The organism is Pseudooceanicola sp. (assembly GCF_041987405.1).
Classification (GTDB): Bacteria; Pseudomonadota; Alphaproteobacteria; order Rhodobacterales; family Rhodobacteraceae; genus Pseudooceanicola.
On record NZ_JBHIWR010000007.1, the window covers coordinates 1 to 53,913 of the forward strand.

General features: G+C 65.2%; 57 protein-coding genes and 1 other RNA gene (1 of these 58 only partly in view). 30 read left to right on the plus strand and 28 right to left on the minus strand.

Annotated features, from left to right (window positions below):
* Positions 1-334: 334 nt before the first annotated feature.
* A complete protein-coding gene (rsmD, locus tag ACFC2Y_RS16015) occupies positions 335-895 on the minus strand; it encodes a 16S rRNA (guanine(966)-N(2))-methyltransferase RsmD (RefSeq protein WP_375175841.1) in 561 nt (186 codons plus the stop codon).
* Positions 895-2,097 (minus strand): NAD(P)/FAD-dependent oxidoreductase, encoded by a 1,203-nt coding sequence (locus ACFC2Y_RS16020; protein ID WP_375175840.1) that lies wholly within the window; start codon positions 2,095-2,097, stop codon positions 895-897. The genes rsmD and ACFC2Y_RS16020 overlap by 1 nt, the downstream gene beginning before the upstream one ends.
* Positions 2,098-2,181: 84 nt before the next feature.
* Here ACFC2Y_RS16020 and ACFC2Y_RS16025 point away from each other — a divergent pair, with 84 nt between their 5' ends.
* The gene (locus ACFC2Y_RS16025) at positions 2,182-2,670 is read left to right on the plus strand and encodes a peroxiredoxin (RefSeq protein WP_375175839.1); all 489 of its coding nucleotides are present in this window, start codon (positions 2,182-2,184) and stop codon (positions 2,668-2,670) included.
* Positions 2,671-2,958: 288 nt separating this feature from the next.
* Here ACFC2Y_RS16025 and ACFC2Y_RS16030 read toward each other — a convergent pair whose 3' ends face one another.
* From ACFC2Y_RS16030 to ACFC2Y_RS16055, 6 genes are all read right to left on the minus strand, one after another.
* Positions 2,959-3,252, minus strand: coding sequence for a 4a-hydroxytetrahydrobiopterin dehydratase (locus ACFC2Y_RS16030; RefSeq protein WP_375175838.1), 294 nt, complete (start codon positions 3,250-3,252; stop codon positions 2,959-2,961).
* Positions 3,249-4,451, minus strand: coding sequence for a GNAT family N-acetyltransferase (locus ACFC2Y_RS16035; protein ID WP_375175837.1), 1,203 nt, complete (start codon positions 4,449-4,451; stop codon positions 3,249-3,251). Before ACFC2Y_RS16035 ends, ACFC2Y_RS16030 begins: the two co-directional genes overlap by 4 nt.
* Positions 4,452-4,481: 30 nt before the next feature.
* On the minus strand, positions 4,482-5,246 hold the full coding sequence (locus ACFC2Y_RS16040) for a glycerophosphodiester phosphodiesterase family protein (RefSeq protein WP_375175836.1): 765 nt from the start codon (positions 5,244-5,246) through the stop codon (positions 4,482-4,484).
* On the minus strand, positions 5,246-5,710 hold the full coding sequence (locus ACFC2Y_RS16045) for a RidA family protein (protein ID WP_375175835.1): 465 nt from the start codon (positions 5,708-5,710) through the stop codon (positions 5,246-5,248). Before ACFC2Y_RS16045 ends, ACFC2Y_RS16040 begins: the two co-directional genes overlap by 1 nt.
* Positions 5,711-5,777: 67 nt before the next feature.
* Positions 5,778-7,085: an HlyD family type I secretion periplasmic adaptor subunit gene (locus ACFC2Y_RS16050; RefSeq protein WP_375175834.1), complete on the minus strand. Its 1,308-nt coding sequence runs from the start codon at positions 7,083-7,085 to the stop codon at positions 5,778-5,780.
* Positions 7,082-8,812: a type I secretion system permease/ATPase gene (locus ACFC2Y_RS16055; protein ID WP_375175833.1), complete on the minus strand. Its 1,731-nt coding sequence runs from the start codon at positions 8,810-8,812 to the stop codon at positions 7,082-7,084. Before ACFC2Y_RS16055 ends, ACFC2Y_RS16050 begins: the two co-directional genes overlap by 4 nt.
* 244 nt (positions 8,813-9,056) lie before the next feature.
* Here ACFC2Y_RS16055 and ACFC2Y_RS16060 point away from each other — a divergent pair, with 244 nt between their 5' ends.
* Positions 9,057-9,800, plus strand: a complete 744-nt coding sequence (locus ACFC2Y_RS16060; RefSeq protein WP_375175847.1) for a VacJ family lipoprotein — start codon at positions 9,057-9,059, stop codon at positions 9,798-9,800.
* Positions 9,778-10,389, plus strand: a complete 612-nt coding sequence (locus ACFC2Y_RS16065; protein ID WP_375175832.1) for a phospholipid-binding protein MlaC — start codon at positions 9,778-9,780, stop codon at positions 10,387-10,389. The genes ACFC2Y_RS16060 and ACFC2Y_RS16065 overlap by 23 nt, the downstream gene beginning before the upstream one ends.
* Before the next feature lie 60 nt (positions 10,390-10,449).
* Here the strand turns inward: ACFC2Y_RS16065 and ACFC2Y_RS16070 are convergent, their stop codons facing one another.
* A complete protein-coding gene (locus tag ACFC2Y_RS16070) occupies positions 10,450-12,633 on the minus strand; it encodes a transglycosylase domain-containing protein (RefSeq protein WP_375175831.1) in 2,184 nt (727 codons plus the stop codon).
* 259 nt (positions 12,634-12,892) lie between these two features.
* On the opposite strand from ACFC2Y_RS16070, the gene ACFC2Y_RS16075 reads away from it, so the two are divergent.
* Positions 12,893-13,231 (plus strand): P-II family nitrogen regulator, encoded by a 339-nt coding sequence (locus ACFC2Y_RS16075; RefSeq protein ID WP_375175830.1) that lies wholly within the window; start codon positions 12,893-12,895, stop codon positions 13,229-13,231.
* A 28-nt stretch (positions 13,232-13,259) separates the two neighbouring features.
* Positions 13,260-14,594 carry an ammonium transporter gene (locus ACFC2Y_RS16080; protein WP_375175829.1) on the plus strand — a complete coding sequence of 445 codons (1,335 nt, stop codon included), beginning with the start codon at positions 13,260-13,262 and terminating at the stop codon, positions 14,592-14,594.
* Between the two features lie 272 nt (positions 14,595-14,866).
* Here the strand turns inward: ACFC2Y_RS16080 and ACFC2Y_RS16085 are convergent, their stop codons facing one another.
* Positions 14,867-15,181: a DUF1244 domain-containing protein gene (locus ACFC2Y_RS16085; protein ID WP_375175846.1), complete on the minus strand. Its 315-nt coding sequence runs from the start codon at positions 15,179-15,181 to the stop codon at positions 14,867-14,869.
* A gap of 161 nt (positions 15,182-15,342) precedes the next feature.
* Here ACFC2Y_RS16085 and pyk point away from each other — a divergent pair, with 161 nt between their 5' ends.
* The 4 genes from pyk (at position 15,343) to rplT (ending at position 17,839) form a co-directional block, all read left to right on the plus strand.
* On the plus strand, positions 15,343-16,788 hold the full coding sequence (gene pyk / locus ACFC2Y_RS16090) for a pyruvate kinase (protein WP_375175828.1): 1,446 nt from the start codon (positions 15,343-15,345) through the stop codon (positions 16,786-16,788).
* Positions 16,789-16,824: 36 nt separating this feature from the next.
* Positions 16,825-17,049 (plus strand): hypothetical protein, encoded by a 225-nt coding sequence (locus ACFC2Y_RS16095; protein ID WP_375175827.1) that lies wholly within the window; start codon positions 16,825-16,827, stop codon positions 17,047-17,049.
* Between the two features lie 212 nt (positions 17,050-17,261).
* Positions 17,262-17,462 carry a 50S ribosomal protein L35 gene (gene rpmI / locus ACFC2Y_RS16100; protein WP_375175826.1) on the plus strand — a complete coding sequence of 67 codons (201 nt, stop codon included), beginning with the start codon at positions 17,262-17,264 and terminating at the stop codon, positions 17,460-17,462.
* A gap of 14 nt (positions 17,463-17,476) precedes the next feature.
* Entirely contained in the window at positions 17,477-17,839 is a 363-nt protein-coding gene (gene rplT / locus ACFC2Y_RS16105; RefSeq protein WP_375175825.1) for a 50S ribosomal protein L20, read from the plus strand.
* Positions 17,840-17,956: 117 nt separating this feature from the next.
* On the opposite strand, the gene ACFC2Y_RS16110 is transcribed toward rplT, so the two are convergent.
* The 4 genes from ACFC2Y_RS16110 to ACFC2Y_RS16125 form a co-directional block, all read right to left on the minus strand.
* Positions 17,957-18,538 (minus strand): hypothetical protein, encoded by a 582-nt coding sequence (locus tag ACFC2Y_RS16110; protein ID WP_375175824.1) that lies wholly within the window; start codon positions 18,536-18,538, stop codon positions 17,957-17,959.
* 32 nt (positions 18,539-18,570) lie between these two features.
* Positions 18,571-18,972 carry a MerR family transcriptional regulator gene (locus ACFC2Y_RS16115; protein WP_375175823.1) on the minus strand — a complete coding sequence of 134 codons (402 nt, stop codon included), beginning with the start codon at positions 18,970-18,972 and terminating at the stop codon, positions 18,571-18,573.
* 217 nt (positions 18,973-19,189) lie between these two features.
* On the minus strand, positions 19,190-20,470 hold the full coding sequence (locus ACFC2Y_RS16120; RefSeq protein ID WP_375175822.1) for a hypothetical protein: 1,281 nt from the start codon (positions 20,468-20,470) through the stop codon (positions 19,190-19,192).
* Between the two features lie 258 nt (positions 20,471-20,728).
* Positions 20,729-20,959, minus strand: a complete 231-nt coding sequence (locus tag ACFC2Y_RS16125; protein ID WP_375175821.1) for a hypothetical protein — start codon at positions 20,957-20,959, stop codon at positions 20,729-20,731.
* A 273-nt stretch (positions 20,960-21,232) separates the two neighbouring features.
* On the opposite strand from ACFC2Y_RS16125, the gene pheS reads away from it, so the two are divergent.
* The 3 genes from pheS to ACFC2Y_RS16140 all read left to right on the plus strand — a co-directional run bounded on the left by pheS (position 21,233) and on the right by ACFC2Y_RS16140 (position 23,136).
* The gene (gene pheS / locus ACFC2Y_RS16130) at positions 21,233-22,297 is read left to right on the plus strand and encodes a phenylalanine--tRNA ligase subunit alpha (RefSeq protein ID WP_375175820.1); all 1,065 of its coding nucleotides are present in this window, start codon (positions 21,233-21,235) and stop codon (positions 22,295-22,297) included.
* Positions 22,298-22,456: 159 nt separating this feature from the next.
* Positions 22,457-22,849, plus strand: coding sequence for an ASCH domain-containing protein (locus ACFC2Y_RS16135; RefSeq protein ID WP_375175819.1), 393 nt, complete (start codon positions 22,457-22,459; stop codon positions 22,847-22,849).
* Positions 22,846-23,136 carry a YrhK family protein gene (locus tag ACFC2Y_RS16140; protein ID WP_375175818.1) on the plus strand — a complete coding sequence of 97 codons (291 nt, stop codon included), beginning with the start codon at positions 22,846-22,848 and terminating at the stop codon, positions 23,134-23,136. The genes ACFC2Y_RS16135 and ACFC2Y_RS16140 overlap by 4 nt, the downstream gene beginning before the upstream one ends.
* A 207-nt stretch (positions 23,137-23,343) precedes the next feature.
* On the opposite strand, the gene ACFC2Y_RS16145 is transcribed toward ACFC2Y_RS16140, so the two are convergent.
* Positions 23,344-23,865: a VPLPA-CTERM sorting domain-containing protein gene (locus tag ACFC2Y_RS16145; RefSeq protein ID WP_375175817.1), complete on the minus strand. Its 522-nt coding sequence runs from the start codon at positions 23,863-23,865 to the stop codon at positions 23,344-23,346.
* Between the two features lie 316 nt (positions 23,866-24,181).
* Between ACFC2Y_RS16145 and pheT the strand changes: the two genes are divergently transcribed.
* The 3 genes from pheT to rsgA all read left to right on the plus strand — a co-directional run bounded on the left by pheT (position 24,182) and on the right by rsgA (position 27,944).
* Positions 24,182-26,581, plus strand: coding sequence for a phenylalanine--tRNA ligase subunit beta (gene pheT, locus ACFC2Y_RS16150; RefSeq protein ID WP_375175815.1), 2,400 nt, complete (start codon positions 24,182-24,184; stop codon positions 26,579-26,581).
* A gap of 111 nt (positions 26,582-26,692) precedes the next feature.
* Positions 26,693-26,791, plus strand: an RNA gene (gene ffs, locus ACFC2Y_RS16155) — signal recognition particle sRNA small type.
* A 139-nt stretch (positions 26,792-26,930) separates the two neighbouring features.
* A complete protein-coding gene (rsgA, locus tag ACFC2Y_RS16160; RefSeq protein WP_375175814.1) occupies positions 26,931-27,944 on the plus strand; it encodes a ribosome small subunit-dependent GTPase A in 1,014 nt (337 codons plus the stop codon).
* A 35-nt stretch (positions 27,945-27,979) separates the two neighbouring features.
* On the opposite strand, the gene ACFC2Y_RS16165 is transcribed toward rsgA, so the two are convergent.
* Both ACFC2Y_RS16165 and ACFC2Y_RS16170 read right to left on the minus strand, forming a co-directional pair.
* The gene (locus ACFC2Y_RS16165) at positions 27,980-28,360 is read right to left on the minus strand and encodes a hypothetical protein (RefSeq protein WP_375175813.1); all 381 of its coding nucleotides are present in this window, start codon (positions 28,358-28,360) and stop codon (positions 27,980-27,982) included.
* The gene (locus tag ACFC2Y_RS16170) at positions 28,357-29,196 is read right to left on the minus strand and encodes a neutral zinc metallopeptidase (protein ID WP_375175812.1); all 840 of its coding nucleotides are present in this window, start codon (positions 29,194-29,196) and stop codon (positions 28,357-28,359) included. Before ACFC2Y_RS16170 ends, ACFC2Y_RS16165 begins: the two co-directional genes overlap by 4 nt.
* 119 nt (positions 29,197-29,315) lie before the next feature.
* Between ACFC2Y_RS16170 and ACFC2Y_RS16175 the strand changes: the two genes are divergently transcribed.
* From ACFC2Y_RS16175 to recR, 3 genes are all read left to right on the plus strand, one after another.
* Positions 29,316-31,070, plus strand: coding sequence for a DNA polymerase III subunit gamma/tau (locus tag ACFC2Y_RS16175; protein WP_375175811.1), 1,755 nt, complete (start codon positions 29,316-29,318; stop codon positions 31,068-31,070).
* Between the two features lie 188 nt (positions 31,071-31,258).
* A complete protein-coding gene (locus tag ACFC2Y_RS16180) occupies positions 31,259-31,603 on the plus strand; it encodes a YbaB/EbfC family nucleoid-associated protein (protein WP_375175810.1) in 345 nt (114 codons plus the stop codon).
* Positions 31,604-31,610: 7 nt separating this feature from the next.
* On the plus strand, positions 31,611-32,204 hold the full coding sequence (recR, locus tag ACFC2Y_RS16185) for a recombination mediator RecR (protein ID WP_375175809.1): 594 nt from the start codon (positions 31,611-31,613) through the stop codon (positions 32,202-32,204).
* Between the two features lie 80 nt (positions 32,205-32,284).
* Here the strand turns inward: recR and ACFC2Y_RS16190 are convergent, their stop codons facing one another.
* Entirely contained in the window at positions 32,285-32,923 is a 639-nt protein-coding gene (locus ACFC2Y_RS16190; protein WP_375175808.1) for a ribonuclease T, read from the minus strand.
* A gap of 145 nt (positions 32,924-33,068) precedes the next feature.
* On the opposite strand from ACFC2Y_RS16190, the gene ACFC2Y_RS16195 reads away from it, so the two are divergent.
* Both ACFC2Y_RS16195 and ACFC2Y_RS16200 read left to right on the plus strand, forming a co-directional pair.
* A complete protein-coding gene (locus tag ACFC2Y_RS16195) occupies positions 33,069-33,821 on the plus strand; it encodes a DUF1013 domain-containing protein (protein WP_375175807.1) in 753 nt (250 codons plus the stop codon).
* 137 nt (positions 33,822-33,958) lie between these two features.
* The gene (locus tag ACFC2Y_RS16200; RefSeq protein WP_375175806.1) at positions 33,959-35,095 is read left to right on the plus strand and encodes an NAD(P)/FAD-dependent oxidoreductase; all 1,137 of its coding nucleotides are present in this window, start codon (positions 33,959-33,961) and stop codon (positions 35,093-35,095) included.
* Positions 35,096-35,234: 139 nt separating this feature from the next.
* Here the strand turns inward: ACFC2Y_RS16200 and ACFC2Y_RS16205 are convergent, their stop codons facing one another.
* Both ACFC2Y_RS16205 and ACFC2Y_RS16210 read right to left on the minus strand, forming a co-directional pair.
* Positions 35,235-36,218 carry an NAD(P)H-quinone oxidoreductase gene (locus tag ACFC2Y_RS16205; RefSeq protein ID WP_375175805.1) on the minus strand — a complete coding sequence of 328 codons (984 nt, stop codon included), beginning with the start codon at positions 36,216-36,218 and terminating at the stop codon, positions 35,235-35,237.
* 57 nt (positions 36,219-36,275) lie between these two features.
* Positions 36,276-36,941 carry a COQ9 family protein gene (locus ACFC2Y_RS16210; RefSeq protein WP_375175804.1) on the minus strand — a complete coding sequence of 222 codons (666 nt, stop codon included), beginning with the start codon at positions 36,939-36,941 and terminating at the stop codon, positions 36,276-36,278.
* Between the two features lie 106 nt (positions 36,942-37,047).
* Between ACFC2Y_RS16210 and rpsU the strand changes: the two genes are divergently transcribed.
* Positions 37,048-37,254 carry a 30S ribosomal protein S21 gene (rpsU, locus tag ACFC2Y_RS16215; RefSeq protein ID WP_009806335.1) on the plus strand — a complete coding sequence of 69 codons (207 nt, stop codon included), beginning with the start codon at positions 37,048-37,050 and terminating at the stop codon, positions 37,252-37,254.
* Positions 37,255-37,395: 141 nt separating this feature from the next.
* A complete protein-coding gene (locus ACFC2Y_RS16220) occupies positions 37,396-37,533 on the plus strand; it encodes a hypothetical protein (RefSeq protein WP_375175803.1) in 138 nt (45 codons plus the stop codon).
* 96 nt (positions 37,534-37,629) lie between these two features.
* Here the strand turns inward: ACFC2Y_RS16220 and ACFC2Y_RS16225 are convergent, their stop codons facing one another.
* From ACFC2Y_RS16225 to mscL, 5 genes are all read right to left on the minus strand, one after another.
* A complete protein-coding gene (locus ACFC2Y_RS16225) occupies positions 37,630-38,094 on the minus strand; it encodes a hypothetical protein (RefSeq protein ID WP_375175802.1) in 465 nt (154 codons plus the stop codon).
* Positions 38,095-38,270: 176 nt separating this feature from the next.
* Complete coding sequence (locus tag ACFC2Y_RS16230) at positions 38,271-38,822, minus strand: flavodoxin family protein (protein WP_375175801.1); 552 nt, start codon at positions 38,820-38,822, stop codon at positions 38,271-38,273.
* Positions 38,819-40,408, minus strand: coding sequence for a GMC family oxidoreductase (locus ACFC2Y_RS16235; protein ID WP_375175800.1), 1,590 nt, complete (start codon positions 40,406-40,408; stop codon positions 38,819-38,821). Before ACFC2Y_RS16235 ends, ACFC2Y_RS16230 begins: the two co-directional genes overlap by 4 nt.
* Before the next feature lie 21 nt (positions 40,409-40,429).
* Positions 40,430-40,888, minus strand: coding sequence for an Lrp/AsnC family transcriptional regulator (locus tag ACFC2Y_RS16240; protein ID WP_375175799.1), 459 nt, complete (start codon positions 40,886-40,888; stop codon positions 40,430-40,432).
* 83 nt (positions 40,889-40,971) lie between these two features.
* Positions 40,972-41,409 (minus strand): large conductance mechanosensitive channel protein MscL, encoded by a 438-nt coding sequence (gene mscL, locus ACFC2Y_RS16245; RefSeq protein ID WP_375175798.1) that lies wholly within the window; start codon positions 41,407-41,409, stop codon positions 40,972-40,974.
* Positions 41,410-41,551: 142 nt separating this feature from the next.
* On the opposite strand from mscL, the gene ACFC2Y_RS16250 reads away from it, so the two are divergent.
* Complete coding sequence (locus ACFC2Y_RS16250; protein ID WP_375175797.1) at positions 41,552-42,250, plus strand: glutathione S-transferase N-terminal domain-containing protein; 699 nt, start codon at positions 41,552-41,554, stop codon at positions 42,248-42,250.
* Between the two features lie 3 nt (positions 42,251-42,253).
* Here ACFC2Y_RS16250 and ACFC2Y_RS16255 read toward each other — a convergent pair whose 3' ends face one another.
* On the minus strand, positions 42,254-42,697 hold the full coding sequence (locus tag ACFC2Y_RS16255; RefSeq protein WP_375175796.1) for a YtoQ family protein: 444 nt from the start codon (positions 42,695-42,697) through the stop codon (positions 42,254-42,256).
* A 104-nt stretch (positions 42,698-42,801) separates the two neighbouring features.
* Positions 42,802-44,775: a bifunctional 2',3'-cyclic-nucleotide 2'-phosphodiesterase/3'-nucleotidase gene (locus ACFC2Y_RS16260; protein WP_375175795.1), complete on the minus strand. Its 1,974-nt coding sequence runs from the start codon at positions 44,773-44,775 to the stop codon at positions 42,802-42,804.
* Between the two features lie 198 nt (positions 44,776-44,973).
* Between ACFC2Y_RS16260 and nudC the strand changes: the two genes are divergently transcribed.
* Positions 44,974-45,939: an NAD(+) diphosphatase gene (nudC, locus tag ACFC2Y_RS16265; RefSeq protein ID WP_375175794.1), complete on the plus strand. Its 966-nt coding sequence runs from the start codon at positions 44,974-44,976 to the stop codon at positions 45,937-45,939.
* A gap of 77 nt (positions 45,940-46,016) precedes the next feature.
* Positions 46,017-46,490, plus strand: coding sequence for an SRPBCC family protein (locus ACFC2Y_RS16270; RefSeq protein WP_375175793.1), 474 nt, complete (start codon positions 46,017-46,019; stop codon positions 46,488-46,490).
* A gap of 21 nt (positions 46,491-46,511) precedes the next feature.
* Here ACFC2Y_RS16270 and ACFC2Y_RS16275 read toward each other — a convergent pair whose 3' ends face one another.
* A complete protein-coding gene (locus ACFC2Y_RS16275) occupies positions 46,512-47,351 on the minus strand; it encodes a prephenate dehydratase (RefSeq protein ID WP_375175792.1) in 840 nt (279 codons plus the stop codon).
* Between the two features lie 124 nt (positions 47,352-47,475).
* Here ACFC2Y_RS16275 and ACFC2Y_RS16280 point away from each other — a divergent pair, with 124 nt between their 5' ends.
* From ACFC2Y_RS16280 to ACFC2Y_RS16300, 5 genes are all read left to right on the plus strand, one after another.
* Positions 47,476-47,994: a c-type cytochrome gene (locus ACFC2Y_RS16280; RefSeq protein ID WP_375175791.1), complete on the plus strand. Its 519-nt coding sequence runs from the start codon at positions 47,476-47,478 to the stop codon at positions 47,992-47,994.
* Between the two features lie 172 nt (positions 47,995-48,166).
* Entirely contained in the window at positions 48,167-50,113 is a 1,947-nt protein-coding gene (locus ACFC2Y_RS16285; protein ID WP_375175790.1) for an extracellular solute-binding protein, read from the plus strand.
* A gap of 9 nt (positions 50,114-50,122) precedes the next feature.
* Positions 50,123-51,217 (plus strand): microcin C ABC transporter permease YejB, encoded by a 1,095-nt coding sequence (locus ACFC2Y_RS16290; RefSeq protein WP_375175789.1) that lies wholly within the window; start codon positions 50,123-50,125, stop codon positions 51,215-51,217.
* Position 51,218: 1 nt separating this feature from the next.
* A complete protein-coding gene (locus ACFC2Y_RS16295; RefSeq protein WP_375175788.1) occupies positions 51,219-52,556 on the plus strand; it encodes an ABC transporter permease in 1,338 nt (445 codons plus the stop codon).
* Positions 52,553-53,913, plus strand: the 5' portion of a protein-coding gene (locus ACFC2Y_RS16300) for an ABC transporter ATP-binding protein (protein WP_375175787.1). Its footprint extends 223 nt past the window's final position; 1,361 of the gene's 1,584 nt are visible here — the first part of the coding sequence; it begins with the start codon at positions 52,553-52,555; its stop codon lies off the right edge, out of view. Before ACFC2Y_RS16295 ends, ACFC2Y_RS16300 begins: the two co-directional genes overlap by 4 nt.

The following is a 53,913-nucleotide window of genomic DNA, read 5'->3' on the forward strand; positions in this document are numbered from 1 at the left end:
TTGCTCGTGTCATCCAGGCCTACAACTCGACGCCCCGGCGCTGCCTGGGCTACAAAACTCCGGACGAAGTCTTCTATGAAACCGTTGCACTTCAAACGTGACACTGCACTCCCCCGATCCGGGGGAGCGGACAGTTGCTCTGCGATTGCGACGTTTACCTTTGACCACCGACCCGGAGGCCCGCCCGGCGCTGCCCTTGGACAGGCCCGGGACCGTGGCGGAGCACATGAGCCAGACCGGCGCGCGTGGGGAAATTGGCGCCCCCCTTCTTCACCTTTCCTGAAATACTCCCGCCGGAGGCATCTGCCCTCGACGCCCGGACCGTCCGGGGGTGTCAGTCCCGCGCCCGCAGCAGGGTCATCACCGTGTCGCCGTAGGTCTTGTGTTCCAGCAGGGTGAAGCCCTCAGGGGCCACTTGCGGGCCGCGTTCTTCCCAGACGACGAGGGCGTTTTCCGCGATCCAGCCCTGGGAGTGCGCGGTCACCAACGCCCGGGGGCCGAGGTCCTTGCCGTAGGGCGGGTCGAGGAAGATCAGGCTGGCCGGGGTTTCTGCCATCGGGAGGCGGAGGGCGGAGGTGCGGAGGAGGCGGGTTCGGTCCTTGACGCCGAGGGTGGCGATATTGTCGGCCAGGAGTTTCTGCGCCGCCCGCCCGTCGTCGACAAAGGTCACATGGGCCGCGCCCCGCGACAGGGCCTCCAGCCCGAGGGCGCCGGTGCCGGCAAAGAGGTCGAGGACCCGCGCGCCGTCAACCGGATCGCCGAAGCGGCCCCCGTCCAGCATGGAAAAGAGGCTCTCGCGGACCCGGTCGGCGGTCGGGCGCAGATGCGCGCCCGCGTCGCCCTTGCCGAGGGCGGCGAGGCGGCGGCCGCGGAACTCTCCTCCGACGATGCGCATCAGCGCATGAGGGTTTTCAGGTCGATGCCGGGATCGCCCACGGCGGCGGGATCGGGGGATTTGCCCGCGGCCAGCAGACGCTTGGCCACCATAAAGGCGCGTGGGTCGTTCATCGCATCCACGGCCAGCAGACGCGCGCCCGCGTAGTACCAGTGCGAGCGCGCATCGTCGCCATCGCGGACGACGATACGGTCATAGCCGATGTTCAGCCCGGCGATCTGCAATTTGACGTCATATTGATCCGACCAGAACCAGGGTTCGGGCACATAGGTCTTGCCCGCGCCCAGCATGTTGGCGGCGACGCATTCGGCCATGTCGATGGCATTGGGCACGCTTTCCAGCCGCAGCCGCCCCGCGCCATGGGGGAAGCTGGCACAATCGCCCGCCGCCCAGATGCCGGGAACGGAGGTCTGGCCGTGCTCATCCACGGCGATCCCGTTGTCACAGGCGATCCCGGCGGGATCGGCGAGGCGGGTGTCGGGCAGGATGCCGGTGCCGGCGATGGCGAAATCGACCTCGATCACCGTACCGTCGGACAGTTCGGCCCCGGTGACGCAGGTCTCGCCCAGCAGGCGGGTGAGGCCGACGCCTTCGAGGATCTTCACCCCGTGCTGCTGATGCAGGGCGCGGAAGAAATCGGAGGTTTCGGGGGCAGCGACGCGTTGCAGGATACGGTCGGCCAGTTCAACGAGCGTGACCTCCAGCCCCTGTTTGGCGGCGACGGCCGCGGCCTCCAGCCCGATATAGCCGCCGCCGATGATCAACACGCGGCGGCCCTTGCGGACCTGGGGTTCCAGCGTGTCGATATCGGCCAGGGTGCGCACGGTGTAGAGCCCGTCGAGCGTGCCGCCGATGCTGGCGGGCAGCTGACGGGGGAGCGAGCCGGTGGTCAGGGCCAGCTGGTCATAGGACAGGGTGTCCGCGCCGAGGGAGACGGTTTTCGCCACTGGGTCGATGGCGGTGACGGCGGCGCCGGTCCGCAGGGTGATATTGCGTTCGCTGTAGAAGGTGTCGGCCCGCAGGAAGAGGCGTTCGCGCGGCATCTCGCCCAGGAGATAGGCCTTGGAGAGGGGCGGGCGCTGATAGGGCGGGGCGGTTTCGTCGCCGATCAGGGTGATGTGGCCTTCGAACCCGTCATCGCGCAGCTTGGCGGCCAGTGACGATCCGGCCTGCCCGGCCCCGATGATGATGAAATGAGACATCTCTTCCCCCTCTTTCCGCTGGCGGTGATCCGGCACAACGCTATGCTTCCCTCAGGACCAACTGGATAGCGAGAGGCGCGACTGATGGCAATTTCGAAGGGCGACACCCTGCCGGACGCAACATTGATCGAAAACACCGACGGTGGACCCAAGCAGGTTTCGCTGGCGGAGCGGCTGAAGGGCCGGAACGTGGTGATCTTTGCCCTGCCGGGGGCCTTCACCGGGACCTGCACGACGGCGCATGTGCCCAGTTTCATCCGGACGGCGGATCAGTTCCGGGCCAAGGGCGTGGACGAGATCATCTGCCTGTCGGTCAACGATCCCTTCGTCATGGGGGCCTGGGACGGGCAGACCGGCGCGGGTGAGGCCGGGATCACCATGATGGCCGATCCCTCGGCGGAATTCACCAAGGCGACGGGCATGAACTTCACCGCGCCGCCGGTCGGGCTGATCGACCGGTCCAAGCGCTATGCAATGTATGTGGTGGACGGCACGGTCGAGGTGATCCAGGCCGAAGAAAACCCCGGAGTCTGCGAGACGTCCGGCGGCGAGGCGCTGCTGGAGGCGATCTGAGACGGACGAGGCCCGCAGGTCTTCTGTCCTGCGGGCCTCAAGGTTGCGTCGCGGGGACGCGCATAAACCCTACAATCCCCCAGCCACGGTCGGCCTTCTGGCCTGTCTGCAGCAGGTCCGGTTGAATCCGGTCTTGTCGAGCGGTAGTACCGCCGGGTTATGGCGGCAACTATGTGTTGCGTCAGAATCTACGTCAAGAGTCAGCGAATCATCTTTTAACCCGCCCGAAACCCGGTGGCGGACTGCGGCCGAGTGCCTGCTGATCGGGCCCGGGACTGCGGCGGCAGGTCAGGCGAGCTGATCCATCTTGCGGGCCAGTTTGACGTCCAGCGCCGACAAGCCTCCGACGTCATGGGTCGTCAGCTCCACCGTCACGCGGTTGTAGCTGTTGGACCAGTCGGGATGGTGATCCCATTTCTCCGCATAGAGGGCGGCGCGGGTCATGAAGGCGAAGGCCTCGGGGAAGTCCTTGAACTTGAAGGATTTGACCAGGGATGTCTGATCCTCCGACAGCTCCCATCCACTGGATGTGAGCGGGGGCAGCAGCGTGTCGCGCGCCGTGTCTGATAGCAGTTCGGTCAATCCTGTTCCTCCGGTGTGTCGCGGCGGAAGGGGCCGTAGGAGGTGAGGATCTCCATTTCCTCCTCCACGGCCTCCGCCTCTGCCTCCAGGTACTGGCTGATCGCACGGGTGAAGCCGGGATCGGCGAACCAGTGCAGGGATGCGGTCGCGGCGGGCAGGTAACCGCGGGCCAGCTTGTGTTCGCCCTGGGCGCCGGCCTCGACCCGGGACTGGCCCCGGGCGATGGCGGCGTCGATGGCCTGATAGTAGCACAGTTCGAAGTGCAGACAGGGATGGTGTTCAGTACAGCCCCAGTATCGGCCAAAAAGCGTCTCGCGACCGATGAAGTTCAGCGCCCCGGCAATCGGATGGCCATCGCGCAGGGCGAGGACCAGCAGGACGTCGTCGCGCATCATCTCCTGCACCCGGTCAAAGAAATCGCGGGACAGGTAGGGGGTGCCCCATTTGCGGCTGCCTGTGTCCTGGTAGAAGGTCCAGAAGGCGTCCCAGTGCTCGGGCCGCAGATCATCGCCGGTGAGCGCGACGATCTCGCCCCCGAAGGACTGGGCCTGCCTGCGTTCCTTGCGGATGGTCTTGCGCTTGCGGGAACTGAGCGTGGCGAGGAAATCGTCGAAATCCGCGTAGCCGTCGTTGAGCCAGTGGAACTGCTGACTGGTGCGGTGCAGCAGGCCCATGGCCTTGCCCGCTGCGGCCTCGCCTTCGGTGCAGAAGGTGGCGTGGATGCCGGACAGCCCGTTGTCGGAGGCGATCTGGACGGCCCCTTCGACCAGAGCCGCCATGCCCTCCGCCTCGTGCTCCGGGCGGGTCAGGAAGCGGCGGCCGGTGGCGGGGGTGAAGGGGACGGCGATCTGGAGCTTAGGGTAATAGCGGCCGCCCGCGTTTTCATAGGCATGGGCCCAGTTGAAATCGAAGATGTATTCGCCCTGGCTGTGGGATTTGACGTAGAGAGGCGCGGCGGCGATGACCTCCTCCTCCTTGTGGACGGTCAGGTAATGCGGCTGCCAGCCGGTGCCGCGCCCGACCGATCCGCTGTCCTCCAGCGCCTTGAGAAAGCGGTAGGTGGTGAAGGGATCGCGGGGCGGGCCGCCATCCGTGGTCTCGGGACAGGCACAGGCATCCCAGTCCTGCTGGGCAATGGTGTCAAAGCTCCGATGCGCGCGGACTTCCAGCAGGGTGTCGGTGGTGTTTTCGCCGTCCATAGGGGGAGTCTGGGCCATGCTGCGGCGCAATCAAGCGGGGATTGGCGGGAGATAGCCTTCAAAGGTCACATTATCGGCAATTCGGCGGGCTTCGGCCTCCGCTTCGGGCGTGCGGATGGTCCAGCACAGGACGGGCAGGCCGCGCGCCTTGATCCGGGCGACCTCCGGACTGGCGAGGTCATTGCGGTCGTGGCTGATGAATTGCGCGCGGGAGGCGGCGAGATCGGGGATGCCCGCCAGGCGCTCGCGGCGGGCCTTGGGGACCAGGGGCCAATCCTCGGCGTTGAAATCGCAGGTGGTGAGGCCGCAGGGGATGTCCGGGGCCAGCCCGCCAAAGACGCGGACCGAATTCGGGTTGAAGGACATCACCGCCACATCGCCCCGGTAGCCATCAAGCGCCTTGGCCGCCGCCTGTTCCAACCGGCCGATGGCGGGGCCGAGGGCGCCGTCCTGATCCTTGATCTCCACCAGCAGGGGCACCTTGCCGGCGACCTCCTCCAGCACCTGGGCGAAGGTGGGGATGGGATGGGTGCCGCCGGTGAGCGGGATCCGGGTCAGTTCCGCCGCCGGGCGCATCTGGATCGGCCCCTTTTCGGCGGTCAGCCGGGCGAGGTCATAATCGTGAAAGACCATGGCCTCGCCGTCCTGCGACAGCTGCAGGTCGATCTCGATCCCATAGCCCGCCTCGACCGCGGCGCGCACCGCCTCGATCGAGTTTTCCGGGCGGCCGGTGGCGATATCGTGCAGGGCGCGATGCGCGATCGGCCGGGTCAGGAAGGCGGCGGGCAGGGGCATCAGGCGAGCTCGAAGATGCCTTCGATCTCGACCGCGACACCGAAGGGCAGGGCGCCTGCGGAGACGGCGGAGCGGGAGTGGCGCCCGGCGTCGCCCAGCACCTCGACCAGCAGGTCGGAGCAGCCGTTGACGACCTTGGGCTGGTCGCCGAAGTCCTTGGTAGAGTTGACGAACGCGGTCAGTTTCACGACCCGGTTCAGCTTGGACAGATCTCCGCCGCAGGCCGCCTTGGCCTGAGCCAGAAGCGCCAGACCGCAGAGTTTCGCGGCCGCCGCGCCCTCCTCCACCGTCATGTTGTCGCCCAGCACACCTTTGACAAAGCCGTTGGCGTCCATCGACACCTGGCCGGAGACGAAGACGAGATTGCCGCTGACCACATAGGGCACGTAGTTGGCCTGGGGGGCGGGGGTTTCGGGCAGGGTCAGGCCCAGCTCCGTCAGGCGGGATTCGATGGCGTTGGTCATGGGGGCTCCTTTCGCTTTGCCGCGACGCTAGCGGGCGGCGACGCGATTGCAAGCGAAAGGCGCGGGATCAGGTTTCGCGGAAGGCCTTGGCGAAGTAATCGGTGAAGGGCTTCATGAAATAGGCCATGGGCGTGCGGTCATAGGTCTTCACATAGGCCTCGACCGGCATGCCGGGGATCAGGGTCGAGCCTTCCGGCAGCTTCTCCCGCTCGCCCTCGTTGAGGATGATTTCCGCGCGGTAGTAGGAGACGCCCGTCGCCTCATCCACGAAAGCGTCGGCGGAAATCTGGGTGACATGGCCGTCCAGTTCCGGCGTGGTGCGCTGATCGAAGGCGGAAAAGCGCAGGATCACAGACTGGTTGACCTGTAGCTGTTCGATATGAATCGGCTCGATCCGGGCGGCGATGATCAGCGGGCGGTCCTGCGGCACGATGAAGAGCACCGGGTCGGCGGGACGCAGGACGGAGCGTTCGGCAAAGACCTGCAGGCTGTAGACCACGCCGGAGACGGGGGCGCGAATGTCCAGCCGTTCCAGCTGTTCGAGCAGGGCGTTGCGCTGTTCGCGCATCTCCAGCTCGCGGTACTGGATATCGCGCAGGCGGGTGATCGCCTCCTCCCGGCGCTGCGTGCGCAGGTTCAGGATCTGGATGTCGATCTCGGTGATGCGCCCCTCGGCCTGGGCGCGCTGCGCGGTCAGCTCGCCCCGGGCGCCCAACATCTGTGCGGCCTCGCGGCTGAGGCTGGAGACGCGGGAGGCCTGGGCCAAGCCGCGGTCCAGCAGCGATTTTTGATCCGCCAGTTCCTTTTCGATCAGGCTGATCTGCTCGTCCAGGGCGGTGCGCTGCGCGTCGATCCCCTCGATCTGGCTGTCGATCTGGCTGCTGCGTTTGCGCAGCTGTTCAATCTCGGTCGCCATGGAATCACGGCGGGCCTCGGACAGGCGGGCCTGGCCTTCCATGAGTTCGCGCGCACCCTCGTTGGTTCGCGCGACCTCGACCAGCAGCGGGTCGAAGATCACCTCTTCGCGGTTGTCGCGCTCCGCCTCCAGGCGGCCACGGCGGGCCATCAGTTCAAAAAGCTCCCCCTCGGTGATGGCGAGCTGGGAGCGCAGGGTGGTGGCGTCGAGACGGATCAGCAGTTGCCCTGCCTCCACCCGGTCGCCCTCGCGGACGAGGATTTCGGAGACAACGCCGCCGTCGAGGTGTTGCACGACCTGGCGGTTGCGGTCGACCTCCAGCTGGCCGGGCGCGATGACGGCGCCGGAGATCTGGGTGAAGACGGACCAGGTGCCGAAGCCGCCGACGAGGACGACAAGAGACAGAAGTCCGATGGTCAACGGCGCGCGGGCCGACCAGGTTTTTTCCGCGGATTTCATCGCAGACCCCCCTGTCCGCCGACGCGGACCTGTTCATGATTTTTCAGCACTTGCTGCAACACTTCGTCCCGCGGGCCATAGGCGACGCGGCTGCCACCGTCGAGCATCAGGATCATGTCGCATTCCTGAATGGCCGCCGGGCGGTGCGCCATGATGAGGGCCGATTTCCCGGCCTCCTTCATCAGGCGGATCGCCTTGTTCAGGGCCATGCTGCCCTCGTTGTCGAGGTTGGAGTTGGGTTCGTCGAGGACCAGGATCATCGGGTCGTGGTACATGGCGCGGGCCAGGCCGATCCGCTGGATCTGCCCGCCGGAGAGGCGGCCGCCGGAGGCGTCGATCTGGGTATCGTAGCCATCGGGCATCTTGAGGATCATCTCATGCGCGTCAGCCTTTTTCGCGGCCTCGACAATGGCGGCGGCGTCCGGATCGGCCTCCAGCCGGGCGATGTTGTCGGCGATCGTCCCCTCGAAAAGCTGCACGCGCTGCGGCAGGTAGCCGATGTATCGGCCCAGCACCGTGGGATCGTAGTTGTCCAGCGCCGCGCCGTCGAGCCGGACCTTGCCGCCGGCCGGGCGCCAGACGCCGGTGATGGCACGCGCGAGGGTGGATTTGCCCGCGCCGGAGGGGCCGATGACGCCGACGGCCTGGCCGGGTTCGACCTTGAACGAGAGCATCCGCAGCGAGGCGACGCTTTCGCCCGGGGGGACGACGGTGAGCTGCATCGCCTCCAGCCGCGCCTGGGGGGCGGGCAGCGGGGTTTTTTCGGCCTCGGGCGGGGTTTCGCCCAGAAGAATCGCGAGGGAGTGCCAGCCGCGCATGGCGCGCTGCACCACCGACCATTGGCCGATGATCAGTTCGATCGGGGCGAGGGCGCGGCCCAGGAGGATGGAGCCGGCGATCATGCCGCCGGGGGTCAGTTCGCCGCGCAGCACGAGGTAGGCGCCGAGGCCCAGCATGGCGGATTGGAGGAACTGCCGGAAGGTCTTGGTCGTCGTGCTGAAACCGCTGGTCAGGTCCGAGGCGGCGATCTGCGAGGTCAGGGCCTTGCCGCGCATGCCTTCCCAACGGGAGAAGGCCGCCTTGCGCATGCCCATGGCAGAGACCAGTTCGCTTTCGTTGCGGATCTGCTCGGCCAGCTTTTCGGATTGCACCATGGTCTGCATGCTCTGCGCCTGCGGGTCCTTGGTGAATATCTGGTTGAAGACCGTGACGATGATCAGGATCCCGCCGCCGCCCAGGGCCATGATGCCGAGCCAGGGGTGGAAAATGGCGATGCTGGCCAGGAAGATCGGGGTCCAGGGGATATCGTAAAGGGCGATCAGCGCGGGTGAGGACATGAAGCGCTGCACCGATTCCAGATCGCGCACCCCGGTTTGCCCGACCTCGTCCTTCTTGAGCGCGGAGCGGCGGATCACCGCGTCAAAGACCCGCTGGTCCAGCTGCGCCTGGAACCGCGCGCCCGCCCGGCTGATGATGCGGGAGCGCACGGTGTCGATGATGCCCATCATCAGAAAGAGGAAGGCGACGATGATCGACAGGCCGATCAGCGTTTCGACCGAGCGGGACCCGAGCACCCGGTCGTAGACCTGCAGCATGTAGAGCGGCCCGGTCAGCATCAGGAGGTTGGAGAACAGGCTGAAGAGGCCGACCGACCAGTAGAGGGAGCGGTTGGAACGCCGGGCCGCGCGCAATTCGCGATAGCCGTTCTGGACTTTGGAGCTGATCATCGGGGGGTACTGCCTGGACGAGAAACATTCATACGGTTTTCGTTCGTATTACTCCGTTGTCGGGGTGCTGTACATCTTTGGATGCGCCTGATGCGACACGGGATGTCGGCGTGGCGTCGCAGATATGCCACAACGGGTGGTGACAGGCTGGCATCACGGGGCATCGGGTGGTAAGGCCGAAAGGGGTGTCGGAGGCAGAGTTTTGAGCGGATCCTTTCATTCTTCGGGTCGCGGGTGCGTGCAAATCCTGGCGTTGTTTGTCGTCGTGGTTCTGGCGGGCTGTGCCCCGCGGGATGTGCCCAGTGGGATCAATGATCCCTGGGAGGCGTCCAACCGGCAAACTCATGAATTCAATAAAAAACTTGATAAATCTTTAATCCGCCCCGCCGGAAATGCCTTTGTCACGTCGATCCCGCAGCCGGTGGTCACGGGCGTGGACAATTTCGCCGACAACCTCGCCGCGCCGTCGATGGTGGTGAACAATATCCTTCAGGCCAATGTCGAGGGGGCGGTGGCCAACAGCTGGCGGTTTGCGATCAATTCGACCATCGGATTGGTCGGGATCTTTGACGTCGCCAGTGCGATGGGCATTCCCGAATACGAGACGGATTTCGGGGAAACCCTGCATGTCTGGGGGGCACAGGAAGGCCCCTATGTGGAACTGCCGGTGCTGGGCCCCTCGACGGAACGCGACACGATCGGGCGGGTGGTCGACCTGTTTACCAATCCACTGAGCTATGTGTTGCCCTCCCCGGAGAAATACGCGGGCACCGCGGCGACCGTGGCCGGGAAGCTCGGCGATCGGGGCCGGTATTCGCAAACCGTGGACAGCGTCTTATATGACAGTGCAGACAGTTATGCGCAGGGGCGCCTGACCTATCTGCAGAACCGCCGCTATCAGCTGAGCGGGGATGCGGGGCTGGGTGATCCCTATGACGATCCTTATGGCGACACAGGTGACCCCTATGACGACCCCTATCTCCAGTAAACTTTCCCGCCGCGGTCTGCTGAGTTCGGCCGCGGCCCTGGCGCTCGTGGCTCCGCTTCCGGTGCTGGCGCTGACGGATGCCTCGGCGCGGCGGCTGGTCGACGGGATCGTGGGCGAGATCAACCGGGTGATCGCCTCCGGGGCGTCGCTGGCTAGCATGATCAACAGCTTCGAGAAGATCTTTGCCAAATACGCAGATGTGCCGATCATCGCGCAATCGGTGCTGGGCGCGGATGCGCGGCGGGCGAGCCCGGCGCAGATGCAGGCCTATATCTCGGCCTTTCGCGGCTATATCGCGCGGAAGTACGGCAAGAGGTTCCAGGAATTCATCGGCGGACGGATCGAGGTAAGGAGCGTGCGCGAGGTGAAGTCCTGGCACGAGGTGATCTCCACCGCCTATCTCAAGGGGCAGTCGCCCTTTGAACTGAAGTTCCTTGTCTCCGATCGGTCGGGGAAGGAGCTGTTCTTCGACATGGTGATCGAGGGGATCTCGATGCGCCTGTCGGAGAAGACGGAGATCGGGGCGATGCTGGACCGCAACAGGGGCAGCATCGACGGTCTGATCGCCGATCTGAGGACGGCGGGCTAGCGGCGCGCCCCCCCCCCCCCGTGGCCGGTCGGCCCGGCGCCGGATGGCGCCGCGCCCGGTTCAGTTCCGAATACCGAAGATGTTCCGGATCAGCCGTTCCAGCGGGTCCTGCCGCTGCGGGTTTCTACCGGGTGAGCCGTTGTTGTTGGCCACCGGGTCCGGCGCGGGTGGCTCCGGGCGGGACATGGGCAGGGGATTGGCGGGCAGGCCTTCGTGGACGCGGACCATGACCTCGCGCCAGATTTCCGCCGGAAGGCCGGAACCGGTGACGCCGGTCAGGGGCGTGTTGTCGTCGTAGCCCATCCAGACGCCGGCGACGTAATCCGCGCTGAACCCGATGAACCAGGCGTCACGGGCGGCGGAGGTCGTGCCGGTCTTGCCCGCGACCTCGCGGTCGGGGAGGGCCGCGCGGCGGCCGGTGCCCTGGGTGACCACGTTGGTCATCATCCAGATCAGCTCGCGCGCGGCGGCTTCGCGGATCACGCGCTCGCCGATGCCGCCGGCGGCATCCATCAGCGGCTCGTCCTTGCCCTGCAGCCGCAGCTCGACCAGGCCGTAGGGGGTTACCGAAGAGCCGCCGTTGAGGATGCCTGCATAGGCGCCTGTCATCTCCACCAGGGTGGATTCCGACGCGCCGAGGGCCAGGGCGGGGCCCTGAGCCAGATCGGACTGGATGCCGAAATCCCCCGCAACCTTGCGGACGAGATCGAGGCCGACGGATTCCGCGATCTTCACCGCCGGGATATTGAGGGAGCTTTCCAGTGCCCGGGCCAGGGTGACGGTGCCGTGGAACTTGTGATCGTAGTTGTCGGGCGACCAGGGGCCGGAGCCGGGGATGTTGATGGTGTAGGGCGCGTCCTCGACCGTGTCGTACCAGTGATGTCCCAGTTCCAGCGCGGTGGCGTAGACGAAGGGTTTGAAGGCCGATCCGGTCTGGCGCAGGGCCTGGGTGGCGCGGTTGAAGGCGCCGGAGACCTTGGTCTTGCGACCGCCGACCATGCCGCGGACGGCGCCGTCCGCGCTCATCACTACGACGGCGGCCTGGGCTTCGGAGCCCTCCTTGACCTTGGTGGCGAAGACTTCCTTCAGCCCCTCCTCGGCGGCGCGCTGGATGCGCTGGTCGAGGGTGGTGCGGATCACCACGTCCTCGGTCGTCTTGCGGGTCAGGAATTCGGGGCCGGAGGACATCACCCAGTCGGCGAAATACCCGCCGGCCTTCTGTTCTGCGGCTTCGGACAGTTCGGCGGGGTTGTTGCGGGCGGCGCGGGCCTCGGCCTCTGACAGGTAGCCCTGTTCCTCCATCAGGCCGATGATGACGGCGGCCCGGTTCTGCGAGCGCGACAGGTTGGCCGTGGGGGCGTAGCGGGTCGGCGCGACGAGGAGGCCGGCCAGCATGGCGGCCTCGGCCGGGCTGACCTCGGCCGCGGACTTGCCGAAGTAGCGCTGGCTGGCGGCCTCGAACCCGCGCGCGCCGGCGCCGAGGAAGGCGCGGTTCATGTAGATGGTGAGGATGTCGTCCTTGGAATAGGCGGCCTCCAGCGCCATGGCGTAGATCGCTTCGCGCGCCTTTCGGTAGATCGTCGATTCGCGGCAGTCGGCCTCGTAGGCGGCTTCGCTCTCCCAGACCTCCGCATCATAGGGCTGCCCGAGGCAGAGCAGTTTCGCGGTCTGCTGCGTGATGGTCGAGCCGCCGTGACCGGAGAGCGGGCCGCGCCCTTCGCTCAGGTTGATGCGGATGGCGGAGGCGATGCCGCGCGGGGAGATGCCGAAGTGCCGGTAGAAGCGTTTGTCCTCGGTCGCGACGATTGCGTGTTTGAGGTGGGGCGAGACGGTTTCGGTGGTGACGACGCCGCCGAACTGATCGCCGCGCCAGGCAAAGACCTGTCCCTCGTGGTCCATCAGGGTGACGGAACCGCGGGCGCGTCCGTCCAGTTGCTCGGTCAGCGGGGGCAGGGTCGAGGCGGTATAGGCCACGGCGAGGCCGATGATGACAGCGAAGATCAGGCCGAAGCGCCAGCTCAGCCCCCAGACGATGCGGAAGACCCACGCGACGAGCCCGGTGATCCAGCCGATCGGTCCCCGACGCACCTTGCGGGGGGCTGCCTTGCGCCGGGTCTTGCCCTTGTCGGCTGCGCGCGCGGGTTTGGTCGACGCCGCCTTGCCCGAGGAGGGGCGCTTGGCCTTTTTCGAGCCATAGCGGCGATCGGCCACCAGCGGTGGTTTGCGACGTCCTGAATCACTCATGCGGTGCTGCCCGGGTTCTTGTCCTTGCGCCCCGATATACGCCGTCGGAGCGGGAATGTTGAGAAGTTTGGCAGCAAAAGACCGTTATGATGTCGCCCAAAAATTGTGCGGAATGGCGAGGATGGTGAAAAATTGTGCAAATGCGGGGGAAATAATCACCTTCTTTCCCCCCCTTCGCTTCCGGTTCGGGGATGCGGCGGTCTTATCTTTCCGTGCCAAAGGCGGGGTTCGCGCCCCGAGATACGGAAGGGAAAACTCAGTGAAACTCATCATTGCGACAATCAAGCCGTTCAAGCTGGAGGAGGTCCGCGAAGCGCTGACCGAGATCGGCGTGCGCGGTATGATGGTGACGGAGATCAAGGGCTTCGGCTCTCAGTCCGGCCATACCGAAATCTATCGCGGCGCGGAATACGCTGTGAACTTCGTACCGAAGATCAAGCTCGAGATCGCGGTGTCGACAGAAATGGCCGACCAGGTCGTCGAGACAATCACCAACACTGCCAAGACCGGGAAAATCGGCGACGGCAAGATCTTTGTTCTGGATATCCAGCAGGCGGTTCGTGTGCGGACCGGGGAAACCAACGCGGACGCGCTTTGACAGCTGCGGACAGGGAAAGGAAGTAACAATGAAAACTCTCACGAAACTGGGCCTTGCCGCTGCGATGATCGCCGCGCCGAGCCTCGGCCTTGCACAGGACGGCCCCGTTCCGGGAACCAACCCGTCCACGGATACCGTGTTCATCCTGAACTCGCTGCTGTTCCTGGTCGGCGGTTTCCTCGTCTTCTTCATGGCCTGCGGCTTTGCAATGCTGGAAGCGGGCCTGGTGCGGTCCAAGAACGTCACCATGCAGCTGACCAAGAACGTCGCGCTGTTCGGTCTGGCGTCGATCTTCTACTACCTGATCGGCTACAACCTGATGTACCCGCTCGGCACCTGGTCGATCGAGGGCGTGCTGTCCGGCGTCTGGGGCCCTGGTGTTCTTGAAGCTGTCGGCGTGACTGCGGATGCGGCCGACGACTACGGCTATGCCTCCACCGGGTCCGACTTCTTCTTCCAGCTGATGTTCTGTGCGGCAACCGCGTCCATCGTGTCCGGTACGCTGGCAGAGCGGATTAAGCTGTGGCCGTTCCTGATCTTCACGATCATCCTGACGTCCATCATCTATCCGCTGACCGCATCCTGGACCTGGGGCGGCGGCTTCATCAGCGAGGCAGGCTTCTCCGACTTCGCCGGTTCGACGATCGTGCACTCCGTGGGTGGCTGGGCCGCTCTGACCGGTGCGATCATCCTTGGCCCGCGCCTTGGCAAGTTCAAGGACGGCAAGGTGCATCCGATGCCGGGCTCCAACCTGTCGCTCGCCACTCTGGGTACGTTCATCCTGTGGCTCGGCTGGTTCGGGTTCAACGGCGGGTCGCAGCTGGCCATGGGCTCTGTCGGTGACGTTGCTGACGTGTCGCGCATCTTCTCCAACACCAACACGGCGGCTGCCGGTGGTGCGGTTGCGGCGCTGATCCTGTCGCAGATCCTCTACAAGAAGCCGGACCTCACCATGGTGCTGAACGGCGCGCTGGCCGGTCTCGTCTCGATCACGGCTGAACCTCTGGCGCCGTCCCTTGGTGGTGCAACCATCATCGGTGCGATCGGCGGTATCATCGTGGTCCTGACGGTTCCGATGCTCGACAAGCTGAAGATCGATGATGTCGTCGGTGCGATCCCGGTTCACCTGATCTGCGGCATCTGGGGCACCATCGCGGTCGTCTTCTCCAACGGCGACGCATCGCTCGGCACCCAGATCTACGGCATCATCGTGATCGGTGGCGCAACGGTCGTCATGTCCGCCATCGTCTGGTTCATCCTGAAGATGGTCATGGGCATCCGGGTGTCCGAAGAGGACGAGATCAACGGTCTCGACACCGCGGAACTGGGCATGGAAGCCTATCCGGAATTCGCCAAAGGCTGATAGCTCCTCCCATCAGCTTGAACCTGCCCCGGGCGTCCGCGCCCGGGGTTTTCTTTTTTTCGGTGCGTGTGGGTGGTGTGGTGCACGTGGTGCGGGACCAAGGCCGAAGGCCGCCGCACCATCGCCAAGCCGCCCCCTTGGCCCGTCGATTTGGCTGACATGTTCGCCTCGCGCGCAGGTCGCGCCAAAGCGGCCGGAATAAAGGGCTGCCGAAGGACCGTCGGATCGCCGCGCCGCGGCCTGTCGATGGCGCGGCTCGATCCGGAGGGCGCTCAGAGCTTCTTCAGCACGTTTTCGGCGAAGGCCTGGTCGAATTCGGCCTGTTTCTCCGGCGAGGCTTCGGTCTGGTTCTGCGCTTTCCAGTCGTCGTAGGGCATGCCGTAGAAGACCTCCCGCGCCTGGTCCTTCGTCATCTCGAAGCCGCGGTCGTTGGCGGCCTCTTGCATCCAGCGCGAGAGACAGTTCCGGCAGAAGCCCGCGAGGTTCATCATGTCGATGTTCTGTACGTCCGGACGCTCCACCATCAGGTGATTGCGCAGGGTGCGAAAGGCGGCGGCTTCGATTTCGATCTGGGTCTGGCGGTCCATCATGGTCCCTTTCCGGTTGCTTGCCGGGCAGGCTGACAGGCGGCGCGGATTTGGTCAATTGTCCGGGAATGTCATGCGGGCGTCACTTCGTGTGGCAATCGTTGCAGCGGATTGATAGCGTTCACATGACAGCCGGTTGACCGGCGCAGCAGGGGACCCGGATGAGACGGCAGCGCAATACAAAAATCGTGGCGACCCTGGGGCCGTCCTCCTCGGATTACGAGATGATCCGCAAGCTGCACGAGTGCGGCGCGGACGTCTTCCGTCTGAATATGAGCCACGGCAGGCATGACGAGATCCGCGAAAGACACCGCATTATCCGCGAGGTCGAGCGCGAGCTGGAGAGCACCATCGCCATCCTGGCCGACCTGCAGGGGCCGAAGTTGCGCGTCGGCGTCTTCGCCAATGAGGCGGAGGAACTGGAGGAGGGCGCCGCCTTCCGGCTGGATCTGGAGGATCGTCCGGGCGATGCGACCCGCGTGACCCTGCCGCATCCGGAGATTTTCGCGGTGCTGGACAAGGGGGCGAACCTGCTGGTCAACGACGGCAAGATCCGGTTGCGGGTGACGTCCTGTGGCCCGGATTTTGCCGATTGCGAGGTCATTGCGGGCGGAACGATTTCCAACCGCAAGGGGGTCAACGTGCCCGATGTGGTGCTGCCGCTGGCGGCGCTGTCCGAAAAGGACCGGGCGGATCTGGAGTTCGTCTGTCAGCTGGGGGTGGACTGGCTGGCGCTGAGTTTCGTACAGCGCCCGGAAGATGTGCAGGAGGCGCGCAAGCTGGCCGGTGGCCGCGCCGCGATCCTGTCGAAGATCGAGAAGCCCGCGGCGGTGAAGGCCTTTGACGATATCCTGGCGGTGTCGGACGGGATCATGGTGGCGCGCGGCGATCTGGGGGTGGAACTGCCGGTGCAGAACGTGCCGCCGATCCAGAAACAGCTGGTGCGGAAGTGCCGGTCGGCGGCGAAGCCGGTGATCGTGGCGACTCAGATGCTGGAATCGATGATCGAGAGCCCCATGCCGACCCGGGCGGAGGTGTCGGATGTGGCGGCGGCGATCTACGAGGGCACCGATGCGGTGATGCTGTCGGCGGAATCGGCCGCCGGCCAGTACCCGGCAGAGGCGGTGCGCACCATGGATGCCGTCGCGCGGGAGGTCGAGACGGACCCCACTTATCGCGATGTGATCGAGGCCTCGCGCCGGGTGGTGCGCTCCACCGTGGCGGACGGCATTGTCGCCGCCGCGCGAGAGATCGCCGAGACGACCGAGATTGCCGCGATCTGCACCTTCACCCACGGCGGGACGACGGCGCTGCTGACCTCGCGAGAGCGGCCGAAGGTGCCGATCCTGGCGCTGACCCCGCTGCGTGGCACGGCGCGCAAGCTGACGCTGAGCTGGGGGGTGAACTGCTACATGACGGCGGAACTGTCGCGGTTCAAGCAGGCGGTGGTCAATGCGGCCCGGACGGCGCGCAGCCACGGTTTCGCGACGGAGGCGGATCAGATCCTGGTCATGGCCGGTGTGCCCTTCAACGTCCCCGGCTCGACCAACATCCTGCGGGTCGCCCCCTGCGAGGAGCGGCTGATCTTCGCCTCGGATCCGGAGTAGGGCCAGAGGATAGCCCGAGGAGAGACAGGATAGCCGATGGATAGCGACCTGATCATGGTGGCGGGGCTGGTCCTGCTAGTCCTGGCGATCCCCTCGGCGGTGGCGGCCTTTGCGGAGGGACGGCGGCCGCTGGTCGCGCTGGCGGTGGTGCTGGCTGGTGCGGGGGTCTTTGCCTTTGGCTGGTCCGTCCGTCCGCAGCCGATGGCGCTGAGCGAGGTGCCGCATGTGATCTTCCGCGTGCTGGCGCGGGTGATCCCCTGACGCCTGACGATCCGGCGGGGCCCGCCACCGCCTCCCGACGACCGTGGCCAGGGTGATCCAGCCCCGCAGCCCTTTCCGGTCAAGGTGACGCTGCGACCGATTTCCTCTTGCCTTGCTGGCTCTGCGGCCCTATACGGCCCGCTCATCCGCGCGGCCGGTTCAAGTGGCATACCGAGTCGCGTCAATACCCGTTCAAGACCAAGGAGACGGAAATGCCCAAGATGAAGACGAAATCGAGCTGCAAGAAGCGGTTCAAGATTTCTGCCACCGGCAAGGTGATCACCGGCCAGGCTGGCAAGCGCCATGGTATGATCAAGCGCAGCAACAAGTTCATCCGCGACGCACGCGGCACGACGACCCTGTCGGAGCCCGATGCACGCATCATCAAGTCGATGATGCCTTACGACCGCTGATAGGAGGATAGAACATGTCTCGCGTTAAAGGCGGAACCGTCACCCACGCACGTCACAAGAAGGTCCTGAAGGCAGCGAAAGGCTACTACGGCCGCCGCTCCACCACCTTCAAGGTCGCGACCCAGGCGGTCGACAAGGCCAACCAGTATGCAACCCGCGACCGCAAGAACCGCAAGCGGAACTTCCGCTCGCTGTGGATCCAGCGGATCAACGCGGCCGTCCGGGCCCATGACGAGGCGCTGACGTACTCCCGCTTCATCAACGGGCTGTCGCTGGCCGGGATCGAAGTGGACCGCAAGGTTCTGGCCGATCTGGCCGTGCACGAGCCCGATGCCTTCGGTGCCATCGTGGACAAGGCGAAGTCCGCACTGGCCTGATCCACCGGATCGGATTTGAGTTCGGGGCCGTCCTGAAAGGGGCGGCCTTTTTCTGTGTTTGGGGGGGGCGAGCCGGGCGCTTTTGGGGTCACCGCGTGCCCGGGCTGGCGCGGTGTCTCAGCCCGCCATCTGGCCATTCCGGCGCGCCCGAAATCCCTGCACAGTCAACACGACCATCAGACCAAGAACGAGGAGCGTTGCGCCGTGTTTGGAAAGCGTGGCGATACCCGCCAGAGCGCCGACAGGTGGCAGCGCGGCGGGAAAGGCCAGGAGCTGGGCGAGGTTGCAGCTGTTTTCCACGACATCGCAAAGCCCGATGGCCAATGGTGCCAGGTTCAGCCGCATCCTATTGGTGCGCGCCCCGAAGGCGCGGCGGACAAGTGCCGAGATGAGCCAGGCGGCGGTCAGGGAATAGACGAGGATGAACAGGTAATCGACGGCCAGGAAGAGCAGGTAGGCCCGACGCCCCTCTGCGCCCAGGGTGGACAGATGCTGATAGGCTTCGGCGAAGGTGTAGTAGGGCAGCAGATCCAGCAATCCGACGCCTGTCTGCTCAAGCAATACGGGGTGCGAGAAGGGTGCGGGTGATGCGTTGAACAGCCAGAACCCCGCGATCGTTATTGCAAGCCCGACACATATGGTCGCGGCCCGGCTTTGGCGTGAAAGTCGCTGGCTGAGCGTATTGAGTGGATCGAGCATGGTGCCTCCGTGGTGGTGTCGAAGGCGAAACGCTACACCTTGCCCCTAGGGGACGAGTCAACGGGGTATTCGGCGTCGGTTGTCTCGTGCATGGATCCCAGGCGGTCGGTCAATGCGGCAAGGTCGCGGTCGAGCCTTTGTGCATCGGCAATCGCGGTTCGAAGCTCGGCGCGTTTGCTTTCGATCATCTGCAGAACCTTGTCGACGGGCAACATGCGAGAGCAATTTTGCGTCGTCGAAATCTCGCGGATTTCGCGCAGGCTGAACCCCAGTTTCTGTGCTTCGGTGATGACGCACAGCAATTTCTCATCGTCCTGATCGTAGACGCGATAGCTTCCCTTCCGCTTCGGCTCCGGCAGGATCCCAAGCGACTCATAGTGCCGTATCGCCTTGCGGGTTACGCCTGTCCGTCGGGCAAGTTCGCCGATGTACATGCCTTGTGTCCTTTGCCGGGCCTCGGTCGCCGTGATGCGCCAACCGGGTCCGGACCCGTGCCGCGATTGGCGCCTTACCGGTGTCGATTACTGGCAACCGGGTCTGGCGCACAAGGCCATATCCCCTGTTCGCCCGTCCCGGGTTGGGCAGAGAGGGGCATGGCGCAACGCGCATCTGGCCGTTCCAGACCGGTGCACCATCTGATGGAGAGTAACCTCAGGCCGCCTCGCCCACCACCGCGCCGTCGAGGCCGATGGCGATGTGGCGTCCGCTGGCGATGTCGTCTTCGAAAGCTTCCGCCAAGGCGCGGAGGATGCGCGTTTCGGACCAGCCGCGGCCCCAGGCATCGGGCATGACCGGGCCTAGGGTGTTGCGGGCGAGATAGCAGAAGGTGTCGCGCAACTCCTTGCGGGCGCGGCGCAGGGCAATGGTTTCGCGTCCGTCGATCCCGAAACCTTCGGTGCTGACCTCATAGAGGGCGCGCAGGATGGCGTTGCAGGTGACATCCGGATCCTCGCTCTGCTGCATCATGTCGATCAGGCCGATCCGAAAGGTCTTGGGATCGTAGTCGAGCAGGACCGCGGGGTCGGCCTCCATCGCGGAGAGGTAGCAGGCGGAATAGGCCGCGGCGCCGAGCGTCTCATTGGTTTTCGACCAGACCTTGCAGGCATAGGTGTCGAGAGATGTCTCCTCGCCGTACCACCGCGGCAGGAGGTGTTGACCGTGCACGGCATAGGGGGTGAGCGATTTGGGATCGGTGCGGGTCCAGCGCAGGGCGGCGCGGTTCAACTCGTCCTCGGTCGTGCCCTCGGCGGCGCGGACGCGGTAGTCGAGTTCCGAGAAATAGGCCGAATGCGGCGCGCGGGAGGCGATGTGATCGAGGATGGTGCGTGCCACCCGGAACCGCGCCTGGGCCGAGAAGATCGCATCTTCGAGCGCGAATTCGGTGAAATCGTTGCCGCGCCGGGCCCATCCGGTTTCCAGGTTGAACTGGGCCGCCAGGAAATGCAGCGCGGGCTGTGTGTCCGACTTGGCCAGGGCCCGGGCGAGGGGGGCGAACAGCTGCTCCGGCAGTTCGGAGGTTGTCACCGACTGGCCGCGTTCGATCATCTGACAGACCTTGGGGCCAATGATATGGCGGAAGAGCGCCTGGCCCAGAGCGGTCGCCACACGTTCACCCGAAGGCAGCGCGGCGTGGAGACTGTCGAGCCGCGCAATCCGCTGTCCGAGGTTGTCCCAGTTCTGCGTTTGCCAGTCGAGGATCGAGGGCTTCAGGTGATGTGCCAGGTCCTGCCGGTCGGGATGACCGCCGATGACGGTCAGGGTCAGGCGCTGGCTCAACTCCTCCGTCGTCATGGCGTGAACGGCGGAGTGCACATCCGGGGCCCGGTGGCGCCGCAACCGGTTTGCCAGGGCATTGGGCAGAGACATGACCATGCGCAGCGCGCCGGGACGATCGGCCCCTCGGGAATCGGCAATTTGAGCAAGCAGTCGCATTGGCGTGATCCTGAATCTGATCCAGGGATTCGACCAGAAAAACAGGGCCAATTTGGGGCAGCCATTGGACGCATGTGGCCCCTTGTGCGGGGCATGGGTTGAGGTGTGGGGCTTTGGCTCTGCCTAAGGTTGATTATCGCCGCCGTCGCTGGCCCCGTCATCCTCCGGCTTGGCCGGAGGATCTCCTGCCATCCCGCGCGCGATTGGGTGAGAGATCCGCGGGTCGCGCCCGAGGATGACGCGTGTCGGCGGGTCCGCCTAACCACCCAGCACGGGGGCGCAGCGCAGATGGGCGTTCGGCTGTCCGATATGGTGCGGGTTGAGGATCAGGATCCATTGCACCGGCCGCCCCGGGGCCTTCGTCCGCGAATAGGAGCAGCCGTCCGGCGTGGTGATCCACTGGCTGCCCGTCTGCACGGCCCCGGCCGGGATCGGCGCAGTCGTGGTGGTGCCAACCGCCAGCGCCGAGGTGCTGAAAGTGAGGGACATGATGAAAAGTCCGGTCTTGAGGAGATGCATGGCATGGCCTTTCGTGGTCGGTGTTCCGTGGTCGCGATTTCGGGATCGGGCCGCCCGGGGCGGCGATGTCCCATGGCCTCCTTCTGCCCCGGGTTGTCGGAGGCCGGGCGGCGGAATTGCGGCGTGGCCGTGACGCTTCGTTACGGTTTTACAGGGGTCGCGGGGGTGCTGCGGGGCTTCGCGCCTTGCCTCTCAGCCCCTGCTTGGGTAGCAGGTTGAGCGAAGATGACCGGAGGGACCCGGATGGACGATCTGAAAGCCAAATATCTAACCGCGATCGGCGAGGCCCGGGACGAGGCCAAACTGGAAGAGCTGCGGGTGCAGGCGGTTGGCAAGAAGGGCGAGATCAGCCTGAAGATGCGCGAGCTGGGCCGCATGACGCCCGAGGAGCGGCAGGTGGCTGGCCCCGCGCTGAACGCGCTGAAGGACGAGATCAATTCGGCCCTGGCGGCCAAGAAGGTGGCCCTGGCCGATGCGGCCCTGGACGAGCGGCTGAAGACCGAGTGGCTGGACGTGACCCTGCCCGCGCGGGACCGCCGTGTCGGCACGATCCACCCGGTCAGCCAGGTCTGGGAAGAATGCACCGCGGTCTTTGCCGATATGGGCTTCGCCGTGGCCGAGGGGCCGCAGATCGAGGATGACTGGTACAATTTCGACGCGCTGAACATCCCCTCGCACCATCCGGCGCGGGCGGAGATGGACACCTTCTACATGCACCGCGCCGAGGGCGATGATCGCCCGCCGCATGTGCTGCGCACCCATACCTCGCCGGTGCAGATCCGCGCGATGCAGGCGCAGGGCGCGCCGATCCGCACGATCTCTCCGGGCCGGGTGTACCGCGCAGACTATGACCAGACGCACACACCGATGTTCCATCAGGTCGAGGGGCTGGCGATCGACCGCGATATCTCCATGGCGAACCTGAAATGGGTGCTGGAGGAGTTCTTCACCGCCTATTTCGGCACGCCGGTGAAAACCCGCTTCCGCGCCTCGCACTTCCCCTTCACGGAACCTTCGGCCGAGATCGACATCCAGTGTTCCTGGGAAGGCGGCACGGTGAAGGTCGGCGAGGGCGACGACTGGCTGGAGGTCTTGGGCTCCGGCATGGTGCATCCCAAGGTGCTTGAGGCCGCGGGCGTTGATCCGTCGCAGTGGCAGGGCTTTGCCTTCGGCATGGGGATCGACCGGATCGCGATGCTGAAATACGGCATCCCGGATCTGCGGGCGTTTTTCGATTCAGACCTGCGGTGGCTGCGGCACTACGGGTTCCCGGCGCTGCAGGTGCCGACGATCCGGGGTGGGGTTTGAGTGCATGTTGACGCTTGGTTCGATCCGCGCCGTACAAAGGCCTGCTCCCGGCCGCGGGGGGGTGCGAAGCGCCCGCCCGGGGGGGCGGACGGGCGCTGGCCGTGCCAAGGGCACGGCCAGTCGGGCTGAGAACCTTGCTCTATTTGTCAGAGGACTGTGATGCAGGGCGTCACCTTCACCTTCGGCGACAACGAAGATCTCTGTAACGAGGTCCTCGCGCTGGTGCGTGCGGGAAAGAAGACGGTGACCTGCGCGCCACTGAGCGACTTCGGGCCGGGAAAGGACCCGATGCCGGAGGTCGGGCGGCAGGATACCGCACTGGAATGGGACGGCTCACCCGGTGTTCGTTTGGAGACGGTCGAGGTGCTGACCATACCCTTCGACGAGGTGACCGAGGCGCTGGTGGCGGATATGGGAGAATTCCGTGACCGGGACGACTTCCGCGCGCAGTACCGTGCCTACTTCGAAAAGCAGGGTAAGTGGTCCGACACCATGATGCTCATGGTCGAACGCTTCCGACTGATCGAGGACCTCGCGGAGGTGACAGCATGACCCGCTCCCGCCTCTTCCGCCATGAGAACCGCGAACGCAGCCATCACACGCGGCGCGTCTATGCGGCGTTCGAACTGGCCTACACATTCGTCGATTTCAGCGCGGCGCTGTGCTTTGTCGCCGGGTCCATCTGCTTTTTCTATGAAAGCCTGATGACCCCCGGCACATGGCTGTTCCTGATCGGATCGGTGCTGTTTGCGGTCAAGCCGACCCTGCGGCTGATCCGGGAAATCAAACTGGTTTCCATGGGCGACACCGATGACGTTGCCTCCCGTCTCGACGGTTGAGGTGACGGCCACGCGGGTTTGGGTGGACGAGTGTCCTGCGGCGGATGTCTTGTGAAGGGCGTCCGCGCAGCCTTCAGCGAGCTCGCGTCAGAGGGTTAAGGAGAGGCGTGTCGGGCGGCGCCGAGAGCAGGGTTGCCGGAAGATGCAGCAAAGGAAAAGGGGCCCGAAACGGGCCCCTTTCCGATTTATCGGTCCTGAAGAAGCAGCTTAGGACTTCTTGCGGCGACGGGTCGCCGCAAGTGCGCCAAGGCCACCGATCAGCAGGAAGCCTGCTGCGGGAACGGGGACGGAAGACACGGTAACGTCAAACACCCCCCCTTCTGCGGGTGTACCCTCGAGGCCAATATAGAGCGTTTGACCTGCGAGCAGCGAGAACGAGAAGGCAGAATCAGATGTCGGGACGCCCGAGAAAGACAGAACTGTGGCCGGACCAGCATCGATCCAATAGGATACGACAATCGGATCTCCACCACCGACAACAGTAGATTCGTTGAACCCTGCGATCGCCACACCTTTATAGTTGGAAGTGGCTGTAAGTCCGTAGTCTACGTCGATAGCGTCGTAACCTCCAGCCGATGCTGAAAAGTTGACACCCAAAGCCGAACCTTCGCCTGCCGACACTGTGGGCGCGAGAAAGCCGAAAGAGGAAACCACGGTTGCAGCCGAAGCCGCCGTGCTTGCCACTGCCATCACGGCAGCAAGTCCAAGCATCTTAAGTTTATTGGTCATGAAAAAGTACTCCTTAAATCAGACCGAGGAAGTCTTATTAATTGCAGCAGAAGTGTGGCAAGGCAAGGGCGACAATTGGTTGTTGCACGTTCTAGCGCAAAATTTGACCAGAACCGGCGGCTTGTTTCGAGATCGGGAACAGTCTTGGGTGTCCGAGGGGCGTCGGCGCAACCCCTGATTGTGCTCTTCCCGCTGTTGACGCCACGTGATTCGGCGCCACGGCGGGGATCGGTGCACGCGCCCCTCTCTTGCACAGGAGGTGGTTTTTTGCCATTCCCCACGCAACATATTGCGGCAACCTGGGGATTGCAGTTCGATGAAATTCACCCTGTCCTGGCTGAAAGAGCACCTCGAGACCGAGGCGTCCCTCGATGAGATCCTCGAGACCCTGACCGACCTCGGGCTCGAGGTCGAGGGCGTCGAAGACCCGGCGGCGGCGTTGAAGGGCTTTACCATCGCCAAGGTCAGCAAGGCCGAACAGCACCCCGATGCGGACAAGCTGCGGGTCTGCATGGTGCAGACCGACGAAGGCGAGAAGCAGATCGTCTGCGGCGCGCCGAATGCGCGGGAGGGGATCACGGTCGTGCTGGCCAAGCCGGGCATGTATATCCCCGGCCTCGATATCACGATTTCGGTCGGCAAGATCCGTGGCGTCGAAAGCCACGGGATGATGGCCTCGGAACGCGAGATGGGGCTGTCGGACGAACATGACGGCATCATCGAGCTGCCCTCGGGCGAGATCGGGCAGGAGTTCGCGGACTGGCTGGCGCAGAACCGGCCCGGGGCCGTCGATCCGGTGATCGAGATCGCCATCACGCCGAACCGGCCGGACGCCCTGGGCGTGCGCGGTGTGGCGCGGGATCTGGCGGCGCGGGGGCTGGGCACGCTGAAGCCTATGCCAGACTACACGCTGGACGTGACGGGCGGGGCCTGCCCGGTGTCGGTGACGATTGCAAATAATGCCACGGATGGCTGTCATGTCTTTGCCGGGCGGCTGATCAAGGGCGTCAAGAATGGGCCCAGCCCGGCCTGGCTGCAACAGAAGCTGAAGAGCATCGGGCTGCGGCCGATCTCTGCTCTGGTGGATGTGACGAACCTTTTCACCCATGACCTGAACCGGCCGCTGCATGTCTTTGACGCGGGCAAGGTTGCGGGCGGGCTGACCGTGCACCGGGCCGACGGGGGCGAGGCTTTCACCGGGCTGGACGAAAAGGATTATGTGATCCCGGAAGGGGCGCTGGTGATCTCGGACGAGAATGGCGTGGAGAGCGTCGGCGGCATCATGGGCGGTCTGTCGACGGGCTGCACCGAGGAGACCACGGATGTCTTTCTCGAGGCGGCGTTTTGGGATTTCGTGTCTATCGCCCATGCGGGGCGGGGGCTGAAGATCAACTCCGACGCGCGCTATCGCAATGAACGCGGCATCGACCCGGGGTTCAATATGGAGGGCCTCGACCGGGCCTGCGCGCTGATTGTCGAACTGTGCGGCGGCGAGGTCAGCGAAATGGTCGTGGCGGGCGACGTGCCGGATGTGCGCCGGGCCTACCGACTGGACACGGCGCGGTGTTCCTCGCTCGTCGGGATGGAGATCCCGGCGGAGGAACAGCGCGCGACATTGGAACGGCTGGGCTTTGTCATGGAGGGCGACATGGCGCATGTGCCGTCCTGGCGGCCCGACGTGCTGGGCGAGGCGGATCTGGTGGAGGAGGTGGCGCGGATCGCGTCGCTGACCAAGCTGGAGGCGAAGCCGCTGCCGCGTGCCCAAGCGGGCGTGCCGGACCCGATCCTGACCCCGCTGCAGAAACGCGAACAGGTGGCTCGGCGGACCGCGGCGGCGCTTGGCTACAATGAATGCGTGACCTATTCCTTCATCGACCAGGCCTCCGCGGCGCTGTTCGGCGGCGGGACGGATGCGACGATGGTCGCCAACCCGATCAGCCAGGACATGAGCCATATGCGCCCGGCGCTGCTGCCCGGCCTGCTGCAGGCGGCGGCGCGCAACCAGGCGCGCGGGCAGGGTGACATGGCGCTGTTTGAACTGGGCGCGGCCTGGCATGGCGGCGAGCCGGAGGAGCAGCATCTGCTGATCTCGGGCATCTCGGTCGGCAAGACCGGGCCCAAGGATGTGCATGGCGCCTCGCGCGCGGTTGATCTCTACGATGCCAAGGCGGATGCGGAGGCGGTGCTGTCGGCCATCGGCGCGCCGGCCAAGGTGCAGATCCTGCGCGGGGCCAGCGGATGGTGGCACCCCGGGCGGCACGGGATGATCTGCCTCGGCCCGAAAAAGGTACTGGGAGTCTTCGGTGAAATTCACCCGAAGATCCTGCGCGAGATGGACGTGAAGGGGCCGGTCGTCGGCTTCACCATCTGGCCCGCCGAGGTGCCGCTGCCGCGCAAGGTGGGGGCGTCCAAGGGCGCGCTGGAGCTGCAGGACCTGCAGCCGGTCGATCGCGATTTCGCCTTTGTGGTGGATGCGGAGGTCGAGGCGCTGACGCTGGTCAATGCGGCCGTCGGGGCGGACAAGGCGATGATCGCCGATGTCCGGGTCTTTGACGAATTCATCGGTGGCGCGCTTGGCGAGGGCAAGAAATCCATCGCCGTGACCGTGCGCATCCAGCCGCAGGACAAGACACTGAAGGATGACGAGATCGAGGCGATTTCGGCCAAGGTCGTCGACAAGGTCACCAAGGCGACGGGGGGCGTGCTGAGGGGTTAAGGGCCGGGGCTCTGCCCCTGTGACGAACGGGCTTTGTCGTCCCTCCGAAGTATTTGGGACCGGAAGACAGGCGGGGGTTGCGAAGGCGGCCCCCGTTTCCTATATCCGCCTTGAGAGGTTGGCGCGGGCGAGCGCCTCGCCAACCCGGTCAGGTCCGGAAGGAAGCAGCCGTAACGAGCCCCGCTTGGGTCGTTGTCCAGCCTCTCACCCACACCCGACGGAGATTTCATGGAGCTTGTTTCCATCCTCCGGGCGGGGTCGCTGTAAGCAGCGCCTGCGCCCGTTTCGACCCTGACCGCTGCGGATACCGGAGCGGTTTCCTTGGTGTTCGTCTTCGGGACTTTCTCAAATGAACAATCTGACTTCCGCCGACCTGGGATGGTCGGCACAGGACACGCTGGCCGAGGGTGAGATCCCGGGCCGTGTCATCGCCGTGCATCGCAACCGGGTCGAGGCGTTGACGCCTGACGGTCCGGTGGATCTACCGCTCTATGACGAGCCGCTTGCCGTCGGGGACAGGATTACCCTCGCGGAGGGGCGTATCGCTTCGCTGTTGCCCCGGGCCTCCGTGCTGAAACGGCGGGCGGCGGGCGAGGCGCGCGAGGACCAGCTGATCGCGGCCAATGTGGATACGCTGGCCATCGTCACCTCCTGCAATGCCGATTTCAACGTGGCACGAATCGAGCGCTATCTGGCCATCGCGACCCAGGCGGGATGCCTGCCGCTGGTCGTTCTCACCAAGGCGGACCTTTGCGAGGACCCGCGCGAGTACCGCCGCTCGGCGGAACGGATTTCACCGCTCGTCACCGCCCTGGTGCTGGATGCGCGGGATCCGGAGGAGGCGCGGGCTCTGGATGCCTGGTGCCGAAACGGACAGGTCTTGGCTTTGGTCGGCATGTCCGGTGTCGGGAAGACCACGCTTCAGAACGCGCTGACCGGAGAGAGCGCGGCCACCGCCGGGATCCGCGAGGATGATGCGCGGGGCCGCCACACCACCACCCGGCGGGAGATGCGCCGGACCCTGGCCGGGGGCTGGCTGATCGACACGCCGGGCATGCGCGAACTGGGGCTGAGCGATGTGGCCGAGGGCATCGGCGAGGTGTTCCAGGATATCTCCGACCTCGCCGCGGACTGCCGGTTCCGGGATTGCGCCCATGAGGGCGAGCCGGGCTGTGCCGTGGCCCGGGCGGTTGCGGAGGGGCGGCTGGACGAGGATCGGGTGCGGCGCTGGAAGAAGTTGCTGCGCGAGGATCAGATCAATTCCGAAACCATCGCCGAGGGTCGGGCGCGGCGTAAGGGGTTGCAGAAGATGTACAATCAGGGCGCGGCGCGGGGGCGCTGGAAACGGGGCGACCCGGAGTGATCCCGGTCCGCGGTCACTCTGTCGCCACTCCGGACTTACTCCGAGCCGTCGGCGGGCGCCGTTGTCGGCGGCTGGATGGCCTGGGAGGCGGGTTTGGCTGGGCGATCGGGGACATGGGGCGGCTTTGACAGTTGCGCCCAGGCGATCACCCCGACGAGGGCGGCGATCAGCAGCCCCGCCATCCCCGTCGGCAGCAGGGCCAGCCATCTGATCCGCCCCGTCGCGGGCCGGATGAAGACCAGCAGCAGCCCGATGGCCCCCGCCCCGATCTGCAGGCCGAAGAAGGCCATCAGCCGGTTCAGCCCCCGGGTGAACCCGTCCCCCGTCGGGGCGAGCATGTAGGGCAGGGCGAAGGAGCCGACCCAGACCAGGGCCCAGAGGATCAGGAGCGTGACGGTCAGGCGGTGCGCGGTCATAGCTGGCGCGCCCCGAAGGTGTCGCAGGCGTCGATTTGGCCGCTCTCGTAGCCCCGGGCGAACCATCTGGCGCGCTGGTCCGATGTGCCATGGGTGAAGGTATGCGGCTGCGGGATGCGGCCCGCGTTGCGTTGCAGCGTGTCGTCGCCGATCTGGCGGGCGGCGTTCAACGCCTCTTCGATATCGCCCGGCTCCAGCAGCCCCTCGACATGCGCCGCCCAGACACCCGACAGGCAATCCGCCTGAAGCTCCAGCCGCACGGTCAGGGCATTGGCCTCGGCCTGGGTGGCGCTTTGGCGGGCCTGATGGACCTGACCGAGGATGCCCAGCTGGTTCTGCACATGATGCGCGACCTCATGGGCGATGACATAGGCGGCAGCGAAATCCCCGCGTGCGCCAAGGCGTTGCGCCAGGGTCGCAAAGAACTGCGTGTCCAGATAGGCCTTGCGGTCGGAGGGGCAGTAGAAGGGGCCGGTCGCGCCGGAGGCCCCGCCACAGGGGCTGGCGGTCTGGCCGGAGAAGAGGACCAGCACCGGCGGCACATAGGCTCGGCCGATTTGTTCCGGGAAGATCTGCGCCCAGACATCTTCGGTCGTCGCGAGGACGGAGGCGGAGAAATCCCCCGCCTGTTCTTCGGCCTGGCTCAGCTCTCGCGGGGCGCTCTGCTGCTGCTCCCCGTCCAGCAGGGGTGTCACGTCCAGGCCGGTGAAATAGCCGATGGCCAGCACAAGCAGCACGCCGCCGATGCCCAGACCGCCGATCGCCCCGCCCCGGCGACCCCCGGCCCTGCGCCGGTCTTCGATGTTGGAACTGCGCCTCACACCCCGTAACCGCATCGCGCACACTCCCGTACCCACGCGATGATTTGTACCCCAGGCGACGATCTCCGGAAAGGCCTGTGGACGCTGGCGGCTACCGGCCTTAGTTTCGGTGGACAGAGAATCCCGAGGCACACATGAGCGACGCCAAACCCGCCTATCAGGTCCTGGCCCGGAAATACCGGCCCGAAACCTTCGCCGACCTTGTCGGCCAGGACGCCATGGTGCGGACCCTGAAGAATGCCTTTGCGGCGGACCGCATCGCGCAGGCCTTCATCATGACCGGTATCCGCGGCACCGGGAAGACCACCACGGCCCGGATCATCGCCAAGGGGATGAACTGCATCGGGCCGGACGGGCAGGGCGGGCCGACAACCGACCCCTGCGGCCAGTGCGAACACTGCAAGGCGATCATGGAAGGCCGCCACGTCGACGTGATGGAGATGGACGCCGCGTCGAACACCGGGGTCGGTGACATCCGCGAGATCATCGATTCGGTGCATTACCGGGCGGCTTCGGCACGCTACAAGATCTACATCATCGACGAGGTTCACATGCTCTCGGTCAATGCGTTCAACGCGTTGCTCAAGACGCTGGAGGAGCCGCCGGAACACGTGAAGTTCATCTTCGCCACGACGGAAATCCGCAAGGTCCCGGTGACGGTGCTGTCGCGCTGTCAGCGGTTCGACCTGCGCCGGATCGAGCCGGAGGTGATGATCGAGATGCTGCGCCGGATCGCCGGGTCCGAGGGCGCGGAGATTGCCGAGGATGCGCTGGCGCTGATCACCCGGGCGGCGGAGGGATCGGCGCGGGACGCGACCTCGCTGCTGGATCAGGCGATTTCACACGGGGCGGGCGAAACGACCGTCGACCAGGTGCGCGCCATGCTGGGGCTGGCGGACCGTGGGCGGGTGCTCGACCTCTTCGAGATGGTGATGCGGGGCGATGCCGCGGCTGCGCTGACGGAACTGTCGGGCCAATATGCCGAAGGGGCCGACCCGCTGGCCGTGCTGCGCGATCTGGCCGAGATCACCCATTGGATTTCCGTGGTCAAGATCACGCCCGACGCGGCGGAGGATCCGACAATCTCGCCCTCCGAACGGGCCCGGGGCACCGACCTGGCCGGACGTCTGCCGATGCGAGCACTAACCCGGATGTGGCAGATGCTGCTCAAGGCGCTGGACGAGGTCTCGGCCGCGCCCAATGCGATGATGGCGGCGGAGATGGCGGTGATCCGGCTGACCCATGTGGCCGAACTGCCCTCGCCCGAGGACCTGGTGCGCAGGCTGAAGGATCAGCCGGTGCCGCCGGGACCGCCGGGCGGCGGCGGGGCCACGGCGGGTGCGGCGCCGGGTGGAGCGTCGGGCGGGGCGACCACGGCCCGCGGCGCGCCTGCGCCGGGGGGCCGCGTCCATGGCCCCGTGGCGCAGCTGGCGACGGAGCCGGAGGAGGCCCTGGCGCGCTATCCGACCTTTGATCATGTGGTGGAACTGATCCGCACCAACCGGGACGTGAAGCTGCTGGTGGAGGTGGAGACCTGTGTGCAACTCGTCAGCTACCGGCCCGGGCGGATCGAGTTTGTCCCGACCGACGACGCGCCGCGCGATCTGGCGCAAAAGCTGGGCAGCCGGTTGCAGGGCTGGACCGGCAACAGATGGGCGGTGATTGTCACGGCGGAGGGCGGGGCCGAAACCATCGCCGAGAAGCGGGATGCGAAGGAGCTGGCCCTGCGGAAAGAGGCCGGGGCGCATCCGATGGTGCAGGCGGTAATGGCGGCCTTTCCCAAGGCCCGGATCACCGCGATCCGCACCCCGGAGGAAGCCGCCGCCGCCGCCGCGAGCGAGGCTCTGGCCGAGGTCGAGGACGAGTGGGACCCGTTCGAGGAAGAGTGAGGGGCGGGGCAGTGGCATTGGTCATCCTCGGGCTTGACCCGAGGATCTGCTGACAGCCGGGTGCGACCTTGGCCAGAGATCCCCGGGTCAAGCCCGAGGGCGACGCCAAAAGAGACAGGTCGCGCCCTTGCCCCGGCCGGGCACGATTGCGATATACCGGACAACAAACGAGACAGGTGGAGACAAAGATGTTCAAAGGTTTGGGCGGCATGGGCGACATGGCCAAAATGCTGAAATCCGCGCAGGAGCTGCAGACCAAGGTCGTCGCGCTGCAGGAAGAGATGGACCGCATGACGGTCGAGGGGCAGTCCGGCGCGGGCCTCGTCAAGGCCGTGGCCACCTACAAGGGCGAACTGAAGTCGCTGGATATCGACCCGTCGATCTTCAATGCGGACGAGAAAGAGGTGGTCGAGGACCTGATCCTCGCCGCGATCAAGGATGCGCAGCAGAAGGCGCAGGCCGCCAATCAGGAAGAGATGGGCAAGATCACCGAAAGCCTGGGCCTGCCCGCCGATTTCAAGATGCCGTTCTGAGGCAAGGGTGAGCGCCAGCCGCGACATCGACGCGCTGATCGACATGATGGCGCGGCTTCCGGGGCTCGGGCCACGCTCGGCCCGGCGCGCGGTGCTGCACATGATCCGCAAGAAGGAACTGCTGCTGACGCCGCTGGCCGATCTCATGCATCACGTCGCGGCCTCGGTCCGGCAATGCGTGAACTGCGGCAATATCGGGTCCGAGCAGCTCTGCGACATCTGCCAGAGCGAGAAGCGCGCCACCGGAGAGCTCTGCGTGGTCGAGGATGTCGCGGACCTCTGGGCGATGGAGCGCTCTGCCGTCTTCAGGGGACGCTACCACGTGCTGGGCGGGACGCTCTCCGCCCTCGATGCCGTCGGCCCGGACGAATTGCGCATCCCCCGGCTGATCGACCGGGTGTCGGAGGAGGGGATCAGTGAGGTGATCCTCGCCCTCAACGCCACGGTCGACGGCCAGACCACCGCGCATTACATCGCCGATCAGCTGGAGGGCCGGGTCCGCCTGACCTCGCTGGCGCAGGGGGTTCCGATCGGGGGAGAGCTTGACTACCTCGACGACGGCACGATCACCGCCGCGCTGCGGGCGCGCAAGGAGATCTGACCTTCATCTTTCCCCAAATACTCCGGGGTAGCGACAAAGCCTGCTTTGTCGCAGGGGCAGCGCCCCCAGTTCCGCCACAGCTATCGCACCGCTTCCAGCAAAGCATCCGCCATCCGACAATCCCGGATCACGTCAGCGCCACAACGGCGTGGTTTCAGCTCCGTATCCAGGCAGATCCGCGCCTCCTGAATCCGGCCCTGTTTGCAGGTGATGGTGATCTCCTCCCGCTTCAGCCCCGGATTGGCCTCCAGAAAGGCCTCCTCCACCACGCTCGCGGGCAGGCGCACGTCCCGGTTCAGGGATCGCAGCGCCTCGGGCCGGGTGATCTTGCCATAGGCCAGCCGCATCAGCGCAAAGTATTGCGCCGCCTCCAGACCGGTGCAGGTGCCGTGTTTCTTCCACTGGTGCCAGGCGACGCCGGGCGCGCCCATGATATCGGCCATCTCTGCCGTCATCGCGCGGGACGGCGGGCGTTTGGGGCTGTGACAGTAGGAGGGATAGCCGTCCTCATATTGCGGCCAGAGCCCGTGCAGCACCCAGCCAAAGGCCTTGTCGTCCTCACATTGCGGCGAGTTGCGCGCGTCTCCGGTCAGGGAACACCAGGTCGGGGACCAGCTGAGCGAGAGCAGGAGATAGTCGTAATCCCCCGGTTTCTCGCCCTCCGCCTGCGCGGGCAGGGCGAGGCAGAGCAGCAGGAGGGCGGCGAACCGTCTTAACATCTTCACTCTTTCCATATGCGTTTCGGCGCACTATATAGCCGCCAAGTTCCCCGACAACGGAAACCCGCACCGCAAGGTGCCGCCTGTCCCGGCAGGCGACGGGAAAGCCTTGTCCGGGCCATTGGATTCGAGAAGGAGACACGAGATGGGCAAACCGATCATGGCCAAGGCCACCGCCGTCTGGCTGGTGGACAACACGACCATCACCTTCAAGCAGATCGCCGATTTCACCGGCATGCATGAACTGGAAGTTCAGGGGATTGCGGACGGCGACGTCGCGGCAGGGGTCAAGGGATTCGACCCGATCGCGAACAATCAGCTGACCCAGGAAGACATCGACAAGGCCGAGAAGGACCCGCTGTTCAAACTGTCGCTGAAGTTCAACCCCGCCGCCGTGGGCGAGGAAAAGCGCCGCGGGCCGCGCTACACCCCGCTTTCCAAGCGGCAGGACCGGCCGAATGCGATTCTCTGGCTGGTGAAATTCCACCCGGAACTCAGCGACGGCCAGATCTCCAAGCTGGTCGGCACCACCAAGCCGACGATCCAGTCGATCCGCGAGCGGACCCACTGGAACATCGCCAACATGCAGCCGATCGACCCGGTCGCCCTGGGCCTGTGCAAACAGACCGAGTTGGACACCGCCGTGCAGAAGGCCGCTGCCAAGAAGGCCGCCGATGGCGAGGCCATTTCCGATGACGACCGCCGCAAGCTGCTCTCGACCGAGCAGTCGCTCGGCATGGAAGCGGAGCCGCGCATTCCGACGGCGATCGAGGGGCTGGAAACCTTCTCGCTCAACGATGACGATGAGACGGAAGAAGACGACGAGAACCTCGTGGATGCGGACAGCTTCTTCAATCTGCCCAACAGTTCCGACGACGACGAGGACGAGCAGCCCTGAGCTGACGCGTCTTGGGGATGATGAAAGCGCGGGCCAATCGGTCCGCGCTTTTGATTTGCGGTCCCGCGCGTCGCCACTTCGCCCTTTCCTTTGTGTTCCATCTGCACCACCGTTGGCGGCATTGATGGAGGCACCCCATGAAATACGCGGTGATCGGCGCGGGGATGATCGGATCGGCCGCGGCGCGGCACCTGGCGGCGGCGGGGCAGGACGTGACCCTGATCGGGCCGGGCGAGCCGGAGGATATTGCTGGGCACGAGGGCGTCTTTGCCTCGCATTATGACGAGGGGCGGATCACGCGGGGGCTGGATCCGATGCCCTTCTGGTCGCGGGCCTCCCGCGCGGCCATCGGCCGATACGGCGAGATCGAGCGCGCCTCGGGCCTGCGGTTCTATTCCGAGGTCGGCTGCCTGATGGCCGGACCGGAGGGATCGGAGAAAATGCGCGCGATTGACGAGGTTGCGGCACGCGATGCCCTGTCCTGCGAAAGGATCGACGGCGCGGCGCTGCGCGACCGCTTCCCCTTCTTCGCGTTCCCCGAGGGGTCCATCGGCCGGTTCGAGGCCATGGGCGCTGGCCATATCTCGCCCCGCGCGCTGGTGCAGGCACAGATCCGGATCGCCGTGTCGCAGGGGGCGGTTCATCTGGCCGAAGAGGTGACGGGCTTTGACGAGGGCGCACAGAATGTTGCCGTCAGGACCGACAGCCGAAGCCTTGTGTTCGATCGTGTGCTGCTGGCCACCGGCGGATTCTCCGAGGCGCTGATCGGGGATGCCCTGCCGATGGAGGTCTATGGCCGGACCGTCGCGCTCTTCGCTCTGGAGGCGGCGGAGGCGGAGCGTCTGCGCGCTATGCCCTCGCTCATCTGGCAGGACCCGGAGCGGGACAACCCCTATCTCCTGCCGCCGATCCGCTATCCCGACGGGCGGATGTACCTCAAGCTGGGCTATGATCCGGAGGATGTGTTGCTGTCCGATACGGCGGCGGTAAAGCAATGGTTCCGGTCGGAAGGGACGCCGGGCGCTGGGGATCTGATTGAGGGAATGATCCGCGACCGGATGCCGGGGCTGGAGATCGCGGGGCGCCATGTCGTGACCTGCGTGACCAGTTACACGCCCAACCAGCTGCCGCATCTCAAGGCGCTGTCGGACCGGGTGTTCACGGCGATAGGCGGGTGCGGGCGTGCGGCCAAGAACTCGGACGAGCTGGGGCGGCTCGGCGCGGTGATCCTGACCGGCGGGGCGTTGCCGGATTGGGCGGCGGAGGCGGGATAGAGTGCGGGGTGAGATGGGTGCGGAGCACCCATCCTACGGGTGGGGTTTGGTGTGACGATGGGTGCATAGCACCTATCCTACGGGGAAAAGCCCGATCCCAAGGCAAGGGTTAGAGCGTAGGATGGGTGCTCGGCACCCATCACCCCGCCACCTGCAAAACGATCTTGCCGATATGCTCCGAGGTCTCCATCCGGGCATGGGCCTTCGCGGCCTCCTCGAAAGGAAACTCGCTGTCCATCACCGGCGCAATCCGGCCCGTATCCAGCAGTGGCCAGACGTTCTCGCGCAGCCCCTCGGCGATCTCGGCCTTGGCGGCATCGGATTGCGGGCGCAGGGTCGATCCCGTCAGGGTCAGGCGTTTGGCCATGACCTGGGCGAAGTTCAGCTCCGACTTGGGCCCCCCGAGGAAGGCGATAAAGACCAGCCGCCCCTCCAGCGCCAGACAGGCGACATCGCGCGGGATGTAATCGCCGCCGACCATGTCGAGGATCAGGTTGGCGCCGCCCTCTGCCTTCAGGACCTTGACGAAATCCTCCTCGCGGTAGTTGATCGCGCGTTCGGCGCCCAGTTCCTCGCATTTGGCGCATTTCTCGGCGTTGCCGGCGGTGGCGAAGACCCGCGCGCCAAAGGCATTGGCCAGCTGTATCGCGGTCGTCCCGATGCCCGAGGAGCCGCCGTGGACCAGGAACCGCTCCCCAGCTTTTAACCCGCCGCGCATGAAAACGTTGGTCCAGACGGTGAAATAGGTCTCGGGCAGGCAGGCGGCCTCCTTCAGGCCCATGCCCTTGGGAATCGGCAGGCAGTGGGCGGCCGGGGTGGCCACATATTCCGCATAGCCGCCACCGGGCAGCAGGGCGCAGACCTGATCGCCGACCCTGGGCCAGCTGACCCCCTCGCCAACCTCGACCACCTCGCCAGAGGCCTCCAGCCCCGGCAGATCGGAGGCATCTGGCGGCGGCGCGTAGTTGCCCGCGCGTTGCAGGGCGTCGGGGCGGTTCACCCCGGCATAGGCGACCTTGATCACGACCTGCCCGGCCTTGGGGTCGGGTCGCGGGCGGGTGGTCGGTTTCAGAACCTCCGGCCCGCCGGGGGTGGTGATTTCGATCGCGCGCATATCGGTCATGGGGTCCTCCTTGGATCAGGTGGACTATCCGGCGCGGCGGGGGGAATGTCTACCGGGTCAGTGGCTGCGCCCGGGCAGGTCGTCGCGCCGACGCGGCGCACGGATCATGTTCAGCAGCGAGCCAGGGGCGGTCAGAACGCGGCCGAGCGGGCCGTTCGTGACCTTGGCCTTCACCTTTTCGAACTGCATCACATCGGCGATGCGCCGGTCCAGAAATTCCCATGTCGCGGCATTGTCATAGCTGTCATCGCCCAGCCAGAAGAGCAGGGTGGAGCCGATCACGCCCGACAGGGTCATCCGCTTGGTGTACCAGTTGTAATCCTCCGACGTGTCGCCAAGCGCGGTCCAGATCCTGTCGGCGGTCTGCCAGAGCATTTTGGCCCCCTCCGGCGCGTTAAGGGGCAGGATGTTCTGTGCGGTCGCGCGGCGCAGCGCCTCCTTGTCCTCGATCGCCTCGATTCGCAGTCGGACGGCATAAGCGACCTTTTCGGAATAGCGCATTTCGCTGAGGTCGGCGGCGGCAAAGGCCTCTGCCATGCGGTCATCGCCCCGATCATGCCAGGCGCGGGCCAGATCCCGGGCGCCGCGCGGGAAAAGCCCCCGGGCCACCACCGGATCAACGCCAGTATCGGCCAGCGCAGCCTGAAAGGCCTCCTCCGACCAGCCGTCAAAGACCACATGCATGAGGATCGCGTCGATCAACTTGTCCTGGGTTTCGGTCATATCGGCCTCCGTGCGGCATCCGTTACTGGACAGATAGGGCAAAACTGGCTATACGGCCACCTCCTGCAACTTACGCAACTCAAACTAGGAAGGTGGTGACAACCACATGCAGGTTAGTGTTCGCGACAACAATGTCGATCAGGCGCTCCGTGCCCTGAAGAAAAAGCTCCAGCGCGAAGGCGTGTTCCGTGAAATGAAGCTCAAGCAACATTTCGAGAAACCGTCCGTCAAGAAAGCGCGCGAGAAAGCCGAAGCGATCCGCCGTGCCCGCAAGCTGGCACGCAAAAAAGCGCAACGCGAAGGTCTTCTCTGAGGGCTTTGACGAACGCAAGTTCAAGCGACCCCCGTGGCCTGGCCCCGGGGGTTTGTTTTTGTCAGGAGGTCCGCCCGTGTCCCATAACGTCGTGTCCCGAAAATCCGATATCCGGTTCCTGCGCCTGACCGAGGTCGCGGGATGGAGATTGCCCTGCTGGGTGCGTTGAACCGCCTGGGCGCGGTTGCCACGGGCGAGATGGAGATCGACGAGGCGCGGTTCCTGAAGTTCCGGCTGGAGATGGCGGGCCCAGAGACTGGTCCGGTGGCCGCGGCCTGACAGGTGAAAGGCCGGAGCGGGGACAGTCGCTCCGGCCTTGCTGCTCTGTCAGGGTCTTGTGCGCCTGATGATCGGGATGCCCTGCCTCGGGACAGATCAATAGCTGTAGACGATGACCTTATGATGACCGTGGCGGGTCGAAACATGGCGCGGCGGGGTCGGTGTGTATCCGGAGACATGGCCGTGGGAGCGATGGTCGCGCGGCGTGTGCAGGCTGATCTCCTCGACATAGGCTTTGCCCGAGGTAAGGAAACTGTCTTGCGGGATCTTGCCCCAGTGCTTCAGCTCCTTCACCACGTGCTCCTTGCCGTGCGGCACCTTGCCCGCAACAACCGCGTAATAGCCGTTGGCAGCGCGGAAGATCGCGGCGTGGCCAAAGCCCTTCTTCTTCATCTGCCAGGCCTTGGCGCGGGCGTCGTCGACATAGGCCATGGAATAGACCTGGAGGAACCGGGACCCGTGCCAGTTGGTGGCCTGGGCGGTGTTGCCGACGAGGGCCGCCGTCAGGGTGACGGCAGCGGCGAGGGCGGTGATGGTGCGGCGGATGGTAATACGTGCCATTATGTCAATCCTTTCAATTCGGTGCCGGTGAACGGCAAACCGGGGTCCCTCCGGTCCCGCGGGTCTGGCGGATCCGGCTGGTGTTTGAGATGCGGGTCGTGAACGTCTGGGAATGACTTTAGCGGACGGCGCCGCGGGGGCCGAATGAACTATCCTGTCATGAAAGGCTTTGGGGGTCAGGTATTCCTGACCATCCAGCGGGTCGTGGCCTCTGCCAGGCGTTTGCCAAAGAGCGCGGCAGAGGCTTCGCAGCCCTCGGTCAGCCCCTTGGTATTGGCATTGACGGCGAGGCCCAGGAAGGTGCCCGAGAGGTTCAGCCCCTCGTTCTCCTTGAAGACGGGGGCGCCGATGACCTCCTGCCCGACCCAGATCATGCCGTGCTGCATGGCAAAGACATTGAGCGATTGCAGCGCGGCCAGCTTGTCGCCTGCGGTGTTGACCCCGGCGGTGAACGCCGCCGCGATCTTGTCGCGCCATTTCCGGTCCAGCCAGATGTCGTCGCCGGTCGCATCCATGAAGGCTTTGAACCCCGCCGCCGGCCCGCCCATGTAGGTGGGCGTGCCAAAGAGGATCGCATCGGCCCGTTCCAGCGTCGCCCAGTCCTCCGCCGTCATTTCCATGACGTCGATCATCGCGACCTCCTGCCCGGCCTGCTGCGCGGCGTCCGCGATCAGCGTGGTGCTGCGGGCGATGGCGCCGGAGCCGGAGAAATAGGCGATGGCGATCATGGGCGGTGCTCTCTCGTGATCAGATCGGCGGCTTTTTCGGCGATCATGATGGTGGGCGCGTTGGTGTTGCCGCTGGTGATCCTCGGCATGACAGAGGCATCGACCACCCGCAACCCGTCGATCCCCCGCATCCTGAGCGTCGGGTCCAGCGGCGCGGCCTCATCCGTGCCCATGCGCACCGTCCCTGTGGGATGGAAGATCGTCGTGCCGATGTCGCCGGCGGCCTGGGCCAGCTCCGCATCGCTCTGCGCGGTGATGCCCGGCTTCATCTCCTGCGGCTGGTAATGGGCGAGGGCAGGCTGGGCCATGATGTCCCGCACCTGTCGGATCGCGTCGATGGCGGTGCGCCGGTCCCCTTCGGTTGACAGATAGTTGGGGGCGATGCGCGGCGCCTCCCCCGGATCGGCGGAGGCGATATCGACCCGCCCCCGGCTCTCGGGCCGCAGGTTGCAGACCGAGGCGGTGATCGCCGGATACCGGTGCAGTGGCTGGCCGAATGCCTCCAGCGACAGGGGCTGCACGTGGTATTCCAGATCCGGCGTGGCGACATCCGGGCGCGACCGGGTGAAGGCCCCCAGTTGCGAGGGCGCCATCGACATCGGCCCCCGCCGACGAAAAGTGTAATCCATCCCGATCCGCATCTTGCCAAACAGCGTATTGGCCAGGGTGTTGAGCGTCTTCGCCCCGGTCAGCCGCCATGCACAGCGCAGTTGCAGGTGATCCTGCAGGTTGCCGCCGATCTCGGGCATGTCCGCCACGACCTCGATCCCATGCTCCCGCAGCAGCTCCGCCGGGCCAAGGCCGGAGAGTTGCAGGATCTGTGGCGAATTCACCGCCCCCGCCGACAGGATCACCTCGCGCCGCGCAGTAACCTGATGCAGCTGACCGTTGCGCCGGTATTCCACGCCGGTCACCCGGCGCCCCTCCATCAGCAGGCGGGTTGTGTGGGCATGGGTCTCCACCCGCAGGTTCGGGCCGGAATAGGTCCGGAGGAAGGCCTTCGCGGTGTTCATCCGCCAGCCGCCGCGCTGGTTCACCCGGAAATAGCCGACGCCCTCGTTATCCCCGGTGTTGAAGTCATCCGTCCGGGGCACCCCTGCCTGTTCCGCCGCCGAAATCCAGTCATCCAGCAGATCCCAATGCAGCCGCTGGTTCTCCACCCGCCATTCGCCGCCTACGCCATGCGCCTCCGACGGGCCCTCGACGTAATCCTCGGACTTTTTGAAGAAGGGCAGCACATCGTCCCAGCCCCATCCGGTCAGCCCCATCTGTCGCCAGCCGTCGTAATCCGCCGCCTGACCCCGCAGGTAGAGCATCCCGTTGATCGAGGAACAGCCGCCCAGCACCTTGCCGCGCGGATAAAGGATCGCGCGGCCGTTCAGCCCCGGCTCTTCGGCGGTGCGGTACATCCAGTCGGTGCGCGGGTTGCCGATGCAGTAGAGGTAACCCATGGGGATATGGACCCAGTGGTAATTGTCCCGCCCTCCGGCCTCCAGGATCAGGGTGCGGAACCCGGCCTCGGCCAGCCGTTTGGCCAGAACCCCCCCGGCGCTTCCCGCGCCCACGATGATGAAATCCCACTCCATGACAGTCCTCCCAGCCCCAACCTAGACCGGAAGCGCGGTGGTCTTGAAGACCGTGCGCAGGGCAAAGCTAGACTGCATCTGCTGTACGCCGGGCAGGCGGCTGAGGTGCTGGCGGTGGATGCGGGCGAAATCCTCGGTGCTGTCGGCCACGACCTTGAGGATGTAGTCGGCGGTCCCGGCCATCAGGTGGCATTCCAGGATCTCTGGCACGCGCTTCACCTCCGCCTCGAAAGCGTCGAGGATCTCATCCGCCTGGCCCTGCAGCTTGATCTCGACAAAGATGGTGGAAGGCAGGCCGATCTTGCGCGCATCCAAGAGCGCCACGTAATCCTTCACGATCCCCTCGGCCTCCAGCCGCTGCACCCGGCGGTGACAGGCGGAGGGCGAGAGGGCGACCTTCTCGCTCAGGTCGGCGTTGGAAATCCGGCCCTTCTTCTGGATCACGCGCAGGATCTTGCGGTCGATATCATCAAGGGTCATCGGGGTCCTCCCGGCCGTGGTCTGGCCGGAAGGATATTCGACAAACCCGCCTCATGGCGAGAGGATCCTGCGGCTATTCCCGGTCAGCTGCCGGATTTCAGTGAATCGCGGATCTCCAGCAGGACGTCCAGTTCGGTCGGGCCTGCCGGGGCCTCCTCCGCCGGAACGTCCTTGGGTTTTTCCATCTGCGATTTCACCTTGTTGACGTAGCGCACCAGCATGAAGACCACGAAGGCGATGATCAGGAAGTTGAAGACCGCCATGATGAAGGAGCCATAGGCAAAAACCGCCGCCCCGGCCTCGCGCGCGGCCTCCAGACTTTCGTAGGTCGACGCATCGCCGGAGAGCACCACGAAGTTGTTGGTGAAATCGACGCCGCCGGTAAAGAGGCCGACAATCGGGTTGATCAGGTCATCAACCATGGATTTCACGATGGCCGTGAAGGCCGCGCCGATGATGATACCAACAGCCATGTCCATGACATTGCCCTTGGCTATGAAGGCCTTGAATTCACTCAGCATTGCTTGCTTGTCCCTTACCTGTTCGTTACCGCGGCGCTTTGTGCGTCCGTGCATGTCCAATACCATGAATGCGCGCAGAAGCAGGACTGTTTTCTAAGGTGCCCCAAGGGTAAGCTTCCCCCAGTCCAACAGGAGTTTACCCATGTTCCCCGATGATTTCCCGATCACCAAACGCTGGCCCGCCAAGGACCCCTCGGTCATCCAGCTTTATGCCTTCCCGACACCGAACGGGGTGAAGGCCTCGATCATGCTCGAAGAAACCGGGCTGGCTTATGAGCCGCATCTCGTCACCCTGTCGGATGCGGATGTGAAAAGCCCCGAGTTCCTCTCGCTCAACCCCAACAACAAGATCCCCGCGATCATCGACCCGAACGGGCCGGATGGCGCGCCGATCGGCCTGTTTGAAAGCGGGGCTATCCTGATCTATCTAGCTGAAAAGTCAGGCAAGTTCCTGGGCACCAACGCCACAGACCGGGCCCGGATCATCCAGTGGCTGATGTTCCAGATGGGCGGAGTGGGGCCGATGTTCGGCCAGCTCGGCTTCTTCTACAAATTCGCCGGGGCGGATATCGAAGACCCCCGCCCGCGCGAGCGTTACATCAACGAGGCCAAGCGCCTGCTGGCCGTGCTGGACGGCGAGCTGGAGGGCAAGGAGTGGATCGCGGGCAACTATTCCATCGCCGATATCGCGCTCTGCCCCTGGATCAACGCGCTCGGGTTCTACGGCGCGAAGGATGTCGTCGGATACAACGACCTCAAGAACGTGCCCGCCTGGATCGAACGGTTCTACGCCCGCCCCGCGGTAGAGAAGGGCAAGAACATCCCCGACCGCAACGGCTGATCCTCAGCCTGGCAGCTGTCCTGTCAGCACATAGCGCAGGATATCCGCCACCTGCTGCGGCGTTTCGGTCACCGCCAGCGCCGCAGCATCGACCTCCTTCAGCGCGTGCTGATGGTCGGCCCCGTGCATCACGATCAGCGACTTGCCAAGCGCTGCGGCATAGCCCGCGTCAAAGGCCGCGTTCCACTGTTTGTACTTCTCGCCAAACCGCACGACGACCACATCCGCCACCTCGATGGCGTTGCGGGTGCGGATGGCGTTGACCTTGGCGCCCTTGTGGTCGTGCCAGAACTTGTCGGGCTCCGCGCCCAGGATCGCGACACCGCAATCGTCGCTGGCCGCGTGATCGGTCACCGGCGCGTCAAAGACCACGTTCAGCCCCTCGCAGGCTGCCTCGATCTCGTCGCGCCAGGCGGTGTGAATTTCGCCGGACAGATAGACCCGCATCGCATTCCTCCTTCAAAACGACAGGGGGCGACGCGCGCCCCCTGCTTCATCTTTCCAAAAATACTCGCGCCGCAGGCAGGCGCAACCGCTCCGCCCGCGCGCCGTTACAGCGTAATGCGATAGAGCGCGAAGCCGCCCTCACCCTCGCCCGCAGGCTCGATCGTCACCCCCGGCACGGACCCGGCATATTGCTTGCCGCCCGGCCCGGTTTCGAACAGCACCGTGGTGCCGTCCATCGGCGCAAAGGTCCAGTTGCCGTCGGCGGCCGGGCTGATCGTGCCCTTCTCGACGATGTAGCGGACGATGATGTCGCGGTTGGTGTCCGGCCCTTCAAAGATCACCGTGTCGCCCATGGCCCCGGGGAAGGCCCCGCCGCCGGAGGCCCGGTAATTGTTGGTGGCCACGACGAAATCCATGTCGTCGGTCACCGGCTTGCCGTCGAACATCAGGTCCACGATCCGGCTCTCGTCGCTGATCTTCTCGCCGTCGCGGTTGAACATCATCGGTTTGGAGAGGTCGATCTTGTAGCTCACCCCATCCATGACGTCGAAGTTGTAGGACGGGAACTCGGGGTTCAGCAGCACCGCATCGGTCGCGCCGGGCTCCACCTGGTTGAACATGCCGGCCGAGCGATCGAGCCAGCCACGCAGCTGCGCGCCGTTGATCTTCACGGCGCGGATCGTGTTGGGGTAGAGGTAAAGGTCGGCGACGTTCTTGATCGCGACCGGGCCGACCGGCACTTCGGTGTAATACTCCGGACCACCCCGGCCCCCGGCCTTGAAGGGCGCCCCGGCCGAAAGGATCGGCAGGGCTTCCCATTCGGTGCCCTTCATCATCTCTTCGATGTACCACTTCTGCGCATTGGTCACGACCTGGACCGAGGGGTCGTCGGCCACCAGCGCGAAATAAGAGTGCAGCGGCGTGTCGGTGTTGCCGACGGCGGTGCGCACGTAGTTCAGCGTCTCCTCATGCTCTTTCTGCACGGCGGCCAGGACGGTCGGCACGCTCTCGACCAGGGCGGTGATCGACCGGTCCTCGTTCCGCTTGGAGATCGGGCGGGTGGCGGCCTCATGCATCAGCACGCGCCATTCCGACCCGTCCTTCTCCAGCATCAGGTCGATCACGCCCAGGTGCGACCCCCAGAAACCGCCCATGACGGCGGGCTTACCGTGGATCGTGCCCTTCTCGGCGTCGACACCGGCGTAATCGGCGTATTTGGCCGAAGGAAAGACCAGATGCGAATGGCCGGTCATCAGCGCGTCGATTCCCTCGACCTCCGCCAGCGGGACGGAGGCGTTTTCCATCCCGTCTTCGGCCTTCGCCGACCCGATGCCGGAGTGCGAGAGCGCGATGATGATGTCGGCCCCCGCTTCCTTCATCTGGGGCACCCAGGCCTTGGCGGTCTCGACGATATCCCGCGCCTCGACATTGCCTTCCAGGTGCTTGCGGTCCCAGTTCATGACCTGCGGCGGCACGAAGCCGATGATGCCAACCTTGATCGGATGTTCGACACCGTCGCCATCCGTGACCACGCGGTCCAGCAGGACATAGGGTTTCAGCAGGGTCTCGTCCTTGGTCGGATCGGCGCCCTTTGTCTTGGCGATATTGGCCGAGACAACGGGGAAGGTCGCACCGGCCAGCGATTTCTCCAGAAAGCTCAGACCGTAGTTGAATTCGTGGTTGCCAAGGGTCGAGGCGTCGAAGCCAAGCGTGTTCATCGCCGCGATCACCGGGTGCATGTCGCCCTCCTTCATGCCCCGCTCATAGGCGATGTAGTCGCCCATGGGGTTGCCCTGCAGGAAGTCGCCGTTGTCGATCAGCATCGAGTTTGACGCCTCCGCCCGGATGTCGGCGATATGGGCGGCGGTCCGGGCCAGGCCGACGGTGTCGTCCTCGCGGTCCGAATAGTAGTTGTAGGGGAAGACATGGACGTGCAGGTCCGTGGTTTCCATGATCCGCAGGTGCACCTGGCTGCCCGCCGCGCGGGCCGAGAAGGGGTGCAGCGCGATGAGGGACGCGCCTGCGGTTCCGGCAAGAAAATGTCGGCGGGACAAAGTGATGGGGGACTTGGGGGTCATGGTCTTCTCCTGATTCTATCGGGGGGGACGGTGTCATCTTACCATGACAGTTGCGCTACAGTTCGCGCCCGTCACGACCTGATCTTGCGTCATCCGCGACGCGATGCGGCGCCGGGACGGCGGCGGGCGAAGGGCATTGCGCTGGCGGCGGTCCCGGGGCAGGTTCCCCCGGATGACACGAGAGGGAGGCGGCGGATCATGCGCCATGCGGAAGAGGTGACATTCGGGGGATCGGGGCTGGACCGTGCGGCGGAGCTGCGCGACCAGGAAGAGGTGCTGCAGGCCGCGCGCCGCGATCCGACCTCGGACTGTCTGCTTCTGTGGCGCGGCTTCTTGCTGATGGCGGGGGAAAATGCGCTGGCCCGTCTGCCGATGGATCATCCGGTGCTGCAGGGGCGGGACAAGCTGCCGGTCCTGCTGGGCCGCGAGGCGGAGGGTCTGGTCTTTGCGCAGGACATCTCCGAATGGAATCCGCCGGATGCGGTCGCGGACATGGGACCCGGCCGTCCGCAACAGGCCCCCCTGCCGAAACACCCTGAGGTGGAGGACGCCTATCATTTCGGCGATCTGCGCGGGGTGATGGGGCGGCTGAACCGGCGGGATGCGGAACTCGCCGCCTCGGCCCGGGCGCTCTACAGCTGGCATGCCACGCATCAGTTCTGCTCCCGCTGCGGCAAGCCGAGCGAGGTGAGCATGGCCGGCTGGCAGCGCACCTGCCCCAGTTGCGGCGGACAGCATTTCCCGCGCACGGACCCGGTGGTGATCATGCTGGTCACCCATGGCAACGACCTGTTGCTGGGCCGTTCGCCCGGCTGGCCCGACCGGATGTGGTCGCTGCTGGCCGGCTTTGTCGAGCCGGGCGAGACGATCGAGGCCGCGGTGCGCCGCGAGGTGATGGAGGAAACCCGGGTGCCCGTCGGGCCGGTAGAGTACCTGTCGAGCCAGCCCTGGGCCTTCCCGAACTCGCTGATGTTCGGCTGCTGGGGCGAGGCGACGGGCCGCGACATCGTCATCGACCCGAAGGAGCTTGACGGGGCGATGTGGGTCTCGCGCGAGGATATGGTGGATGTGCTGGCAGGCACCCATCCCGATATCCGCCCGCTGCGGCAGGGCGCGATTGCCGAATTCCTCATCCGGAACTGGGTTGCGGATACACTTGATTGAGATTTCCTTGTAGATTGTCTGCGAGGGTCACCCGAGGGGCCGGGTGCGGGCAGGAAAACGGATAAAGGGCAGGTATCATGAAATTCTCCACGCGCAGCGACGTCGACGCGCCGATCGGTCATGTCTTTGATCAGGTGACGGATTTCGCCAGTTTCGAACGCGCGGCCATGCGGCGGGGGGCCAAGGTGCGGCGGGTGGATACGCAGGATCTGCGCGGCCCCGGCATGTGCTGGGAAGCCAGCTTCCCCTTCCGCGGCAAGACCCGCGAATTCCAGATCGACCTGGAGGATTACGAAGCGCCCACGCACCTTGCCGCTGCGGCCAAGAGCAGCGGGGTCTCCGTCTTCTGCGATGTCGAACTGATCGAACTCTCGCCCAGAAAGACCCGGATGCGGATCAGTATCGACGTGAAGCCCAAGACCCTGTCGGCCCGGGTGCTGGTCCAGTCGATGAAGCTGGCGAAGGGCACGATCGAACGGCGGTTCTCGGCCCGCGTGGCGGACTATGCCAAGGATCTGAGCGAGGGCTACGCAAAGGCCGCGCGGGCCTGACTTTGGGCCTGAGCCCGGGGGTCAGTGCCTTTGGGCGGCGGCCGGGTAGACGCCCAGTATCTCGAACATCGAGGTGAAGAAGCGCAGCTCCTCAAAGGCCAGCTTGACGTTCGGATCCTCCGGGTGCCCCTCGATATCGGCGTAGAACTGCGTCGCGGTGAAGCGGCCGCCGACCATGTAGCTTTCCAGCTTGGTCATGTTCACGCCGTTGGTCGCAAAGCCGCCCATGGCCTTATACAACGCGGCGGGGATATTTCGGACCTCGAAGACGAAGGTGGTGATCATGCCGTCGTCGCCGCCCCGGCGCTTGTGGTTAGGTTCGCGCGACATGACGAGGAAACGGGTGGTGTTGTGGCCGTGATCCTCGATGTCGCGGGCCAGGACGTTCAGCCCGTGGATCTCCGCCGCGATTTCGCTGGCCAGGACGCCCTCATCGCGGTGGCCGCTTTCCGACAGCTCCAGCGCCGCGCCCGCGCTGTCGGCGGCACTTTCGGCCTTGATCGCATGTTTTTTCAGAAATTCCGCCGCCTGCGGGATCAGGACCAGATGCGCGCGGACCTTGCCGATGTCCTTCAGCTTGACGCCGGGCAGGGCCATCAGGCTGATGCGGACGCGCACGAAGGCTTCGTCAATGATGTGCAACCCGCTTTTGGGCAGCAGCGAATGGATGTCGGCAACCCGGCCGTAGGTCGAATTTTCCACTGGCAGCATGGCCAGTTCCGCCGTGCCGTCCAGCACCGCGTCGATGCATTCCTCGAAGGTGCGGCAGGGCAGCGGATCGTGATCCGGGCGGGCCTCGCGGCATGCTTCGTGGGAATAGGCGCCAAGTTCGCCCTGGAACGCGATCAGCGGTTTCGACATGCTCTTTCCTTCCGCGCCCGGGGGATCGGGCGAATGGTCGCGGTAAGTACACCTTGCGTAGGGGGAGGGGAAGCATATAGATACGCGCCGAACAAGTGACGAAACATCAGGGACGCGGCATCTTATGTTCGATACCATGACCATCACCAAGGCTGGCGGGGCGCTGTGCGGCGCGCTCCTGATTTTCTTGCTGGGCAACTGGGTTGCCGAAACGCTCTACGCCACCGGCGGGGGCCATGGCGAAGATCATGCGCAGGCCTATGTGATCGACACGGGCGAGTCGGAAGATGCCGGCGCGGCCGAGGAAGAGGGCCCGGATTTCGCGACGCTTCTGGCCAGCGCCAATGTCGACGACGGCTCCAAGGTCTTTGGCAAGTGCAAGGCCTGCCACAAAATCGACGGCTCCAACGCGACCGGCCCGCACCTCGACGGTGTGGTGGACCGGGCCGTGGGCGCTGTGGACGGCTACTCCTACTCCGGTGCGATGGCCGCTGTCTTCGAAACCTGGACACCGGAAAACCTGAACGCCTTCCTGGAAAACCCCAAAGGTGCGGCGCCGGGCACGAAGATGTCCTTCTCCGGCCTCAAGAAGGCAGAGGACCGCGCCAACCTGGTCGCCTATCTCCAGTCGCTCGGCGGCTGAGGGGACACCGGACGGATTACCAGAGGGCCGCGGTCGATGGACCGCGGCCCTTTTCCTTTGCGTGAGGGGGTCTTCACGCAGGTTTCACGCATTCTCAACTTGAACATGGTCACGGCGGACAAGTAGCCTATTTCGACAAGGACAGCCTTGCATCCGATTACAGGAGAACCGAATGCGCCGCGCAGCTTCCCGCAGTCACAGTCACACCATCGCCCGGACCCGGCCTTTCAGGCAGGCGGGGGCGCTGGCGCTTGGCGTGCTGATCGTCGCCGCCGGGGCGACCCTGGCGCGGGGCGAAAGCCACGGCGAGATGACCAAGGGCGAGGCCATCATCAAGTCCCACGGCTTCAACTACTATGGCGAGCTGGACTACCCCCCGGGGTTCGAGCGGATGGCCTATGTGAACCCGGATGCGCCCAAGGGCGGCACCTTTGCCATCGACGCCTCCGGCACCTTCGACAGCATGAACCCCTACAGCCGCAAGGGCCGGGCCGGGGCGCTGTCCTCGATGATGTATGAATCGCTGCTGGATCCGAATGCGCCGGCCGATGAATACGGGTCGCAATACTGCCTGCTGTGCGAAAGCCTGGAATATGACGAGGGCAAGACCTGGGTCATCTTCCACATGCGCAAGGATGCCAAGTTCTCCGACGGCACGCCCGTGACCGCGCATGACGTGGTCTTCTCTCACGAGTTGCTGCTGGAACAGGGGCTGCCCTCCTACGCCCGCGCGGTCAGCCAGCGGATCACCGGGGCCGAGGTGATCGACGATTACACGGTGAAATTCACCTTTGCCGAAGACATCCCGCGCCGGTCGCTGATCGACCAGGCGGGCGGCGTCTCGGTCTGGTCGAAGAAGTGGTTCGAGGAAACCGGCGCCCGTCTGGACGAGCCGCGGATGGAAACCTCGCCCGGCTCCGGCCCCTACGTGATTGACAGCTACGACATCAACCGCCGCATCACCTACAAGCGGAACCCGGAGTATTGGGGCAAGGACCTGCCTATCAACACCGGTCGCCATAACTACGACGAGATCCGGGTGGAATATTTCGCCGATGAAACCGCCGCCTTCGAGGCCTTCAAGGCGGGCGAATACACCTTCCGCGAGGAAACGAATTCCAAGCAATGGGCGACGGGATACAATTTCCCGGCCGTCGACAAGGGCCATGTGAAGCTGGAGTCGATCCCCGACGGCAACCCCCCGACCAACGTCGGCTTTGTCTTCAACCTTGGCCGCGAGGTGCTGCAGGACAAGCGCGTGCGCGAGGCGCTGGCCCTGGGCTACAACTTCGAATGGACGAACGAGAGCCTGCAGTTCGGCCTCTTTGAGCAGCGCCACTCCTTCTTTCAGGACACCGTGCAGGAGGCCAAGGGCTTGCCCGAGGGGCGCGAGCTGGAGATCCTGAAATCCCTGGGCGATCTGGTGCCCGAGGCCGTGCTGACCGAACCGGCGCGCATGGCGCATTCCAGTTCGCCGACCCGGGTGCTGGACCGCGGCAACCTGCGCGCGGCGATGAAGCTGCTGGACGAGGCGGGCTGGGCTGTCGGATCGGACGGGGTGCGCCGGAACGACGCGGGCGAGACGCTGGATATCGTCATCCCGATCAATTCCTCCGGCTCGCCGACCCTGGAAAGCATGGTGCAGACCTATGTCCAGAACCTGCAGCAGATGGGCGTCCGGGCGGAAATGCAAAAGGTCGACCCCAGCCAGTACACCCTGCGGCAGCGCGAACGGGATTACGACATCCTCTTCTCCGGCTACCGGACCTTTGTCGGAGCGGGCACGGGTCTTTATCAGCTCTACGGATCCGAGAACGCGGATGTCAGCCTGTTCAACCCCGCCGGCCTTGCCAGCCCGCTGGTCGATGCGCTGATCCAGACAGCGCTGGAGGCCGAGGAGACGGAAACCGAAACCGCCGCCCTGACCGCGCTGGACCGGGTTCTGCGGCATGAATTCTTCATGGCCCCCGCCTATTACAAGGCGGACAACTGGCTGGCCTATTTCGACATGTACCGCCACCCGGAGGAAATGCCCCCCTTCGCCGTGGGCCAGATGGATTTCTGGTGGGCCGACGCCGAGAGGGAAGCGGAGTTGAAAGCCGCCGGGGCCTTGAGGTAAGCCGCCCCCATGGGAGCTTATATTCTTCGACGCCTTCTGCTGGTGATCCCGACTCTTCTGGGGATCATGGTGATCAACTTCGCCCTTGTGCAATTCGTGCCGGGCGGCCCGATCGAGCAGATCATCGCGCAGCAGCAGGGGCAGGGGGATGTCTTCGGCTCCTTCGCCGGGTCGGGAAGCGATATGGGGCTGGAAAGCAATACCGGCGCCGCCGCGAACGAGGCCTATGCCGGGGCGCGGGGCCTGCCGCCCGAATTCATCGAACAGCTGGAGCGGGAGTTCGGCTTCGACAAGCCCCCGGTCGAACGCTTCCTCGTCATGATGGGCAACTATCTGACGCTGGATTTCGGCGAGAGCTATTTCCGCAAGGCCGACGTCATCGACCTGGTGATCGAACGCCTGCCGGTCTCGATCTCGCTTGGCCTCTGGTCGACGCTGATAGCCTATCTCATTTCCATCCCGCTCGGCATCCGCAAGGCGGTGCGCGACGGCTCGCGGTTTGACACATGGACCTCCGGGTTGATCATCGCGGCCTATGCGATCCCCGGGTTCCTCTTCGCGATCCTGCTGCTGGTGCTTTTTGCCGGCGGCTCCTACTGGCGGATCTTCCCGCTGCGCGGCCTGACCTCGGACAATTTCGATCAGCTGACGCTTCTGGGCCAGATCAAGGATTACATCTGGCACATCACCCTGCCGGTTCTGGCCTCGACCATCTCCTCCTTCGCGACGCTGACCCTGCTGACCAAGAACAGCTTCCTTGACGAGATCAAGAAACACTACGTGATGACCGCGCGGGCCAAGGGCCTGTCGGAACGCCGGGTCCTCTATGGCCATGTCTTCCGCAATGCCATGCTGATCGTCATCGCGGGCTTCCCGGCGGTCTTCATCGGCGTCTTCTTCGGCGGGTCGATCATCATCGAAACGCTCTTCTCTCTCGAAGGGCTGGGGCGGCTCGGTTACGAGGCCGCAGTGGCGCGGGATTATCCGATCATCTTCGGCTCGCTCTTCGTCTTCGGCCTGATCGGGCTGGTCGTCGGCATCCTGTCCGACCTGATGTATGTCTTCGTCGATCCGCGCATCGACTTTGAGCGGCGGGAGGGCTGACATGTCCGACAAGGACCCGATCGACGACGGCAACAGCCGAAACCCGACCGGCCGCCCGGATCGCGGGCGTGCGCCCGAACCCGAGGCGGGCTACGAGGACCACAATTCGCTCTGGCTGACAGGGCGTTTGGGGGGGGAGCCCGGGGCAACGATTGCGGGCAAGCAGGGCTATCTCTCGCCGCTCAACCAGCGCCGCTGGCGCAACTTCCGCCGCAACGGGCGCGCCTACTGGTCGCTGGTGATCTTTGCCATTCTCTTCGGCCTGTCGCTGTTCGCCGAATTCATCGCCAACGACAAACCGATGCTGGTGAAGTACCAGGGCGAATATTATTTCCCGGTATTCAAATTCTATCCCGAAACCACCTTTGGCGGGGATTTCCGGACAGAGGCGATCTATCGCGATCCGGAGGTCAAATGCCTGATCGAAACCGGCGGGCTGGACCTGTGTTTCGATGATCCAGAAGGCTATTTCGAGGACGCCCAGGACGGCGTGATCGAGGGCGAGGAGATCCAGAAGGGCTGGTCGCTCTGGCCCATCATCCCCTATTCCTACGACACCCCGGTGGAGCTGTCGGGCGCCGCCCCTCTGCCGCCGAATGTGCTGGGCAGCTACGTGGGCGAGGATGGCGAAAGCCACTGGGGCCTGCTGCCGGAGGATCAGCGCGGCTACAACCTGCTGGGCACCGACGACACCAAACGCGATGTGCTGGCCCGGGCGATCTACGGCTTCCGCCTGTCGATCCTCTTCACCATCCTGGTCACCACCTGCGCCTCGCTCATCGGCATTTTCGCGGGGGCGATCCAGGGGTTCTTCGGCGGGCTTTTGGACCTGATCTTCCAGCGGATCATCGAGATCTGGCAGGGCGTGCCGCAGCTTTACGTCATCATCATTCTCTTCGCGATCCTCGGGCGGGGCTTCTGGCTCCTGGTCTTCCTCATGATCGCCTTCGGCTGGACGGCCCTTGTCGGCGTGGTGCGCGCGGAATTCCTACGCGCGCGCAACCTCGAATACGTCCGCGCCGCCCGTGCGCTCGGCGTGTCGAACATGACCATCATGTTCCGCCACATGCTGCCGAACGCCATGGTCGCGACCCTCACCATGCTGCCCTTCATCGTGACCGGCACGATCGGCGCGCTCGCCTCGCTCGACTTCCTGGGCTACGGGCTGCCCTCCTCGGCTCCGTCCTTGGGCGAGATGACCCTTCAGGCCAAACAGAACCTTCAGGCGCCCTGGCTTGGCTTCACCGCCTTCTTCGTCTTCGCCCTGATGCTGTCGCTGCTGGTCTTCATCTTCGAAGGGGTGCGCGATGCCTTTGACCCGAGGAAGACGTTCCAATGATGCTGGATGTGAAAAACCTCAAGGTCTCCTTCAAACAGGACGGCCAGTTGATCCCGGCGGTCAAGGGCGTCTCCTTCCAGGTCGACAAGGGGGAAACCGTCGCGCTGGTCGGTGAATCCGGCTCTGGCAAATCCGTCTCCGCCCTCTCGACCGTGCAGCTCCTGGGCGACAATGCGCAGGTCGAAGGGTCGGTCACCTTCAAGGGGCAGGAGATGATCGGCGTCTCCCGCGCCCGGCTGCGCCAGGTCCGGGGCAACGACATCTCCTTCATCTTCCAGGAGCCGATGACCTCGCTCAACCCGCTCCACACGCTGGAAAAACAGCTGGCGGAGTCGATCGAACTGCACCAAGGCCTGCGCGGCGACGCGGTGCGCCAACGGATCGTCGAACTGCTGACCAGGGTCGGCATCCGCGACCCCGAAAGCCGCCTCGGCTCCTATCCGCATCAGCTGTCGGGCGGGCAGCGGCAGCGCGTGATGATCGCCATGGCGCTCGCCAACCGGCCCGAGCTGCTGATCGCGGACGAACCGACCACCGCGCTCGACGTCACGATCCAGGCGCAGATCCTCGACCTGCTGGCCGAACTGAAGGCGAGCGAGGGGATGGGGATGCTCTTCATCACCCACGACCTGAACATCGTGCGCCGCATCGCCGATAGGGTCTGCGTGATGAAGGACGGCGAGATCGTCGAGACCGGCGAGACAAAGGCGATCTTCGACAACCCGCAGCACCCCTACACGCAGACGCTCCTCGCCGCCCATGCCGCAGGCTCCCCCGACCCGGCGGCCGCGGACGCCCCCGTGGTGGCCGAAACCGACAAGCTGCGCATCTGGTTCCCGATCCAGCGCGGCCTCTTCAAGCGCACCGTCGGCCATGTGAAAGCCGTGAACGAGGCGACGATCCAGGTCCGCGCGGGCGAAACCCTCGGCATCGTGGGCGAATCGGGCTCGGGCAAGACGACCCTGGCCCTGGCGATCATGCGGCTGATCCGCTCCGAAGGTCAGGTGCAGTTCAACGGCGAAGACGTGCACGCCTGGTCCACCCGCGAATTGCGCAACAAACGCTCGGAGATGCAGATCGTCTTCCAGGATCCCTTCGGCTCCCTCTCCCCCCGGATGACGGCGATGCAGATCATCGCGGAGGGGCTGACGGTGCACAAACTGCCCTCCGATAAACCGGTGCGCGATCTGGTGGCGGAGGTGATGACAGAGGTCGGGCTGGACCCGGTGACCATGGACCGCTACCCGCATGAATTCTCCGGCGGCCAGCGTCAGCGTATCGCCATCGCCCGCGCCATGATCCTGCGGCCGAAGCTGGTGGTGCTGGACGAACCGACCTCCGCGCTGGACATGACGGT

Coding starts and splice junctions, on each gene's coding strand:
- rpsU (WP_009806335.1), top strand. CDS start 37,048: ATGCAGGTTAGTGTTCGCGACAACAATGTCGATCAGGCGCTCCGTGCC.
- ACFC2Y_RS16285 (WP_375175790.1), top strand. CDS start 48,167: ATGCGCCGCGCAGCTTCCCGCAGTCACAGTCACACCATCGCCCGGACC.
- ACFC2Y_RS16200 (WP_375175806.1), top strand. CDS start 33,959: ATGAAATACGCGGTGATCGGCGCGGGGATGATCGGATCGGCCGCGGCG.
- ACFC2Y_RS16050 (WP_375175834.1), bottom strand. CDS start 7,085: ATGAAATCCGCGGAAAAAACCTGGTCGGCCCGCGCGCCGTTGACCATC.
- ACFC2Y_RS16045 (WP_375175835.1), bottom strand. CDS start 5,710: ATGACCAACGCCATCGAATCCCGCCTGACGGAGCTGGGCCTGACCCTG.
- pyk (WP_375175828.1), top strand. CDS start 15,343: ATGAGACGGCAGCGCAATACAAAAATCGTGGCGACCCTGGGGCCGTCC.
- ACFC2Y_RS16290 (WP_375175789.1), top strand. CDS start 50,123: ATGGGAGCTTATATTCTTCGACGCCTTCTGCTGGTGATCCCGACTCTT.
- ACFC2Y_RS16240 (WP_375175799.1), bottom strand. CDS start 40,888: ATGACCCTTGATGATATCGACCGCAAGATCCTGCGCGTGATCCAGAAG.
- ACFC2Y_RS16180 (WP_375175810.1), top strand. CDS start 31,259: ATGTTCAAAGGTTTGGGCGGCATGGGCGACATGGCCAAAATGCTGAAA.
- ACFC2Y_RS16275 (WP_375175792.1), bottom strand. CDS start 47,351: ATGTCGAAACCGCTGATCGCGTTCCAGGGCGAACTTGGCGCCTATTCC.
- ACFC2Y_RS16260 (WP_375175795.1), bottom strand. CDS start 44,775: ATGACCCCCAAGTCCCCCATCACTTTGTCCCGCCGACATTTTCTTGCC.
- ACFC2Y_RS16025 (WP_375175839.1), top strand. CDS start 2,182: ATGGCAATTTCGAAGGGCGACACCCTGCCGGACGCAACATTGATCGAA.
- rsgA (WP_375175814.1), top strand. CDS start 26,931: ATGAACAATCTGACTTCCGCCGACCTGGGATGGTCGGCACAGGACACG.
- ACFC2Y_RS16210 (WP_375175804.1), bottom strand. CDS start 36,941: ATGACCGAAACCCAGGACAAGTTGATCGACGCGATCCTCATGCATGTG.
- ACFC2Y_RS16145 (WP_375175817.1), bottom strand. CDS start 23,865: ATGACCAATAAACTTAAGATGCTTGGACTTGCTGCCGTGATGGCAGTG.
- ACFC2Y_RS16055 (WP_375175833.1), bottom strand. CDS start 8,812: ATGATCAGCTCCAAAGTCCAGAACGGCTATCGCGAATTGCGCGCGGCC.
- pheT (WP_375175815.1), top strand. CDS start 24,182: ATGAAATTCACCCTGTCCTGGCTGAAAGAGCACCTCGAGACCGAGGCG.
- ACFC2Y_RS16140 (WP_375175818.1), top strand. CDS start 22,846: ATGACCCGCTCCCGCCTCTTCCGCCATGAGAACCGCGAACGCAGCCAT.
- ACFC2Y_RS16065 (WP_375175832.1), top strand. CDS start 9,778: ATGACGACCCCTATCTCCAGTAAACTTTCCCGCCGCGGTCTGCTGAGT.
- pheS (WP_375175820.1), top strand. CDS start 21,233: ATGGACGATCTGAAAGCCAAATATCTAACCGCGATCGGCGAGGCCCGG.
- ACFC2Y_RS16035 (WP_375175837.1), bottom strand. CDS start 4,451: ATGGACGGCGAAAACACCACCGACACCCTGCTGGAAGTCCGCGCGCAT.
- ACFC2Y_RS16120 (WP_375175822.1), bottom strand. CDS start 20,470: ATGCGACTGCTTGCTCAAATTGCCGATTCCCGAGGGGCCGATCGTCCC.
- ACFC2Y_RS16195 (WP_375175807.1), top strand. CDS start 33,069: ATGGGCAAACCGATCATGGCCAAGGCCACCGCCGTCTGGCTGGTGGAC.
- ACFC2Y_RS16085 (WP_375175846.1), bottom strand. CDS start 15,181: ATGGACCGCCAGACCCAGATCGAAATCGAAGCCGCCGCCTTTCGCACC.
- ACFC2Y_RS16115 (WP_375175823.1), bottom strand. CDS start 18,972: ATGTACATCGGCGAACTTGCCCGACGGACAGGCGTAACCCGCAAGGCG.
- rpmI (WP_375175826.1), top strand. CDS start 17,262: ATGCCCAAGATGAAGACGAAATCGAGCTGCAAGAAGCGGTTCAAGATT.
- mscL (WP_375175798.1), bottom strand. CDS start 41,409: ATGCTGAGTGAATTCAAGGCCTTCATAGCCAAGGGCAATGTCATGGAC.
- ACFC2Y_RS16250 (WP_375175797.1), top strand. CDS start 41,552: ATGTTCCCCGATGATTTCCCGATCACCAAACGCTGGCCCGCCAAGGAC.
- ACFC2Y_RS16080 (WP_375175829.1), top strand. CDS start 13,260: ATGAAAACTCTCACGAAACTGGGCCTTGCCGCTGCGATGATCGCCGCG.
- ACFC2Y_RS16170 (WP_375175812.1), bottom strand. CDS start 29,196: ATGCGGTTACGGGGTGTGAGGCGCAGTTCCAACATCGAAGACCGGCGC.
- ACFC2Y_RS16270 (WP_375175793.1), top strand. CDS start 46,017: ATGAAATTCTCCACGCGCAGCGACGTCGACGCGCCGATCGGTCATGTC.
- ACFC2Y_RS16295 (WP_375175788.1), top strand. CDS start 51,219: ATGTCCGACAAGGACCCGATCGACGACGGCAACAGCCGAAACCCGACC.
- ACFC2Y_RS16040 (WP_375175836.1), bottom strand. CDS start 5,246: ATGCCCCTGCCCGCCGCCTTCCTGACCCGGCCGATCGCGCATCGCGCC.
- ACFC2Y_RS16255 (WP_375175796.1), bottom strand. CDS start 42,697: ATGCGGGTCTATCTGTCCGGCGAAATTCACACCGCCTGGCGCGACGAG.
- ACFC2Y_RS16175 (WP_375175811.1), top strand. CDS start 29,316: ATGAGCGACGCCAAACCCGCCTATCAGGTCCTGGCCCGGAAATACCGG.
- ACFC2Y_RS16165 (WP_375175813.1), bottom strand. CDS start 28,360: ATGACCGCGCACCGCCTGACCGTCACGCTCCTGATCCTCTGGGCCCTG.
- ACFC2Y_RS16125 (WP_375175821.1), bottom strand. CDS start 20,959: ATGTCCCTCACTTTCAGCACCTCGGCGCTGGCGGTTGGCACCACCACG.
- nudC (WP_375175794.1), top strand. CDS start 44,974: ATGCGCCATGCGGAAGAGGTGACATTCGGGGGATCGGGGCTGGACCGT.
- ACFC2Y_RS16235 (WP_375175800.1), bottom strand. CDS start 40,408: ATGGAGTGGGATTTCATCATCGTGGGCGCGGGAAGCGCCGGGGGGGTT.
- ACFC2Y_RS16070 (WP_375175831.1), bottom strand. CDS start 12,633: ATGAGTGATTCAGGACGTCGCAAACCACCGCTGGTGGCCGATCGCCGC.
- rsmD (WP_375175841.1), bottom strand. CDS start 895: ATGCGCATCGTCGGAGGAGAGTTCCGCGGCCGCCGCCTCGCCGCCCTC.
- ACFC2Y_RS16135 (WP_375175819.1), top strand. CDS start 22,457: ATGCAGGGCGTCACCTTCACCTTCGGCGACAACGAAGATCTCTGTAAC.
- ACFC2Y_RS16220 (WP_375175803.1), top strand. CDS start 37,396: ATGGAGATTGCCCTGCTGGGTGCGTTGAACCGCCTGGGCGCGGTTGCC.
- ACFC2Y_RS16110 (WP_375175824.1), bottom strand. CDS start 18,538: ATGCTCGATCCACTCAATACGCTCAGCCAGCGACTTTCACGCCAAAGC.
- ACFC2Y_RS16095 (WP_375175827.1), top strand. CDS start 16,825: ATGGATAGCGACCTGATCATGGTGGCGGGGCTGGTCCTGCTAGTCCTG.
- ACFC2Y_RS16190 (WP_375175808.1), bottom strand. CDS start 32,923: ATGTTAAGACGGTTCGCCGCCCTCCTGCTGCTCTGCCTCGCCCTGCCC.
- ACFC2Y_RS16280 (WP_375175791.1), top strand. CDS start 47,476: ATGTTCGATACCATGACCATCACCAAGGCTGGCGGGGCGCTGTGCGGC.
- rplT (WP_375175825.1), top strand. CDS start 17,477: ATGTCTCGCGTTAAAGGCGGAACCGTCACCCACGCACGTCACAAGAAG.
- ACFC2Y_RS16020 (WP_375175840.1), bottom strand. CDS start 2,097: ATGTCTCATTTCATCATCATCGGGGCCGGGCAGGCCGGATCGTCACTG.
- ACFC2Y_RS16205 (WP_375175805.1), bottom strand. CDS start 36,218: ATGACCGATATGCGCGCGATCGAAATCACCACCCCCGGCGGGCCGGAG.
- ACFC2Y_RS16225 (WP_375175802.1), bottom strand. CDS start 38,094: ATGGCACGTATTACCATCCGCCGCACCATCACCGCCCTCGCCGCTGCC.
- ACFC2Y_RS16230 (WP_375175801.1), bottom strand. CDS start 38,822: ATGATCGCCATCGCCTATTTCTCCGGCTCCGGCGCCATCGCCCGCAGC.